At 63.5% G+C, this 56,877-nt stretch carries 55 protein-coding genes (2 of these 55 running past the window's edge); 31 read left to right on the top strand and 24 right to left on the bottom strand.

Annotation, left to right across the window (positions count from 1 at the left end; translation table 11 throughout):
- On the bottom strand, positions 1-1,310 hold the 5' portion of the coding sequence (locus tag AC6I6L_RS11280) for an aconitate hydratase (protein WP_497917862.1). Its footprint begins 661 nt before the window's first position; the window shows 1,310 of its 1,971 coding nt (coding positions 1-1,310); it begins with the start codon at positions 1,308-1,310; the stop codon falls past the left edge of the window.
- 294 nt (positions 1,311-1,604) lie between these two features.
- Here AC6I6L_RS11280 and AC6I6L_RS11275 point away from each other — a divergent pair, with 294 nt between their 5' ends.
- The gene (locus AC6I6L_RS11275; RefSeq protein WP_497917861.1) at positions 1,605-2,087 is read left to right on the top strand and encodes a deoxyuridine 5'-triphosphate nucleotidohydrolase; all 483 of its coding nucleotides are present in this window, start codon (positions 1,605-1,607) and stop codon (positions 2,085-2,087) included.
- A 109-nt stretch (positions 2,088-2,196) separates the two neighbouring features.
- A complete protein-coding gene (locus tag AC6I6L_RS11270) occupies positions 2,197-3,516 on the top strand; it encodes an MFS transporter (RefSeq protein WP_497917860.1) in 1,320 nt (439 codons plus the stop codon).
- Positions 3,517-3,564: 48 nt separating this feature from the next.
- Here the strand turns inward: AC6I6L_RS11270 and AC6I6L_RS11265 are convergent, their stop codons facing one another.
- On the bottom strand, positions 3,565-3,777 hold the full coding sequence (locus tag AC6I6L_RS11265; protein WP_497917859.1) for a hypothetical protein: 213 nt from the start codon (positions 3,775-3,777) through the stop codon (positions 3,565-3,567).
- 192 nt (positions 3,778-3,969) lie between these two features.
- On the opposite strand from AC6I6L_RS11265, the gene AC6I6L_RS11260 reads away from it, so the two are divergent.
- The 6 genes from AC6I6L_RS11260 to AC6I6L_RS11235 all read left to right on the top strand — a co-directional run bounded on the left by AC6I6L_RS11260 (position 3,970) and on the right by AC6I6L_RS11235 (position 7,735).
- A complete protein-coding gene (locus AC6I6L_RS11260; RefSeq protein ID WP_497917858.1) occupies positions 3,970-4,521 on the top strand; it encodes a metal-dependent hydrolase in 552 nt (183 codons plus the stop codon).
- A 65-nt stretch (positions 4,522-4,586) separates the two neighbouring features.
- The gene (locus tag AC6I6L_RS11255) at positions 4,587-5,177 is read left to right on the top strand and encodes an NAD(P)/FAD-dependent oxidoreductase (RefSeq protein WP_497917857.1); all 591 of its coding nucleotides are present in this window, start codon (positions 4,587-4,589) and stop codon (positions 5,175-5,177) included.
- Positions 5,178-5,372: 195 nt separating this feature from the next.
- The gene (locus AC6I6L_RS11250; protein WP_497917856.1) at positions 5,373-5,837 is read left to right on the top strand and encodes a copper resistance protein CopD; all 465 of its coding nucleotides are present in this window, start codon (positions 5,373-5,375) and stop codon (positions 5,835-5,837) included.
- A gap of 132 nt (positions 5,838-5,969) precedes the next feature.
- Positions 5,970-6,401, top strand: a complete 432-nt coding sequence (locus tag AC6I6L_RS11245; RefSeq protein ID WP_497918199.1) for a hypothetical protein — start codon at positions 5,970-5,972, stop codon at positions 6,399-6,401.
- Between the two features lie 186 nt (positions 6,402-6,587).
- Positions 6,588-7,487: a phosphogluconate dehydrogenase (NAD(+)-dependent, decarboxylating) gene (gene gnd / locus AC6I6L_RS11240; RefSeq protein WP_497917855.1), complete on the top strand. Its 900-nt coding sequence runs from the start codon at positions 6,588-6,590 to the stop codon at positions 7,485-7,487.
- Positions 7,484-7,735, top strand: coding sequence for a hypothetical protein (locus tag AC6I6L_RS11235; RefSeq protein WP_497917854.1), 252 nt, complete (start codon positions 7,484-7,486; stop codon positions 7,733-7,735). The genes gnd and AC6I6L_RS11235 overlap by 4 nt, the downstream gene beginning before the upstream one ends.
- Before the next feature lie 814 nt (positions 7,736-8,549).
- Here the strand turns inward: AC6I6L_RS11235 and AC6I6L_RS11230 are convergent.
- The 9 genes from AC6I6L_RS11230 to AC6I6L_RS11190 all read right to left on the bottom strand — a co-directional run bounded on the left by AC6I6L_RS11230 (position 8,550) and on the right by AC6I6L_RS11190 (position 19,909).
- Positions 8,550-10,748, bottom strand: coding sequence for a hydantoinase B/oxoprolinase family protein (locus AC6I6L_RS11230; protein WP_497917853.1), 2,199 nt, complete (start codon positions 10,746-10,748; stop codon positions 8,550-8,552).
- Entirely contained in the window at positions 10,748-12,850 is a 2,103-nt protein-coding gene (locus AC6I6L_RS11225) for a hydantoinase/oxoprolinase family protein (protein WP_497917852.1), read from the bottom strand. The genes AC6I6L_RS11230 and AC6I6L_RS11225 overlap by 1 nt, the downstream gene beginning before the upstream one ends.
- Positions 12,847-13,017 carry a hypothetical protein gene (locus AC6I6L_RS11220; protein WP_497917851.1) on the bottom strand — a complete coding sequence of 57 codons (171 nt, stop codon included), beginning with the start codon at positions 13,015-13,017 and terminating at the stop codon, positions 12,847-12,849. Before AC6I6L_RS11220 ends, AC6I6L_RS11225 begins: the two co-directional genes overlap by 4 nt.
- 127 nt (positions 13,018-13,144) lie before the next feature.
- On the bottom strand, positions 13,145-13,918 hold the full coding sequence (locus AC6I6L_RS11215) for an SDR family NAD(P)-dependent oxidoreductase (protein WP_497917850.1): 774 nt from the start codon (positions 13,916-13,918) through the stop codon (positions 13,145-13,147).
- A 5-nt stretch (positions 13,919-13,923) separates the two neighbouring features.
- Positions 13,924-14,760, bottom strand: coding sequence for an alpha/beta fold hydrolase (locus tag AC6I6L_RS11210; RefSeq protein ID WP_497917849.1), 837 nt, complete (start codon positions 14,758-14,760; stop codon positions 13,924-13,926).
- 122 nt (positions 14,761-14,882) lie between these two features.
- On the bottom strand, positions 14,883-15,875 hold the full coding sequence (locus AC6I6L_RS11205; RefSeq protein WP_497917848.1) for an ABC transporter permease: 993 nt from the start codon (positions 15,873-15,875) through the stop codon (positions 14,883-14,885).
- Positions 15,876-16,982: an ABC transporter permease gene (locus tag AC6I6L_RS11200; protein WP_497917847.1), complete on the bottom strand. Its 1,107-nt coding sequence runs from the start codon at positions 16,980-16,982 to the stop codon at positions 15,876-15,878. It lies immediately after the preceding gene.
- A gap of 208 nt (positions 16,983-17,190) precedes the next feature.
- Positions 17,191-18,573: an LLM class flavin-dependent oxidoreductase gene (locus AC6I6L_RS11195; protein ID WP_497917846.1), complete on the bottom strand. Its 1,383-nt coding sequence runs from the start codon at positions 18,571-18,573 to the stop codon at positions 17,191-17,193.
- Between the two features lie 193 nt (positions 18,574-18,766).
- Positions 18,767-19,909, bottom strand: coding sequence for a BMP family ABC transporter substrate-binding protein (locus AC6I6L_RS11190; protein WP_497917845.1), 1,143 nt, complete (start codon positions 19,907-19,909; stop codon positions 18,767-18,769).
- A gap of 275 nt (positions 19,910-20,184) precedes the next feature.
- On the opposite strand from AC6I6L_RS11190, the gene AC6I6L_RS11185 reads away from it, so the two are divergent.
- From AC6I6L_RS11185 to AC6I6L_RS11175, 3 genes are all read left to right on the top strand, one after another.
- Positions 20,185-21,594 (top strand): amidohydrolase family protein, encoded by a 1,410-nt coding sequence (locus tag AC6I6L_RS11185; RefSeq protein ID WP_497917844.1) that lies wholly within the window; start codon positions 20,185-20,187, stop codon positions 21,592-21,594.
- 61 nt (positions 21,595-21,655) lie between these two features.
- The gene (locus AC6I6L_RS11180; RefSeq protein WP_497917843.1) at positions 21,656-23,350 is read left to right on the top strand and encodes an ABC transporter ATP-binding protein; all 1,695 of its coding nucleotides are present in this window, start codon (positions 21,656-21,658) and stop codon (positions 23,348-23,350) included.
- Between the two features lie 108 nt (positions 23,351-23,458).
- On the top strand, positions 23,459-24,517 hold the full coding sequence (locus tag AC6I6L_RS11175) for an LLM class flavin-dependent oxidoreductase (protein ID WP_497917842.1): 1,059 nt from the start codon (positions 23,459-23,461) through the stop codon (positions 24,515-24,517).
- Positions 24,518-24,620: 103 nt separating this feature from the next.
- Here the strand turns inward: AC6I6L_RS11175 and AC6I6L_RS11170 are convergent, their stop codons facing one another.
- The gene (locus tag AC6I6L_RS11170) at positions 24,621-24,998 is read right to left on the bottom strand and encodes a RidA family protein (RefSeq protein WP_497917841.1); all 378 of its coding nucleotides are present in this window, start codon (positions 24,996-24,998) and stop codon (positions 24,621-24,623) included.
- 158 nt (positions 24,999-25,156) lie between these two features.
- Here AC6I6L_RS11170 and AC6I6L_RS11165 point away from each other — a divergent pair, with 158 nt between their 5' ends.
- The gene (locus AC6I6L_RS11165; RefSeq protein ID WP_497917840.1) at positions 25,157-26,167 is read left to right on the top strand and encodes an agmatinase family protein; all 1,011 of its coding nucleotides are present in this window, start codon (positions 25,157-25,159) and stop codon (positions 26,165-26,167) included.
- A 78-nt stretch (positions 26,168-26,245) separates the two neighbouring features.
- Complete coding sequence (locus AC6I6L_RS11160; RefSeq protein ID WP_497917839.1) at positions 26,246-27,790, top strand: amidase; 1,545 nt, start codon at positions 26,246-26,248, stop codon at positions 27,788-27,790.
- A gap of 32 nt (positions 27,791-27,822) precedes the next feature.
- Here AC6I6L_RS11160 and AC6I6L_RS11155 read toward each other — a convergent pair whose 3' ends face one another.
- Positions 27,823-28,131 (bottom strand): HalOD1 output domain-containing protein, encoded by a 309-nt coding sequence (locus tag AC6I6L_RS11155; protein WP_497917838.1) that lies wholly within the window; start codon positions 28,129-28,131, stop codon positions 27,823-27,825.
- A gap of 175 nt (positions 28,132-28,306) precedes the next feature.
- Here AC6I6L_RS11155 and AC6I6L_RS11150 point away from each other — a divergent pair, with 175 nt between their 5' ends.
- From AC6I6L_RS11150 to AC6I6L_RS11140, 3 genes are all read left to right on the top strand, one after another.
- Positions 28,307-28,690, top strand: coding sequence for a cupin domain-containing protein (locus tag AC6I6L_RS11150; RefSeq protein WP_497917837.1), 384 nt, complete (start codon positions 28,307-28,309; stop codon positions 28,688-28,690).
- A 30-nt stretch (positions 28,691-28,720) separates the two neighbouring features.
- Complete coding sequence (locus AC6I6L_RS11145; protein WP_497917836.1) at positions 28,721-30,226, top strand: amidase; 1,506 nt, start codon at positions 28,721-28,723, stop codon at positions 30,224-30,226.
- A 130-nt stretch (positions 30,227-30,356) separates the two neighbouring features.
- A complete protein-coding gene (locus AC6I6L_RS11140; RefSeq protein WP_497917835.1) occupies positions 30,357-30,914 on the top strand; it encodes an HIT family protein in 558 nt (185 codons plus the stop codon).
- Between the two features lie 92 nt (positions 30,915-31,006).
- On the opposite strand, the gene AC6I6L_RS11135 is transcribed toward AC6I6L_RS11140, so the two are convergent.
- From AC6I6L_RS11135 to AC6I6L_RS11115, 5 genes are all read right to left on the bottom strand, one after another.
- Positions 31,007-31,405 carry a cupin domain-containing protein gene (locus AC6I6L_RS11135; RefSeq protein ID WP_497917834.1) on the bottom strand — a complete coding sequence of 133 codons (399 nt, stop codon included), beginning with the start codon at positions 31,403-31,405 and terminating at the stop codon, positions 31,007-31,009.
- Positions 31,389-31,871, bottom strand: a complete 483-nt coding sequence (locus AC6I6L_RS11130) for a flavin reductase family protein (protein ID WP_497917833.1) — start codon at positions 31,869-31,871, stop codon at positions 31,389-31,391. The genes AC6I6L_RS11135 and AC6I6L_RS11130 overlap by 17 nt, the downstream gene beginning before the upstream one ends.
- 117 nt (positions 31,872-31,988) lie before the next feature.
- Positions 31,989-32,663 carry a 3,4-dihydroxy-2-butanone-4-phosphate synthase gene (gene ribB / locus AC6I6L_RS11125; RefSeq protein ID WP_497917832.1) on the bottom strand — a complete coding sequence of 225 codons (675 nt, stop codon included), beginning with the start codon at positions 32,661-32,663 and terminating at the stop codon, positions 31,989-31,991.
- Complete coding sequence (locus AC6I6L_RS11120) at positions 32,653-33,351, bottom strand: DUF120 domain-containing protein (RefSeq protein WP_497917831.1); 699 nt, start codon at positions 33,349-33,351, stop codon at positions 32,653-32,655. Before AC6I6L_RS11120 ends, ribB begins: the two co-directional genes overlap by 11 nt.
- Before the next feature lie 215 nt (positions 33,352-33,566).
- On the bottom strand, positions 33,567-34,340 hold the full coding sequence (locus AC6I6L_RS11115) for an IclR family transcriptional regulator (RefSeq protein ID WP_497917830.1): 774 nt from the start codon (positions 34,338-34,340) through the stop codon (positions 33,567-33,569).
- 882 nt (positions 34,341-35,222) lie between these two features.
- On the opposite strand from AC6I6L_RS11115, the gene ilvA reads away from it, so the two are divergent.
- The 7 genes from ilvA (at position 35,223) to AC6I6L_RS11080 (ending at position 43,526) form a co-directional block, all read left to right on the top strand.
- Entirely contained in the window at positions 35,223-36,455 is a 1,233-nt protein-coding gene (gene ilvA, locus AC6I6L_RS11110; RefSeq protein WP_497917829.1) for a threonine ammonia-lyase, read from the top strand.
- A gap of 181 nt (positions 36,456-36,636) precedes the next feature.
- A complete protein-coding gene (gcvT, locus tag AC6I6L_RS11105; RefSeq protein ID WP_497917828.1) occupies positions 36,637-37,749 on the top strand; it encodes a glycine cleavage system aminomethyltransferase GcvT in 1,113 nt (370 codons plus the stop codon).
- Positions 37,750-37,854: 105 nt separating this feature from the next.
- Positions 37,855-38,235: a glycine cleavage system protein GcvH gene (gene gcvH / locus AC6I6L_RS11100; protein WP_497917827.1), complete on the top strand. Its 381-nt coding sequence runs from the start codon at positions 37,855-37,857 to the stop codon at positions 38,233-38,235.
- A 6-nt stretch (positions 38,236-38,241) separates the two neighbouring features.
- Positions 38,242-39,636 carry an aminomethyl-transferring glycine dehydrogenase subunit GcvPA gene (gene gcvPA, locus AC6I6L_RS11095; protein ID WP_497917826.1) on the top strand — a complete coding sequence of 465 codons (1,395 nt, stop codon included), beginning with the start codon at positions 38,242-38,244 and terminating at the stop codon, positions 39,634-39,636.
- On the top strand, positions 39,636-41,063 hold the full coding sequence (gene gcvPB, locus AC6I6L_RS11090) for an aminomethyl-transferring glycine dehydrogenase subunit GcvPB (protein WP_497917825.1): 1,428 nt from the start codon (positions 39,636-39,638) through the stop codon (positions 41,061-41,063). Before gcvPA ends, gcvPB begins: the two co-directional genes overlap by 1 nt.
- 78 nt (positions 41,064-41,141) lie before the next feature.
- Positions 41,142-42,578 (top strand): dihydrolipoyl dehydrogenase, encoded by a 1,437-nt coding sequence (lpdA, locus tag AC6I6L_RS11085; protein WP_497917824.1) that lies wholly within the window; start codon positions 41,142-41,144, stop codon positions 42,576-42,578.
- A 93-nt stretch (positions 42,579-42,671) separates the two neighbouring features.
- On the top strand, positions 42,672-43,526 hold the full coding sequence (locus AC6I6L_RS11080) for a methylenetetrahydrofolate reductase (RefSeq protein WP_497917823.1): 855 nt from the start codon (positions 42,672-42,674) through the stop codon (positions 43,524-43,526).
- A gap of 680 nt (positions 43,527-44,206) precedes the next feature.
- Here the strand turns inward: AC6I6L_RS11080 and AC6I6L_RS11075 are convergent.
- Positions 44,207-45,448, bottom strand: a complete 1,242-nt coding sequence (locus tag AC6I6L_RS11075; RefSeq protein WP_497917822.1) for a hypothetical protein — start codon at positions 45,446-45,448, stop codon at positions 44,207-44,209.
- 134 nt (positions 45,449-45,582) lie between these two features.
- Here AC6I6L_RS11075 and AC6I6L_RS11070 point away from each other — a divergent pair, with 134 nt between their 5' ends.
- The gene (locus AC6I6L_RS11070) at positions 45,583-45,972 is read left to right on the top strand and encodes a DCC1-like thiol-disulfide oxidoreductase family protein (RefSeq protein ID WP_497917821.1); all 390 of its coding nucleotides are present in this window, start codon (positions 45,583-45,585) and stop codon (positions 45,970-45,972) included.
- An 83-nt stretch (positions 45,973-46,055) separates the two neighbouring features.
- Here the strand turns inward: AC6I6L_RS11070 and AC6I6L_RS11065 are convergent, their stop codons facing one another.
- Entirely contained in the window at positions 46,056-46,841 is a 786-nt protein-coding gene (locus AC6I6L_RS11065) for an HpcH/HpaI aldolase family protein (protein WP_497917820.1), read from the bottom strand.
- Between the two features lie 93 nt (positions 46,842-46,934).
- Here AC6I6L_RS11065 and AC6I6L_RS11060 point away from each other — a divergent pair, with 93 nt between their 5' ends.
- Positions 46,935-47,081 (top strand): DUF7332 family protein, encoded by a 147-nt coding sequence (locus AC6I6L_RS11060; protein ID WP_497917819.1) that lies wholly within the window; start codon positions 46,935-46,937, stop codon positions 47,079-47,081.
- A 138-nt stretch (positions 47,082-47,219) separates the two neighbouring features.
- Positions 47,220-48,041, top strand: a complete 822-nt coding sequence (locus AC6I6L_RS11055; protein ID WP_497917818.1) for a DUF6517 family protein — start codon at positions 47,220-47,222, stop codon at positions 48,039-48,041.
- Positions 48,042-48,134: 93 nt separating this feature from the next.
- On the opposite strand, the gene AC6I6L_RS11050 is transcribed toward AC6I6L_RS11055, so the two are convergent.
- The 3 genes from AC6I6L_RS11050 to AC6I6L_RS11040 form a co-directional block, all read right to left on the bottom strand.
- Positions 48,135-49,715, bottom strand: a complete 1,581-nt coding sequence (locus tag AC6I6L_RS11050; RefSeq protein ID WP_497917817.1) for a sulfatase — start codon at positions 49,713-49,715, stop codon at positions 48,135-48,137.
- Between the two features lie 198 nt (positions 49,716-49,913).
- Entirely contained in the window at positions 49,914-50,051 is a 138-nt protein-coding gene (locus tag AC6I6L_RS11045) for a DUF7560 family zinc ribbon protein (RefSeq protein WP_497917816.1), read from the bottom strand.
- Positions 50,052-50,150: 99 nt separating this feature from the next.
- Positions 50,151-50,414 carry a glutathione S-transferase N-terminal domain-containing protein gene (locus AC6I6L_RS11040; protein ID WP_497917815.1) on the bottom strand — a complete coding sequence of 88 codons (264 nt, stop codon included), beginning with the start codon at positions 50,412-50,414 and terminating at the stop codon, positions 50,151-50,153.
- A 91-nt stretch (positions 50,415-50,505) separates the two neighbouring features.
- Between AC6I6L_RS11040 and truA the strand changes: the two genes are divergently transcribed.
- From truA to AC6I6L_RS11025, 3 genes are all read left to right on the top strand, one after another.
- Entirely contained in the window at positions 50,506-51,390 is an 885-nt protein-coding gene (gene truA, locus AC6I6L_RS11035; protein ID WP_497917814.1) for a tRNA pseudouridine(38-40) synthase TruA, read from the top strand.
- A gap of 162 nt (positions 51,391-51,552) precedes the next feature.
- On the top strand, positions 51,553-51,798 hold the full coding sequence (locus AC6I6L_RS11030; protein ID WP_497917813.1) for a hypothetical protein: 246 nt from the start codon (positions 51,553-51,555) through the stop codon (positions 51,796-51,798).
- Positions 51,799-51,882: 84 nt separating this feature from the next.
- The gene (locus AC6I6L_RS11025; RefSeq protein ID WP_497917812.1) at positions 51,883-52,206 is read left to right on the top strand and encodes a NifU family protein; all 324 of its coding nucleotides are present in this window, start codon (positions 51,883-51,885) and stop codon (positions 52,204-52,206) included.
- A gap of 49 nt (positions 52,207-52,255) precedes the next feature.
- Here the strand turns inward: AC6I6L_RS11025 and AC6I6L_RS11020 are convergent, their stop codons facing one another.
- The gene (locus AC6I6L_RS11020) at positions 52,256-53,605 is read right to left on the bottom strand and encodes an outer membrane protein assembly factor BamB family protein (RefSeq protein ID WP_497917811.1); all 1,350 of its coding nucleotides are present in this window, start codon (positions 53,603-53,605) and stop codon (positions 52,256-52,258) included.
- Positions 53,606-53,794: 189 nt separating this feature from the next.
- On the opposite strand from AC6I6L_RS11020, the gene pepF reads away from it, so the two are divergent.
- Both pepF and pan2 read left to right on the top strand, forming a co-directional pair.
- Entirely contained in the window at positions 53,795-55,606 is a 1,812-nt protein-coding gene (pepF, locus tag AC6I6L_RS11015) for an oligoendopeptidase F (protein WP_497917810.1), read from the top strand.
- A gap of 108 nt (positions 55,607-55,714) precedes the next feature.
- Positions 55,715-56,877: the 5' portion of a proteasome-activating nucleotidase Pan2 gene (gene pan2 / locus AC6I6L_RS11010; RefSeq protein ID WP_497917809.1), read on the top strand. It continues 70 nt past the right edge of the window; only the first 1,163 of its 1,233 coding nucleotides appear in the window; the start codon lies at positions 55,715-55,717; its stop codon lies off the right edge, out of view.

Below are 56,877 nucleotides of genomic sequence, written 5' to 3'. Positions count from 1 at the left end.
TTGGAGCCGTCGTACTCGTCGGGGAGTTCGACGCCGGGTGCCTCGAGGTCACCGAGTTCGTCTGCGAGGTTGCGCGGGTCGACGATTTCGCCTTTGAGCGATGCGGCGGCGGCGACCTCCGGCGAACAGAGGTAGACGTTGTCGTCTTCGATACCGGAACGGCCCTCGAAGTTGCGGTTGAAGGTACGCAGCGAGACGGAGTCGCTGGCGGGAACGTGACCGATGCCGATACAGGCACCACACGTCGCCTCGGAGAAGTTGACGCCAGCGGCCATCATCTCCGCGACCCAGCCCTGGCGAGCGAGCATCTCGGAGGCCTGCTTGGAGCCGGGGGCGACGATCGTCTCGGTCTCCATCGAGGTTTCGCGTCCCTCGAGCATCTTGGCGACGGGGAGGATGTCCTCGTAGCCGCCGTTCGTACAGGAGCCGACGATGACCTGCTCGACGGATTCGCCCTCGACTTCGCTGACGGGGACGACCTTGTCCGGCATCGACGGCTGAGCGATCAGCGGTTCGAGGTCCGAGAGGTCGACGACGATCTCGTCGTCGTACTCGGCGTCGTCGTCGGGCTGGAGTTCGACGTACTCCTCGCCGCGGCCGACGCGCTCGAGGTAGTCCTCGGTCTGGTGGTCGGTGGGGAATATCGACGTCGTTGCGCCGAGTTCCGTCCCCATGTTGGTGATCGTCATCCGCTCGGGTGCGGTGAGCGTCTCGACACCGGGACCCGTGTATTCGAGAATCTTGCCGACGCCGCCCTTGACGCTCAGGCGTCGGAGCAACTCGAGGATGACGTCTTTCGCGGTAGCCCACTCGGGGAGTTCGCCTTCGAGGCGAACGCTGACGATCTCGGGCATCTCGATGTAGTACGGTGCGCCGCCCATCGCGACGGTGACGTCGATTCCGCCGGCACCGATCGCGAGTTCCCCGAGACCGCCGGGGGTCGGGGTGTGGCTGTCGGAGCCGAGCAGCGTCTTGCCGGGCGCTGCGAAGTTCTCGCGGTGAACGTTGTGACAGATACCGTTGCCGGGGCGAGAGAAATGTGCGCCATATGTACCGGCCGCAGAGCGGAGGAAACGGTGATCGTCGGTGTTCTTAAAGTCGAACTGGTAGGTCTGGTGGTCACAGTACTGGGCAGCGATCTCGGTCTGGACCTCGTCCAGTCCCATCGCCTCGAACTGGAGCCAGACCATCGTACCTGTCGTGTCCTGGGTGAGAACCTGGTCGATCTCGATCCCGATCTCCTCGCCGGTTTCGAGTTCGCCCTCGACGAGGTGGTCGTCGAGAATCTTTTCGGTGAGAGTTTGTCCCATAGCACCCGAATCTCGGCCGTCCGTCCTGATAAATCCAGCGTGTTTCTGTGGGGATCGACCGTGTACTTCCGCGTTCGATACGACAGTTCTCTCGTAAGTATTGCCGGCCGACTGTACGTTCGTCAACTCCGAAATGAACCACCGTCATTTGACCCGCCATCCACTCGCCGCCCGACCCAGCTACCAGTGTTCATCCGATCCGCTACTTCCCCCTCCTTATCCGATCCGTCACCCATCTCGCCTCGTCCGATCCGAACGAATACGCTTATCTCGTTCCCGAAGCGTTGCGTGGATATGTACCGCTCAGGTGCGTTCGTCGCCGACCACGTGTCACCGATCGCCGAGGAGCAGGTCCAGCCAAACGGCGTCGATCTCACCTTAGATGTCGTCTTCGAGCAACTGGAGCCGGGTCGAATCGGTCGGGACGGAAAGCAGATTGGCGATCGAATCGCTCGCCCGCTCGAAGAACTCGAGAAAAAAGACCCCGACACGTACTACCTCCCCCGGGGGAGCTACATCGTCCGCTACGGCGAGCGAATCGAGATTCCGGCAGGACACGTCGGCTTCGTCTACCCCCGATCGTCGCTGATGCGCAACTCCTGTATGCTCAATACGGCGGTCTGGGACGCCGGCTACGAGGGTCGCGGCGAGGGGCTGTTGCAGGTCCACCACGACGTCGAAATCGAACGTCGGGCGCGGATCGCCCAGCTCGTGTACGCCGAAGCGAACCACGAGGGGGTCTACGACGGCAGCTACCAGGGCGAAAATATCGAGTGAGCCGACGACGCGCCATCAGCGAGAATTCGATAGTACCAGATCAGTCTCTTTGTCGCTGGTGTGACTGTCTGTACAGATATAAGAACCGTCGGTGACTGCATGGGAACGGATGTCCACTCGCTCGTCGAATCGCTGGCTGTACGCGTGGGGTCTCGCCTCGATTGCGCTCGGGTGTGCATCGCTGATCGTTCCATTGTACGTGGTCACGCTGGGTGGTGATCCGTTTACGCTGGGGATTGTCGCGGCCGTGGCGGCGTTCGTTGGCGTTCCGGGTGCGCTCCTGTTCGGTCGACTGGCCGATCGGACCGGAAAACGGCGCGTGTTCGTCCTCGTCGCGATCGCGCTCGTCGCGGCGATGCTCGCGCTCGTTCCGTTACTCTCGTCGATCGCACTCGTGATCGCTGCGAACGCGGTCATCTGGTTCGCGTTCGCGGCTGCCGTCCCCGTGTTGACCCTGCTGGCCGTGGTCGACGTTCCGGAAGCCGCCTGGAGCGAACGGATCGCGTTGCTGAACGAGTATCAGGGGGTCGGCTGGGCGGTCGGGCTCGTCCTCGGTGCCGTCTGGACCGCGGGTACGGAACTGCTCTTCGAGCCGGCCACCGCACAGCGAGGACTCTTTTTCGTCTGTGCGACCGCCGCCGGAATCGCACTCGTCGCAGGATACCGGTTCCTGCCGGCCGATCCGGATCCCGGCGACGAACCGGAACCGCGACGCCTCCGGCGCGCGATTCGCGCCGCCGCAGGGTTCAACGTTCGCGGCGTCACGTTCCCGTTTACGCCCGGCCGGATGGACCCCCGGAGACTCCACCCCCGGCGGCTCGCGGCGCGGTTCACGCCGACGCTCGCGCTCTACTTCGCCGCCATCGTCCTCGTCTTCGCCGGATCGGCGGCGTTTTTCGCACCGCTGCCCGCGTTTCTCTCCGAAGCCGGGTTCGGGACCGACGGAACCTTCGCGATGTACGTCGTTTCGAGCCTCGCAGCGGCGGTATTCTTCGGCCGGGCCGGCACCCTCGCGGTCGAATACGACGTGACGATCCTCCAGACGGTCGGTCTGCTCGTCCGGGCGTTCGCCTTTCCCCTCGTCGCGATCGGCGGCGCTGCACTCGGTGGGGCAACCCTCGGCTTCGGAGTCGCCGCGGTACTGTTCGTAGTGATCGGACTCACGTGGGCCGTCATCGCCGTCACTGCCGGGACGCTCGTCACGCAACTCGCTCCCGTTTCGGTTCGCGGCGAAGCCCTCGGCGTCTACGGTGCGCTGTCGGCACTCGCGGGCGGCGTCGGCAGCGTCGTCGGCGGCTGGCTGGCTGTGTCCGGGTACGTCCTCGCGTTCGGCGTCGCGGGTGGACTCGTCGCGACCGGCGGTGCGATCGTCGTGCTGGTCCACTGGCGGCTGTCGCCGTCGCCGGCGAGCGATCGCGTGCCGTCGTAAGCGAGTGATGACGCCGCGGTGGGGTGGGTAGCGACGCCGTCGCGTCGATTACGCTTCGGCCTCCTCGTCGTCGGGATCGGCGTCTTCGTCCCCCGTCTCGTCGTCTCGGTCCTGTCCGTTCCCCGTTCCTTCTTCCGCCTCGGGTTCTTCGTCTTCCTCGCCGGGACCGCCACAGCCGGCGACGAGCGCCGTCGACCCGGTCGCGATCGCGGCCGAAGCCCGAAGGAAACGACGGCGCGATCGATTCTCGTCTCTGTTCACAACGGGCGTTACGGGGTGACATGGATAAGCCGTCAGCCGGCACGCGCGCGGTTGTCTATGATCGAGTGTCCAGTGCCGGTGGGTCGTCCAGTTCCGGCGGGCCAGTGCCGGCGCGGTAACAAAAAGCGATCGCGGCGGCGACTGTCTGCCGGTTTGCGTACCGTTTTGACGGTCGTCGGTCTACGACCGGTCATGATGGCGACGACGCACGCGTTCGCGGGACTCGTAGCCGTTGCGCCAGTCGCCTACGCCGCCCCGGAGCTGGCCGGCCCGCTGGCCGCCGGTGCGATCGTCGGCGGTCTCGCACCCGATTTCGATCTCGTGATGGACCACCGGCGGAGCTTTCATTTTCCGGTTATCGGCGTCGTCCCGGCGATCGTGGCCTCTGTCCTCGCCGTCCTGCTCGCCACACCGATCGCGGTAGCACTCGCAGCAGCAGCGGTGGCCGCCTGGCTTCACGCGGCGAGCGACGCCCTCGGCGGCGGCCGGGAGATGGACCCCTGGACCGATCCGAGCGAGCGGGCGGTCTACGACCACGTCCGCAATCGGTGGCTTCGCCCGCGGCGGTGGATTCGGTACGACGGAGCACCCGAAGACGCCGCGCTGGTCGTCGTCCTCGCGGTTCCCGCCGTGATCGTCTACGACGGCTGGACCGCCGTGATCGGCATCGGGGTTGCGCTGTCGCTCGTGTACACACTGTTTCGACGGCGGTTGGTCGCCTGGACGCCGGACTGGCTCGAGTGACCGCCACGGGGTGACGTGTACGTTACTCGGAGATACTTATTGCTGAGACACGAACCGGGTACTGTATGAGCGACACAGATGTCATCGTCGTCGGTGGTGGACCGGCCGGATTGAGCGCCGGCCTCTTCACGCAGAAGAACGGACTCGAAACGATCCTCTTCGATACGGACTCGACGTGGATGCACAAGGCTCATCTGTTCAACTATCTCGGTATCGGCTCGGTGGACGGGTCGGCGTTTATGGAGACTGCGAGAAATCAGGTCGATAGTTTCGGGGTCGATCGAAAGCAGGGTGAGACGGTCGAATCCGTCGCTCCCTCGGACGACGGGTTCGTCGTCGAAACGCAAGCGGACGAATACGAGGCGACCTACGTCGTGCTCGCGACCGGCGCAAACCGTGATCTGGCAGAATCGCTCGGCTGCTCGTTCGACGGCGATATCGTCGACGTCGACGTCACGATGGAGACGAGCGTCACCGACGCGTACGCAACGGGAGCGATGGTTCGAGCCGAGGAGTGGCAGGCGATTATATCCGCCGGTGACGGTGCAGCGGCCGCGTTGAACATCCTCTCGAAGGAGAAGGGTGAGCACTACCACGACTTCGACGTTCCGGCGGACGCAGACCGCGTATTCGGCGCGATGGCAGTCGAAGAGTAGCGCGAATCGCGATCGAAACGCAGCGCATTCGCCCCTCTTCTGACGAGTAGTCCGACACAGTGGACGACGCGATCGAACTGGAAGTGTATACTCTCTCGACGAAGCCTCGACGCAATTCGAGTGTTCTGTGTGATGTTCGGCCGTGATCGTCCGCGAGTCGGAACGCTGATAGTACCGTGCTTCAAGCCACCCTGTATGGTCGATACGTTTCTCGCCCAGACGGTCCACCTGCTCTTTGCCGCGATCTGGGCCGGTAGCGTCTTTTACGTCGCGTTCGTCGTCGTTCCGCTCGCACGCGACGGCGCGTTCAACACGACGAAACCGCTCGAACGAATCTCGGGACGGCTGACGACGATCTCGCGGGTGAGTGCGCTGGTCCTGTTGCTCACGGGCGGCCACCTCGCGGGAACGCGGTACACCGCGGACAGCCTCTTTGGTACGATCAACGGACAACTGGTACTCGTGATGGTCGCCCTCTGGCTCGCGTTCGCCGGCCTCGTGGAGGTGGGGGCGAAGCGGTTCGAGACCGGTCTCAACGGAAAAAAACTCCGTGAACCCGCCGCGACCGCCCTGCCGTTCTACCGGGCCGCGGCGATCGTCGGACTCGTCTTACTCGTCGTCGCCGGCGCGATCACGACGAACCTTTCGGCAGCCCTGTAGGGATGTGTACCGCCTCGCTTCCGGCCGCCGATCGACCCGCTGCCGAGAGTCGGCCCGCCCGTCAGCGACGAACGTCCTCTCTGGCTGACAGTCCGCCGAAAGATACTTAGTCGGTTACTGTAACGTACTCGAATAATGCTCAGGGGGAAAGAACTGGCCCTGTCGGTCCTCGCGGTCGGGGCGGCAGCCGCAGCCGGCTACGTGCTCCGCGCGGGACGCCCGCGGGACCGCTCTGCACGATCGAAAGCGGATCTCGGCGCGCGCATCGTCGAGGACGTCCCCGACGGTGCGACCGTCGTCGACGCGACCTCCGATCGCCTCGCTGACATTCCCGGCGTTCGGCTGGCGATCGATCGCGCAGTCCGAAACGACGCGCGCGAGGAGTGGGAACACGTCACACTCGACCGCGACGGTGCCTGGTCGGTCGTCGACACCGTTCGCGGCTCGCTCCCGTACTACGAGGGAAGCGGCTACGAGTACAACGGCGTCTACATTCACTACGAGGACCGAATCGTCGTCCTCGACGCGATCGGCTGGGCGCGCTTCGAGGAGCCGATTCACTGAGTTCGGCGTCGCTTCGAGAACTCGACCGACGACCCGAGAGACCCGTCGGAATGAGACCGATCGGTGTACCATTTTCCCGGCGATCGCTCGGCCGAGGCAGCGATCGCCAGCGAAGAATGACGACGGACCGTCCGAGGCGAGACGCAAATCACAACCACTACCTCACCGCCCCGCCGACCACCGTGTATGCAACTGGGCGTAATCGGACTCGGACGCATGGGACAGATCGTCGTCGATCGCACGCTCACAGCGGGCCACGACGTCGTCGCCTTCGACCTCGACGCGGACGCCGTCGCGACGGCCGCCGACGCCGGCGCGGAGCCGGCGGAGTCGATCGACGACCTGCTCGATCGACTCGGTGACGAAAAGCGGCTCTGGCTGATGGTTCCGGCGGGCGAGGCGGTCGATATCACGCTCGAGGAACTCGAATCTGCGCTCGACGCCGATGACGTCGTCGTCGACGGTGGGAACTCCTACTTCGAGGACTCGGTTCGTCGCGCCGAATCATGCCCCGCGGCCTATCTCGACTGTGGCACCTCCGGCGGTCCCGCGGGGGCCGAACTCGGCTTTTCGCTGATGGTCGGCGGTCCCGAGTGGGCCTACGACGAACTCGCCCCCGTCTTCGACGCAGTCGCGACGGGCCCGGACGGCCACGAACGGATGGGACCGTCGGGATCGGGCCACTACGTCAAGATGGTTCACAACGGTGTCGAGTACGCGTTGATGCAGGCCTACGGCGAGGGCTTCGAGTTGCTTCACGAGGGCCGGTACGATCTCGACCTTGAGTCGGTTGCCTCAGTCTGGAACAACGGTGCAGTGATCCGATCGTGGCTGCTCGAGCTCTGCGAGGAGGCGTTCCGCGAGGAGGGAACCGATCTCGGCGACGTGGCCGATCGGATCGAGGGCGGATCGACCGGCACCTGGACGGTTCAGGAGGCGCTCGAACAGGAGGTCCCGCTCCCGCTGATCTACACGTCGCTCTCCGAGCGATTCGGCTCGCGGGCCGACGACGGCCGCTTCTCCCGCCGGCTGGCGAATCGACTCCGGTATGGGTTCGGCCGTCACGAGGTCCCGCGCCGGGAGTGACTCGCGGTCGCGGCGGATTCTTTTTGTTCGCCGGCCTCATCACCGGCCTCGTTCCGACGCCGATTTTCGATCGCATGGTTCCGCGATCCCCGCTGGATTATGGCTTTCTCGCCCTCACCCCGGTCCTACTGGGCGCGTACGTCGACCCGATCCGGCCGCTGTTCGGCCTGCTGGCGATCGGCCTGCTCGGAGGTTGTGTACACTCGGGTCGCCACGAACGGGTAACCCGGATCACGGACCTCGGATGAGCCGTCCGACAGCCGCGGTCTCGCGTGAGCTCTGTGCCTGATACTTACAGCCGAACGACGCCGTGGCGCGCACAATCGTCGATACGCCGGACCCAGCGACTCGGACCCAGTCCGAATTAGCACCGACCGTCCCGCGTGTCCACTCTCGTTGCCGTCGAACGTACCGTCCACCGGAACGATCGCGTCCTCCTGTGGAAACTACTAGACCTCAGTGTATACTATAATAGTGATAAGTACTGTACAAAGGTGTGGGTTAATATCAAACTCACGACTGTTTTTAATTCTCGGCAAGAAATCGATGATCCCGGTTGCTGGGGGCTGCTGCTCTGTGTTCCGGGATCCAAACCCGATCGAGATCGCTTTTCCTCGGTTTCACGTTCAGCCGGCGTTGTTTTCACACGTGGCTGCCAATCACAATTTGCGCTCGTCGACGGTCCCGCTTTCGAGTTCGATCGACTAGAACCCTTCTCAAAACGCCTCTCTCCGGCGTACCCTCTCGTCTGACGGACCAACTCTTGCGGCGTGGATACACTCGCGTGGCGTGGATGCCATGTGCGTGCGTCGCCTATCGGACTGGCTCCGTCGATCCCAGAGGCATCTCCCCGCCACTTACTTAATGTCTTTCGATGGACCATTCTATAATAATATATTATATATGGTATTAGACGCTGCGTTTTCGTCTCACCTGTATTCAGGGAACGTCTGCGTATCGTTCGACCGCCGAGACGATCGATTCAGGCGAGAACAGCGACTGTCGATATCCGCTCAATTAGCGGGTCGAATGCCGAGCGTGTACCGGCCCGTTACCGGTCGTTCAGTGGAGCGTCGCCGTGAGGTACGGGTCGTCGACGTGAGCGACTTCCGTGTCCAGAAGCTGTCCACACTCGGGACAGAAGAACCGGCGCAGTCGGAACTCGTCGTTTGAGTCACAGTACTGGCCGGCCGAGGCGACCGGTTGCTCGTCGACGACCACGTGGTCTTTCCAGTTCTCCGCGAGCGATGCGAGCGGCGTCTCGCAGGCCGTACAGGAGACGTACCGGTCGCCGTCGGCGTCGACGATGTCGAGGTACTCGCCGAGGCGGAGATCCACGGACTCGACCGCCGCCTCGTCGACGGGTGGCTCGAACCCGGTTGCATCGGCCACTCGATCGGTCCGGAGCCGCTCGCGGCGGTCCTCGATCGAGCCGTCGAGTTCCCCGTCGGCCGTCACCGGGACGCCGTAGACGTCTCGGGCCGACTCGACGGTGATTTTCCCCTCGCGAACGTCGTCGATCACGCGCTCGGGGTCGCGTTCGAGTGGATCGCCGTAGCCGCCGCTGCCGGGCAGTCGTACGTGGAAGACGTCTCCTTCGGTGAGTTCGTTGACCCCCCATTGTCCGGACTCCTGATCGCAGGACTCGAGCACCGTCGACTCCGGCGGGAACGAAACGTCGTCGTCCCAGACCGGGGCGTCCCTGAAGAACGTGTAGTCGATCGTACAGCCGGGGTACCCTCCGAACAGTCCCGTCGACTGCGGGACTTCGACGCCGCGGCCGAACGTGACGGTCTCGATCGAATCGACGCCCTCCTCGAACACCGGCGTGACGGCGTACTCGTGGCCGACACCGCCCCGGTGCTTGCCGGGGCCGCCCGAGTCCGCGACGAAGTTGCGATAGAGGTACATCAGCGGGAGCGAACTCTCGTGGCGTTCGGCGTTCCCCCATCGGGAGACCAGGTTCGAGAGTTCGCCGCCGAGATCGATCCCGTCGTCGAACGATCGCGCCCCGCCGGAACCGGCGAACGTGTCCGTGATGACGTCGACCCAGTTGTCGCCGTAGGCGTCGACCTCGACGATGTACCCGCCGTGTGCGCCGTGCCAGACGGCCGAGGCCCGATCGCGGTAGTCGGGACTCGAGCCGACCATCTTCGAGACCGCTAGCGTCGAGAGGCTATTACACGTCTGGAGCGTCGCCACCGTCGCGATCGAGATGGGCGCTGGCCGCTCCGCATTGACGAGGGTGCCACTCGGGGCCTCGACATCGACCGGCCGGATGAGGCCGTCGTTCCAGGTCAGATCGTGACAGAGCATCGGGAAGATTGGCGCGAAGATCCCGCCCACGGTCGCCCAGTAGGTGCAGTTGAGCCCGTACTCGCTCTGTTCGCTCGTTCCCTCGAAGTCGAACGTCAGGGAGTCGCCCTCCTTGCGGAGGGTGAGGTCGACGGTGAAAATCTCGTCTTCGGCGACGGAGTCGATGTACTGGCGCGCCTGCCACTCGCCGTCGGGGAGTTCCCGCAGTCGACTCCGGAACTCCCGTTCGGATTGCTCGATGAGCTGATCGCCGACCGCCTCGACGACTCCCGTTCCGTAGTCATCCATCAGTGAGTGCAGGCGGTCCTCGGCAACGTTGTTGGCCGCGATCTGCGATCGCAAGTCGAGTTCGACCATGGCCGGATCGCGACTCATATTGAGGATCGTGTCCAGCACGTCCTGGCGGATCTCGTTCTCCTCGACGATCCGCAATCCGGGCGTCTGGAAGCCCTCGTGGAAGACGGACGTTGAATTCGGCGAAAATCCGCCCGCGTCGATCGCGCCGATGTCGGCGACGTGGACGAAGTTCGCTGAGAACGCGCGCAGCTCTCCGTCGTAGAAAATCGGCGTAATGACGTACACGTCGGGCGGGTGAAACGCCGCGGTGTAGGAATCGTTCAGCAGGAACACGTCGCCTTCGTTGATGTCGCCACCGAATCGTTCGACGATCTGGGAGGTCGCTTCGGACGCGCCCAGATAGTGATGGAGGAAGCCGACACCGCCGGCGAGGAGTTCTCCCTCTGCGTTGTACAGTGCGACCATCAGGTCGTGGCCCTCGTTCGTGATCGGCGAACCCGAGACCCGTTTCAGGGCTTTGACTGCTTCGTCGGTCACCCGGTTGAACCGGTGTTTGATGATCTGGAACGTGACGGGATCGATACCGCCGAGTGCGTCCGCTGGTTGTTGGTCGTCGCCGCGTGTTTCGCCAGATTGCTGTTCTGTCATTAGCTCTCTCCCCCAATCTCGATTCGAACGTTTCGATACTTGTCCATCCGCGCGACGTCACCGGGGTTGACGACGATCGTCGTCACCGGCGTCAAGACGACTCCCGGGCCAGTCAGTTCGTGGCCGGGGTGAAGGGACTCGAAGTCGTAAATCGGCGCATCGACGACGCCTCCCGCACCCGAAAAGTGCATATCCTTCGTGCCGAGTCGCGCCGCATCGAGCGGGTCGTCGGCCGCGGGGTGTTCGTGAGGTTCCGGCGTCGCAAGCGGGCCGATCCCGCGAACCCGGAACTCGGTAATCTCGATGCCGCCTTCGGTGTAGGCCGACCCCTTGCCGTACCGATCCTCGTACAGTCGCTCGAAGCGATCGACGCAGTCGTCGAGTTCGTCGTCGGTCAGGTTCCCGTCGGTCTCGACCGGCGTAAGCAGTTCGTGGACCTGGCGCTGGTAGCGCATCCCGATGGTTCGCTCGATTTCCATCTCGTCGGCGTCGAACCCTTCCTCCTGCAGTTTCGATCGCGCCTCGACTTCGAGGTCGGCAAACGTCTCGTTTACCGTCGCGACGTCGAAGGGTGGATGCAGCGACTGGACCCGTTTGAACTCGTGGGTCACGTCGGTCGAGAGCAGCCCCATCGCGCTGTTGACCGACGCCGTGTACGGGACGAGCACCTCCGGAATGTCGAGTTCGCGGGCGTAGGAGGCGGCGTGCATGCCGGCTGCGCCCCCGATCGAGGTGAGCGTAAAGCGGCGGGGATCGATCCCCTTCTCGACGGTCGTCTCGTGAATCAGGTCCGCGATCATCGAGTTGGTGAGCGTGTAGATATCCGCTGCGGCCTCCCTGACGTCCTTGCCGAGTGGGTCGGCGACTTGTTCTTCGAAGGCGCGTCTCGCCTTTTCAGGAGCCATCTCCTCGTCGCCGCCGAGGAAGAACTCCGGGACGAAGTAGCCCTGAATGAGGTCGACGTCGGTGACGGTCACCCGTTCGCCGCCCGCGTCGTAACAGACCGGGCCGGGGTCCGATCCCGCGCTTTCCGGACCGATCGTCGGGATGCCCTTCTCGTCGACCGAGACGATGCTCCCTCCGGCGACGGCGATCGAGTGGATGTCCCGTTTCGGGAACTGGTAGTGGTGGCGTCCCACCATCGGTTCGTCGGCGTACTCGAGTCGGCTGTCGTCGATGACGCCGACTTTGAACGTGGTACCGCCCATATCCGAGGAGATGATGTCGGTGTCGTCGTCGAGTGACGCGACAAAACGACTGCCGAGCAGCCCGCCGACCGGGCCGGACTCGATCAGGCCGACGGGCCGATCGATCGCGTCGCTCGTCCCGACCAGTCCGCCGTGGGAGAACATGAGCAACATCGTCGCATCGAAGCCGAACTCGTCGAGCGTCGACTCGAGGTTTCGCAGGTACTGCTCGGTCGGCGGCCCGAGATAGGAGTTGAGGACGGTCGTCGCCGTCCGTTCGTACTCCCCGAGCGTCGGTGAGACGTCTGCAGACGCCGAGACGTAGAGATCTGGATACTGTTCGGAGAGGAGCGTTTTGACCCGCTGTTCGTGTTCCGGGTTGGAAAACGACCAGACGAAACAACACGCGAGCGCATCGACGCCGTCCGCGACGAACGAGTCGACAGCATCGAGCACCTCGTCCTCCGACAGCGGTTCGACGATCTGTTCACGGTAGATTCGCTCCGTGATGCCCTCGATGCGCTCCATCGGGATCAGTGGTTCCGGTTTGTTCGATCGGATCGCGTCGCGGGCTTGCTCGACGGGCAGTCCCGACCAGCGTCCGTAGCCACCCCGGGTGGCGTGTAGCGTCTCCTCGAACCCGCGCGTCGTCAGCAACGCGGTGTCCGCTCCGTCACGCTCGAAGAGGGCGTTCTCTCCGACGCTGGTTGCGTGGAGAAACAGCGAGGTCTCCTGGAGAAGCGTCTCGAGGGAGATGTTCATCGATTCGGTTGCATCGGCCAGCGAATCGAAAATCCCCTGGGAGAAATCCGGGTACGTGGTCAACGCCTTACCGATAAACACGCGCCCCGTCTCGTCCATAACCGCCGAATCCGTACAGGTTCCGCCGATGTCCGTTCCGATTCGATACGTCACGTCTCACGCCCTCGTCGGCTGGTCTCGGTCGCGCCCCGTTCGGGCGTGATCGATCGCTGTCCGTCGTTCTCACCGCATACCGCTCGGGACGCTTCCCCCCGCCGTCTGTGGGCGGCGCTACCCCCACAGCCGTAGGGCTGTGTTACACTCTCGTCACGGATTACCATGGTCAGGAGTAGTGTCCTACTCGATTAAAAAACTATAGGCTCCGGTGCAGACGGACTCTGTCCACCAGTTCCGCTGTAACTGCGGGACGGTCGCGGTTGCGCCGATAACTCGGTACAGCGGACCGCCTCAGGCGAGGCCGCCGGCGTCGATCGGAAGCGAAACGCCGGTCACGTACCGCGAATCCGAACTCGAGAGCCACAACACTGCGTTCGTCACGTCTTCGGGTTCGATCCGGGTCCGCGGTTCGAGCACGTTGTAGTAGCCGGTTAGCTCGGTTCCCTCTTCGAGGAACGACTTGGTCTTCTCGTCGTACTCGGTGACGACTTCGGTCCGGACGCCGATCGGACTGACCGCGTTGACGCGAACGTCGTGGTCGGCCAACTCGAGCGCTAACGTCCGGGTCACCGATCGAACGCCGAACTTCGACGCGCTGTATGCGCCGAGACCGGGAACCGGCTGGTGGCCGAAAAACGAACTCGTGTTGACGATTCGGCCGCCCTCGCCGCGATCGATCATATGTCGGGCGACGTGTTTCGCACAGAGCCACGTACCGGTGAGGTTGATGTCGAGAACAGTCTGCCAGGTTTCGACGTCGAGGTCGGTGAGCGTCTCGAACCGGGAGATGCCGACGTTGTTGACGAGTACGTCGATCCGTCCGAAGGCGTCGATCGTCGCCTCCACTGCGGCTTTTACCGAGGCTTCGTCTGTCACGTCACAATCCAGTCCCAGCCCGGTCGCGCCCTCGTCCTCGATTTCCTCGACGACCGTCTCGGTGTCCAGTACGTCCAACACGGCGACGTCGGCGCCGGCCTCGGCGAACGATCGAGCGTGATTTCGGCCCAGACCGCGAGCGCCGCCGGTGACCAGTACTACCTGATCTTCGAAGTTGTAGGTTGCCATCGAACTCACTCCTCCAGGAACTCGACGACGAGTTCCACCACGCGGTCCGGGCGTTCGATCTGTGCACAGTGGCCGACGTCGGAAACGATCTCGAACCGGGCCTCAGGGGTGTTCTCGGCGACGCCCTCGTAGACCTCCCGCATCTTGTCGACCGACTTGAGGACGTCCTCCTCGCCGGCGATCACGAGCGTCGGCACGTCGATTCGATCGTAGCGGTTGCTACGGCGGAACGTCCGATCTTGCTCGAACGGCGCGTCGAACCGGATCGCGGCCGTGTTCTGCCACTGGCCGGGGACGTGGCTCATCTCCACCCGTCGATCGAGGTACTCGTCGTCCCACCAGTCGGTCGCATAGAGAATCTCGAGGACGTCTTCCATCGCCTCCCGACTGCCGTCGAACTCGGTGAGAATGTCCTGGAACTGATCCGGCGGCCCGCCGCCGCCGCTTATCGAGATCGCCGTTTCGATCGGCCACTCGAGCGGGGACGGTTCGCTAAGCACGCTGAGAACGTCGCCGCCACCCAGCGAGTTCCCGATCACGTGAACGCTGTCGAGACACTTCGCCTCGAGAAACTCCCCGATGTGGGTCACGCGAAAGTCGAACTGATCTTCGAAACTGAACAGCTTTTCCGTGTTGCCGTAGCCGACCATGTCTGGCGCAACCACGTGGTATCGCTCCGCCAGTCCGTCCATGACGGGCCCCCAGCTAAACTCCGCAGCGGCACCGAACTCGCCGGAGTGAAGCAACAAGATCGTCTCCCCGTGTTCGCGGCCCGCTTCGAGATAGTGCGTTCTGATGCCGTTTACGTCGACGAAATCGCTATCGTAGCCTGCTGTCGTCACTGTTTCACCTACTTGCGACTCAGTCCCAACCTGTTTATATGTTCCGCCGGATTGGTGGAACCGATCGCGCCCTCACCACCCGTCGCGGGTTTCCCCGTCTTTCGGAAGGCGACTGGATCGGCTCAGGACTCCCGGTTGTACGGCTGTGCGAACGCCGACGGCGCGCCGACTTGCTCCGTGACCGAGCCGCGGGTGAAGATCGCCAGCACGACGATCGCTGCGATGTACGGGTACATTAGCATGAAGGTGGGATCGAGCAGCGTTCCGAGCACCGGCCCGGAGATGTCGAACGCCTGCGATCGAAGCTGGAAGGCCTGCAGTCCGGCGAAGACCAGCGCGATAAGTAAGACCTGGAACGGACGCCAGCGCGAGACGAGGACGAGCGCGACGGCGATCCAGCCGAGTCCGGCAACCATCTGGTTGACCCACAGCTGTGAGAACGCAAGCGAGAGGTGTGCGCCGGCCAACCCGGCGAGTGCCCCGCCGATCATGACGGTGAGATACCGGATGCGAAATACGTCGACGCCCAGCGAGTCCGCGGTTGCAGGATCTTCGCCAACGGCGTCGATCTCCAGCCCGAGGTTGGTCCGGAACACCAGGTACCAGACGACCGGGACGAGCGCCAGCGCGATGAAGTCCGTCGGGTAATTGGTGAAGATGACGGGTCCGAGGACCGGAATCTCGGTGAGATACGGCCCGACGATCGGAATCGCAACCTCGTTCATGCCGTCGATCTGGGTCCCCGTCCAGCGCGTCCCGAAGTACGTCGTGACGCCGAGTCCGAGGAACGTGATCATCAAGCCGCTAATCACCTGGTCTGCCCGCAACGAGATCGAAATGAAGCCGTGCAGCGCGGCCACCACCATTCCGACCAGCATCGCCGCGATAACTCCAAGGAGGAGGCTCCCCGCGTACGTCGAGACCAGAAAGCCGACCAGCGCGCCAAAGAGCATGATCCCTTCGACTCCGAGATTCAACACTCCGGAACGTTCGGTGATCAACTCTCCGAGCGCGGCGAGAATCAGGACCGTCGCCGCGCTCACCGTCGCGTCCAGTAGTCCGACGACGAACGCGCCGGAAACGAACCCGGGGTGAGCGAAACTCGGATCGATCATCTACACACCACCTCCGGAGCCGATGCCGACGACCTCCTGAATCGATCGGTCACCGATACTGATCTGGATGTGGTAGTTCCGGATAAACTCCGCACAGATCAAAAACAGGATTATGAGCGCCTCGATGATCGTCGAGATGGCGGATGGAACACCAAGTCGAACCTCGAGAATCGAGGCAGCGACGATCAAGAACGCGAAGAACATCCCGGCCACCATCGTCTGGAAGACGCCGCGTCGTCCCAGCAACGCGATGATGATCCCGGTCCACCCGTACTCCGGGTTCCAGGTCGAGATCAGTCGTCCCTGGTTGCCGACGATTTCGATGACGCCGGCGAGTCCGGCGAGGGCTGCACCCAGCGGGATCACGATCATCGTCATTTTGAACGTATTGATACCCGCTTTTTCGGCCGCCGAGCGGTTCGATCCCGAAAGGACGATTTCGTAGCCGACCCGCGTTCGGTTCATAAACAGCCAGACCGCGATCACCGCGAGGAACGTAAGCGGCACGCCGAGGTGGATATCCGTCCCGGGAATCGAGGGCAACATCGCCGTCGCCGGAAGCGCGTTCGACTGGGGATACGTCCCACTCTCGATCTGTAGCGGTCCGTTGATCACGTACTCGTTGAACTGGATGGCGACGAACACGAGCATGAGCGTGGTCAGCACCTCGTTGATCCGCCACTTTGCGTACATGTACGCGGGGACGAGCCCCCACACCATCCCGCCGAAAATCCCGGCGAGAATAATGATGGGGAGCGCGACAGCGCTGCCGAGCGGTGCGACCTGGAGGCCGATCCAGAGACCGACGATGCCGCCGAGATAGATCTGCCCCTCACCGCCGATGTTGTACAGCTTTGCACGGAGCGGGATGTAGACGGCGAGTCCGGCGAGGATCAACGGCGCGCTTCTGTTCAACACGCGGGTTAACTGAAAGGGATCGGTCAACTCCACGACGGCCGTCGTGTAGGCGGTAATCGGGTTGATCTCGAGGGCCAGCAGTGCAAGCCCACCGACCGCCAATGCTAAAGCGACCGTAACTATCTGGGACGCGATCCCCAGCCACTTTGGAACTGACTGGCGGGGCGTCAGATTTACTGAAACGTCCATTGCTGATACGTGCTATCTTTTTCCACACGTCTTAATTGTTCGTGTCCTCCGTACGTACTGACGACTGACCGTCACCAATACAGAACGGGTGTTCGGTTTTGTGAGACTCGCTCCACTGTCTGGCACCACCGCTGCTGCCCAAAAAAAGCCGATCGAGACGCAGTTTCGTTCGGCACACGCGCTCGCTCGAATCGAGGCGACGGTCCAGTTACGGGTTCGGGAACTCCTCGTCGAGGTACGGGATGACTTCCTCGCCAAAGGCACGAAGCTGTTCGTCGGCTTCCTCGCCCGACAGGCCGGCGGCCTCGAAGTACCCGACGAGGTTCAGATCGGTGAAGCCGACTTCCTCTTTGATCCCGGCGATCTCGTCGGCGATCTCCTCGGAACTGCCCGTGAGGACGATGCTCTTTTTCTCGAGCATCTCGAAGTCGGCACGAACGTGCTGGTCCTCGTCTAAGTCCTGGCGCGATCGAAGCTCTTCGACCTCGTCGTCGCTCAGGTTCAAGAGGAGTTCGGCGCTGTAGGACGCTGCGAGGTGGTCCCAGACGGCTTCCGCGCCGAGTTTGAAGCGCTCGAACGTCTCCTCGTCGGCGACGTCGGTGTTGAAGATCAGGCGGTAGAAGCCGAGACCACGCTGGCGTTCGGAGTCCCAGCCGTACGCGAACGGTTCGCCGTCGTACTCGGGGCGATAGTCCGGCCAGCCGGCTTCTTCGGCGGCCTCGTAGTAGCCTTCGACGACCGGGCCGATGCGGGATTTCGGCCCGAGCGTGATGACGCCGTTGACGCCGTTGCTCGCGGCCCATTTGACCGATCGGGGCGAGACGACCGGCATCCAGATCTGCGGATGCGGATCCTGCAACGGCTGTGGGAAGACGGGGATCTTCTCGAGGCGCGTGTTTGTCGAGAGCAACACGCGGGTTCCGGTCGAGGAGTACATGTCGCCGGCTTCGTCCCAGTCCATCACGTCCTCGACATCGTACTCGCTGACGTCGTCTTCCAGATACGCGTGGTCTTGCGGGTGATGGTGTTTCGTATACGTCGGCGGGACGTGGTGGAAGTCGCCGTTGTAGGAGACCAGATCTTCCGTCCACGATTTTTTGAGAACGTCGAACTTCTCCTCGAAGACGGCTCGGTTCTTCTCGTCGTCCATACACGTTCCGCCCCAGTACATCGCACCGAGTACCTCCGCCTCGCGCGGTTGGTAGCCGCGGCCGATGCCGATTTCGGCTCGTCCGTCGCTGTAGACGTCCAGCATCGCCGTCTGTTCGGCCAGCCGAATCGGGTCGTGCCAGGGCAAGATATTGCCCATCTGACAAAGTTTGATCTCGTCGGTCTGCGCTGCGACCGCCATCTGTGCGTTGAGGGGGTTGGCACTGAACTCCGCACCGGAGAGTTCGAAGTGGTGTTCGGTAAAGAACGCCCTGTCGAGACCGTACTCCTCGGCCAACACGCCGTGACGGATCTGATCTTTGACCACCTGCTGGTTGCTGCGGTGCATCTCGGCCACCGAAGCGTCGGGAACGACGATCCCGTTGTCAGCCCGTTTCATCGGGGCGTTAGTACTGCCGTTATGGAAGACTCCACTGTCCATGCACCTGAACTCTCACCAGCGCAAAATAAATGTTCGCATCACCGGGGGTCTCTCGATCGACCCCGGACCTGATCGGTAACCGTCGGTTTTCTGTCGGCCGATCGCCGCTGATCGCGCTCTTGGGCTGTCCGGGATGACGATCGAGTCGTTCGGTTGCTGTCGGTACCAGCGCCACCGTGCTCCGTGATTCGAGTTACTGTTCCTGGGCGACGACGCCGTCGACCCAGCCGTCCATGCCGCCGTGTGCGAGTTCGACCGGATCCATCCCCTCGAACTGCGAACCGGCGAAGATGTCCAGGTTGCCTGCTGCTAGCTCTTCCTCTGCGCTTTCGACTTCTTCTTGTACGTCCGACGGGACGTTTGGTCCCCAGTCGTCGAGTAACACGCCGTCGTTTGCGACCCCGTAGTAGTTCAGCTTGTGTTCCGGATACTGCATCCAGTCGTGGCCGTCGATTTCGCCGTCCCTGACGGCCATCGCCGTCGCCTCGTAGAACGGGTCCCAGTTCCACATACAGGACGTAAGGTACCCATCGCCGCCGAGGTCCGCAAAGCCGTCGGCGTAGCCGACGGTCCAGATCCCCTCATCGGCAGCGGCTGACGTGACGTACGGTTCGCTCTGGTGGTCCGCAACCACGTCGACGCCCTGGTCGACGAGATCCGCGACCGCATCCTGTTCGAGCGTCGGGTCGACCCAGACGTTCGTCTCCCTGACGATCGTCGTCACATCGGGGTTGACGCTCTGGGCACCCAGGTGGAATGCGTTGATCTCGCCGAGCAAGACCGGAATCCTGAACGGGTTGACGTACCCGATCGTATCCGTCTCGGTGACCATTCCGGCGGCGATTCCGGAGAGATACCGCACCTCTTCGATCCGGCCGGAGTAGTACCCCTTATTAGCGGCGTCGTCGCCCTCGACCGGATTCGGCCGCTGTGATTCGATGTAGACGTCCGGATTGTCGGCCGCGACCTGGAGTGCCGGTTCACCGTAGTCGAACGTGGCTGCTTCGATGATATCGACGCCCTGATTGATGAGGTCCTGGAACGTGGCCGGGGCGTCGGAGACCGCGATATTCTCGACGACGGTCGTCTCGTACCAGTCGTGCTCCGCTTCCAGGTTCTCCCGTGCTCGCTCGTGGCGGTAGTAGTAGCCGTTGTCACCGGGAACTTGCGGATAGACGAACGCCGCGTGAACGGAATCGTCCCCGCCACCGTTGCCGCCGTTGCCACCGTTGCCGCCGTTGCCACCGTTTCCGTCGTCGCCCCCGAGGCAGCCGGCAAGGGCACCAGCCCCTGCAACACCGATAGCCTTGAGAGTCTGCCGTCGCGTCTGACTCATTCGTGATAACACACGTCAAGATTGCGCCAACACTAATTAAATGTTTCCACACCTGTCTTAATTGTGAGTGGTATGGTTGCAGTACGGTTATATTCCGGACGAAGTCGCCGCAGGCTGGCTATTATTTGACTAATGTTCAGTTTCGGTGAACGTCCCGGACATCGAAACGGCACGTGAAACCCTTGCCCGACCGGCAACGGCAGTGTCGACACCGGTGTGCGTTGGATGCGCGCCATCGTAGCGAGTTTTATACAGTCCCGGAATAACACGTTGGTATGATAGACCTCCGCATATCCGGTGGAACCGTCCTCACACAGAACGACGATCGCGAGATCATCGACGACGGATCAGTCGCGATCGACGGCAAGCGGATCGTCGCCGTCGGGCCTGCGGCTGAGATCGACGAGACCTACGAGGCGGACAGGGTCGTCGAGGCGACGGGACATCTCATCCTTCCGGGGTTGATAAATACCCACGCGCACGTCTCGGATATCCTCGTTCGCGGTCGGTTCGGAACCGATCGGACGCTCTTTGACTGGCTCTACAACGTCAAGACGCCGGCCGTCCATGCCATGACTCCCGACGATCACGAGGTCGCCGCCGCGCTGTACTGCCGCGAAGCGCTCGGCAACGGCGTCACCACCTTCGTGGACAACGACCTGGAAGGCGGCTGGGAGACGGCGAAGACGGAGCGTAAATTGGCGGTGTACGGCGAGGCCGGGATCAGGAACGCCTACGCCCGAGGAGTGCTCGACAAGCCGACCGACGAGGGGTTCACACAATTCGTCGATCGCATCTGTGCGAAAGAGCCAGCTGTTGAACACGTCCCGCTCGAGAACGTCGTGACGGGGCGAGAGGCGATCGATCGAACGGAAGCCCTCATCGAATCACACCACGGGAGCGCCGACGGACGTCAGTCCATCTGGATCGCCCCGGCGGTCGTCGAGGGAATGACGACGGACGGACTCAAGCAGGCACGCGACCTCGCCGTCGAACACGAGGTGATGACGACGACCCACGTCGCCGAGTCGTCGATTCAGGAAGGCGGTGCGCTCTCGACGATCGAGTACCTCAACAACATCGGCTATCTCGGAGAGCACACGTTGCTCGGACACTGCGTCCACGTCTCGGATCGAGACGTTCGGCTCCTCGCCGAGACGGACACGCGCGTCAGTCACAACCTGCTGACGAACCTTCGCATGGGCTCGGGAATCGCGCCCGTCGGACGGATGCGCGACGCTGGCGTCACCGTCGGAATTGGAACCGACAACGCGAGCGCGAGCGACACGATTGACGTGCTCTCGGACCTGCGGTTCGCGTCGCTCGTCCACGCCGGAACCAGCGGCGACCCCGGGCTGTTGCCGGCCCAGCAGGCGCTCGATCTGGCGACGATCGACGCGGCACGGGCGATCCGCCGGGCCGAGGACCTCGGCTCGATCGAACCGGGGAAACTCGCCGACGTCATCCTGCTCGATCTGGACGCACCATCGCTCACGCCGGCTCCGGACCCCGTTTCGGCGGTCGTCTACCAGGCGAGCGGTCACAATGTCCGGACCGTCGTCTGCAACGGTAAGGTCGTCGCCAGCGAAACGGAGCCGGCGCTGGCGTCGGCCTACCCCAATCTCCACGATCGGGCACGGGCGACGGCTGCGGAACTGGCCACCAGAGCGGGCCTCGACGGCTAACGCCGGAAAGTGCGGTAATCGATACCTTTTTGCTCGGCCCCATGCGAAAATGTACCATATCATGAGTCAGACAGAAGACGACGTCCTCCTGGAGATGAACAAGATTCGCAAGGAGTTCCCGGGAGTCGTCGCGAACGACGACGTCGATCTGACGGTCAGGAAGGGAGAAATTCACGGCCTCCTCGGGGAGAACGGGGCCGGGAAGAGCACGCTGATGAAGATCCTCTACGGAACCTACGAGCCAGACGGCGGGACCGTCACGTTCAACGGCGAACCGCTGGACGTCGATTCTCCACAGGACGCGATCGAAGCCGGAATCGGGATGGTCCACCAGCACTTCCGGCTGATCCCGCGGCTCACCGTCGCGGAGAACGTCGTTCTCGGCCAGCGCCAGTCGTACCCGTCTCTCACGGGCGACGACGATTCGGCCATCGGATCGTTCCTGTCTATCGACGCGATCAACCGAGTTGCCCGGTTGCTCACGCGGTCACCGGAGCACGAAAACGATCGGGTCCGCGAAACGGCAACCACCTACGGGCTCGATATCGATCCCACGGCGAAGGTCTGGGAACTCGAGGTCGGGGAGCGCCAGCGCGTCGAGATTCTGAAAGCGCTCTACCGCGACGTCGATCTCCTGATCCTCGACGAGCCGACGGCCGTCCTGACGCCCCAGCAGACCGAGCGACTGTTCGAGTCGCTCACTCGGTTGGTCGACGCCGGGCTCTCGATTATCTTCATCACGCACAAACTCGAGGAACTGACCGCGATCACGGACCGGGTCACCGTCCTCCGGGACGGGTCGGTGATCGACACCGTCGACACCGAGACCGCCGACCGGGCGGATCTGGCCCGAATGATGGTCGGCCGCGAGGTGCTGTTCGAGACCGACAAAGAGTCCGTCGAGGCGACCGAGGACGTGCTCACCGTCTCAGACCTGACGACGGTCAGCGAACAGGGCGTTCGCGTTCTGGACGGCGTCGACCTGTCGGTTCGCCGTGGTGAAATTGTCGGCGTCGCCGGCGTGAGCGGTAACGGCCAGAACGATCTCGCGGAGTGTGCCGCGGGGATTCAGTCGATAGACGAGGGAACGATCGAACTCGACGGGAGCCGCCTGTCGGCGGGGTCGACGCGGGAGTTCATCGACGCCGGGGTCGCGTACGTTCCCGACGATCGGCTCAAAGACGGCTCTGCACCCGATCTCGACCTGATGTACAACGGGATGAGCAAGGTCTACCGCGACGAAGCGTTCCGGACGGGACCGGGCGGCTTCGGGGTCGACTACGAGCGAGGACGCGACCACGCCGAGTCGATCGTCGAGGAGTTCGACGTCCGTACGCCGAACATCGACGTGCCGGCGAAAGACCTCTCCGGGGGGAACCTCCAGAAGTTCATCCTCGGTCGCGAACTCACGCGCGATCCGGAACTCATCGTGGCGAATCAGCCCTCCCGGGGACTCGACGTCGGCGCGATCGAGTTCGTCCGCGAGGTCCTCCTCGAACAGCGCAAAGACGACGCCGGCATCCTCCTCATTTCCGAGGATCTCGACGAACTCTTCGAGTTGAGCGACCGAATCGTCGTCATGTACGAGGGTGAGATCGTCCACGAGACCACGGCGGCAACGGCGGACCGCGATCGGATTGGGGCCTACATGACCGGCGACGTCGAGAGCGACGAGGAAGGCGCCCGCTCGCCCGCGTCGCCACAGTCGGCCGAAGCCGACGGGGGCACTTCAGCGAGCGCCGAGACGAGCGAGTAAGGCGCTGGTGGTAGAACGGGCGGTTCGAGCGACTCGAGCGGCAATTTTCGGACTACAGCTGAGTCGGGTGAGGAACACTTATTGAGCATCCATCGGAACCCTTCGCTCATGAACGCTGGCCAGCACTCCGACGATCGAGTCCAGTTCACCGCGAGCCTCGCGAACGATCACGATCCCCAGTACATCGCGGACGCCGCCCGGACGATCGACGAGGACCTCCTGTACGACGCGTTGTTCGTAGGTGACGAACGGCTCAACCGAAACACGTACGCGACGCTCGCCCTCGTCGCGGCCACCACCGAGCGAATTCGCATCGGTACCGGCGTCACCAACCCCTACACGCGCCATCCCGCGATCACGGCGGCCGGCATCCAGACAATTCAGGAGCTCTCGGACGGACGGGCGGCGCTCGGCATCGGTGCCGGGTCGCCGATCGTTCTCGATCCGCTCGGGTTCGATCAGTCGGCCCCGATCGGAACGGTCAGCGACGCCGTGCGAACGATTCGCGACCTGCTCGACGGCGAGCGTGCGACCGCCGACCGAGACGAGTTCTCGATCGAGGACGCCGGACTCGACTTCTCGGCTCCCGGAGACGTGCCGATCTACGTCGCCGGTCGCGGCCCGTCGATTCTCGGACTCGGCGGCTATCGCGGCGACGGCGTCCTCGCGGGTGCCGGGCTGGCCTCGGTTGCAGGGATGGAGTACGCCGTCGAGAAGGTCGAGGCGGGCGCGAAGAAAGCCGGTCGGGACATCGACGAGATCGATATCGTTTGCTGGGCGTTCCTCTCTATCGCCGCCGACAGAGACGTCGCGTTAGACGGGGTGCTCCCGCTCGTCGCGAGCATCGTCAACAAGGCACCGACGAAGGCACTCGAGGCGATCGGAATCGATCCCGACAGCGCGGCAGCGGTCAAAGACCTCGATCGAGTCGGGGATTGTCCCGTCGAGGAACTGCGCGAACACGTCCCACGCGATGTCGTCGAACAGTTCGCGATCGCCGGCACGCCGGCGGACTGTCGCGATCACGTCCAGCGGCTGCTCGATGCCGGCGTCTCTCACGTGGGGACGCTCGCGTTTACGAACGACGAGCACGACGCACTCGCCTGTCTCGAACGATTTTCGGACGACGTCATCGACTCGGTCCAGAAATCGAGTCGCGATCGGTAGTCGACAGAATCGAGTTCCGATCACGAGCGACCGTCGACCCGACTGGACGGTCCAGGTTACACGAGTTTACGCGGTGGATTTGTCCCGTGTTATACAGAATCGATCACTCGACCGTCGCAACCATGACGAGTTCGAGGGGGGCGTCTTCGGGCATCTTCTGCACTTCGATGACGTCCCTGGCTGGCGGGTTCCCGTCGAAGTACTCGGCGTACGCCGCGTCCATCTCCGGAAAGTCGTCGATGTCCTCGAAGTAGGCCGTCGTCCGAACGACGTTCTCGAATCCTGTCCCCGCTTCCGCTAGGATTGACTCGAGGTTCTGCATGATCTGGTGTGTCTGTTCCGTGATCGACCCGTCGACGCGTTCGCCCTCCGGGGTGAACGGCACCTGACCAGCAGTGAAGACGAACCCGTTGGCGACCGTCGCGTGTGAGTACGCCTGCTCCTCGGCGGGTGCCCCGGCTGTCGATATTGCACGTTGCATCAGTTGAGAGATAGTGGAACGGAAAATAAACATTTTTGTGAATTATCTGTCATTATGTCGTGGGTCGTCCGGTCTCGACGTAATCCGTCGCCGGTTCGAGCAGTTGCTGCCATCGGAACGTGGATTTTTGTAGCCTGACGGGAATGGGTGACGTGCTAATGGCTACCGATCGCCCCGACTCAGCGTTTCTGGACAGTGGTATTGCGACGTTCATGGGTGTAGACCCGCTCGACCCGTACGACGACGACGCGGTTGCGTCGGCCGACCCGTCGGTCGGCGTCGTCGGCTTTCCCTTCGACAGCACCTGCATCAGCCGATCGGGCGCGAACATGGGCCCGCGTGCGATCAGGGATGCGAGCACCCAGACCCGATCCTACCACTTCGAGTACGACACGGATCTCGCGGACCACTATTCGATCGTCGACTGCGGCGACGTTCCGGCCGTTCCCGGAAACAGCGCCGAGAGTCTGCAACGGGGGGAAGACCTTCTGACGACGCTACTCGAATCGTCGATGCTGCCGGTCTTGCTCGGCGGCGACCACAGCGTGACGACGGCCGGCGCGCGAGCCCTCGGCACCGTCGCGGAGGATCCGGGACTCGTCCTCATCGACACGCATTTCGATACCGCGACCGAGGTCGAAGGCGAGCGGTACAACCACTGTTGCCCGATCGCACGAGCCGTCGACGAGGGCGGGTTCGATCCGTCGAAGATCAGTATCGTCGGCGTGACCGGGCCGACCAATCCCCGCTTCGAACTCGAGTGGGCGCTCGAACGGGGGATGAACCTGTTCACGCTCGACGAGGTGATCCAGCGCGGCCCGGGTACCGTCGCACGCGAGGCGGCCGAGGCGGCAAACGACGGGACGGACGCCGTCTATCTCACGCTCGATATCGACGTCCTCGACGCCGGCGTCGCCCCCGGAACCGGCGTCCCGACCAACGGCGGGTTGTACGCCCGCGAACTGTTACAGCTCCTCGGGGAAATCGCGGCACAGGGGATCGACGCGCTGGACGTCGTCGAGGTCTCGCCCCAGCTCGACCCGGCCGGGATCACCTCGCGAATGGCCGTTCGATCGATCGTCGACTGCCTGGCGGCGAACGCGATCGGCGAATCGAACGCGCCCGGGACCGGAACCGTCGCCACCGACCGCTGCCGCCGCAACCGCTGAAACCGTCTCGAATCCGCGTCTCACCGCCCCTGCGCCCGAGCCGAAGACTTAATATTCCGTATTGAAATTTGGAAGACAGTGACACAGTTACCACCGACCGTTCGTCCCCCGACGGTGGACGAACTCCGTTCGATCGCGGAATCGTACTATCTGGATCTGGACAACGACGAACTCGAGGACTACGTCGACCTCATCGACGGGAGTATGGCAGTCTACGAGGCACTGGATCGACTGCCGTCTCCGCGGCGGACGCGCACCTACACGGATCGCGATCCGGGGTACAGACCTGGTCCCGACGAGGACCCGCTGAACGCACACGTCACGATCTGTGAGGTGTCTGGAGCCGACGACGGTCCACTTGCCGGCGTCGAGGTCGGCGTCAAAGACAACATCGCGGTCGGCGGCGTCGAGATGACCTGTGGCTCGAAGGTGCTCGATGGCTACGTTCCACTCGAAGACGCGACCGTGATCGAACGCGTTCTCGATGCAGGTGCGACCATCACCGCGAAGAACAATATGGACGAGATGGCGGTCTCGGGAAGCGGGGAGATGTCCCCGTACGGACCGATTCTCCACCCCCGGGCCGACGGCCACCTCGCCGGCGGCTCCTCCGGCGGTTCGACGGCTGCGGTCGTCGCCGGCGACGTCGACGTCGCGCTCGGGACCGACCAGGCCGGCTCGCTTCGCGTCCCCTCGGCCTGGTGTGGTTGTGTTGGCCTGAAGCCAACCCACGGACTCGTCCCCTACCGCGGCGCGGCACCGCAGGGCCACACCTGGGATCACGTCGGCCCGATCGCCGGATCCGTCGCGGACGCGGCACGAACGCTTCAGGTGATTGCGGGTCCGGACGACCTCGATCCGCGGTCCAAGACCGTCGAACCGGGTGACTATGCCGGTGCGGTGTCGACCGACGCCGAGGGGTTGACGATCGGCGTTCTCGAGGAAGGCTTTGGCTCCGGCCACGCCGACGAGGGCGTCGAAGACGCCGTTCACGGCGCGATTACGGACCTCGAATCGGCCGGGGCGACGACGACCTCGGTGTCGATTCCGTGGCACGAGACCGGCTTTGCCGTCACGCTCGGGGTCGAAATCGAGGAGGTCGCGGCGATGTGGGACGCAGAAAACACGGGCTACTTCGCCGGCGGGACCTACGACGCACAGTTTGCCCAGGCGTTTGCGAACGCCCGGCGGGCACGCGGTGGCGATTTCGCACCGACGGTCGTCCTGCTGTGTCTGCTCGGGGGATACATGAAGCGACACCACCACGGACGGTATCACGCGAAAGCGATGAATCTCCGGCGGGAACTCACCGCGGCCTACGACGAGGCGCTCGCAGACGTGGACCTGCTCGCGATGCCGACGACGCCGCTGACCGCGTTCGAGCTGGAACAAGACCTCACGCGACAGGAAATCGTCAACCGCGCCCAGGGGAAAGAGGGCCGAACCCGGAACACGATGCCGTTCAACATGAGCGGCCACCCGGCGATTTCGGTCCCCTGTGGCACCGCCGACGGGCTGCCGGTCGGGCTGATGCTCGTCGGCAATCACTTCGACGAGGAGTCGATCGTTCAGGCGGCCAGCGCCTACGAATCGACCGTCGACTGGCAGTCACAGTCGTACTGAGAGCGGTCGCGGACGCGTCTTTTTAAGTACTGCTATTCGATCGTGATTCGGAGCCGAACCGTGGTCCGGTCGACGGTGATGACGTAGCCGTGGTACTCGAAGACGACCTGATCGGCCGACCGATCGCCCGGACCGCAAAACAGCCGGTCCAGCGCCTCCGGATCGATCTGGTCGTACAGCGGCGGGAGCGACTCCGGTGCACAGCACTCTACGTCGGCGACCGCGCCGACGATGGCGAGCGCCGGGGTTGCCGACGGCGATTCCCGCCACGAAACCGTTCGGACGAGCGATAGCTCGTCGAACCTCGACGATGGCGGCTCCGAATCGGTGTTTCTTGCCATCTGTTAGCAGATCTATAGCATCGTACAAAACAGTTTCTATACGCCAAACGGACAGTTATATAAAGGTCGTGTCATCTCGTCACCGAATCGGGCAGCGCACCCCACCTGCAGGGTGCGGGTTCCGCGAGAGCACAGTCCCCAAAACGCTAAGAGCGTTCGATGGGTTGTCGGGTGTATGCGAACTGTACGCCACGAGGACGTCCCTGAACCCGAGGTTGCGGATGGATTTAGCCTGATGGAACTCGCAGCGGGAGACCGAACCAGCATCCTCCACTTCCGAATCGATCCCGGCGTGACAGTTCCTCGCCACTGCCACGAGCACGAACAGCTCGGCTACCTGTTTACCGGCGAGTTGACGTTCATTCTCGACGACGGCGAGGAGGTCGTCGTCGAGACCGACGACTCGTACGCGATCGCGAGCAACGAGGGTCACGCTGCGGTCAACCGGGGCGAGACCGTCGTCACCGGGATCGACATCTTCAGCCCGCCGCGGACGAACCCGGACTGGGGACGCTGGTACGACGAGCAGGTCGCAGCCGAGGAGAGCGACGACCAGTAATTTGACTACCTCGTCTCGCAAATGGGGGGTATGTCACTCCGACCGCCGACCGAAGCGGACATTCGTGAACTCGGCGCACAGCTTCACCTCGATCTCACCGAGACGGAGATCGAGGAGTACCGGGCGCTCGTCACCGACGGACTCGACGCCTTCGAGCGCGTTCGAGCACAGGGCCGACCGAGCCGTGAGCAGGAACCGAGAACGAGAACGACAGGCCACCGCGTGCGAACCGACGATCCGTACAACGCCTGGATCACCCGGTGTGAGGTTCAAGGCGCCGAGGACGGCCCCCTTCGAGACTGGGACGTCGCGATCAAGGACAACGTCGCCGTCGCCGGCGTCGAGATGACTTGCGGCTCGCAGGTGCTCGAGGGGTACGTCCCCGACGCCGACGCGACGATCGTCACCCGCCTGCTCGATGCCGGCGCGCGCATCGTTGGCAAGACGAACATGGACGACATGGCGTTTACCGGCAACGGCCACTCGAGTGCGTTCGGGCCGACGCTCAACCCGGCCGACGACGACTATCTCGCCGGCGGTTCGAGCGGCGGCAGCGCGATCGCGGTCGCGACGGACGAGGTCGACGTGGCGATCGGGGCGGATCAGGGCGGCAGCATTCGCGTCCCAGCGGCCTGGTGTGGGATCGTCGGCCACAAACCGACCCACGGGCTGGTCCCGTACACGGGAATCGTCGGCATCGAGAACACGATCGATCACGTGGGCCCGCTGGCCGGCGACGTGCCGACGACCGCGCGGGCGCTTTCGGTGCTGGCCGGCCGGGACCCGGACGATCCGCGACAGCCACCGACCGTTCCGAGCACGGACTACGAGGCAGCGCTCGACGGCGACGTCTCCGACCTCTCGATCGCCGTGATCGACGAAGGGTTCGAGCAGACGGAGGCCGACGATCGCGTAAACGAGAGCGTTCGCGCCGGACTCGACCTGTTAGCCGAGCGCGGGGCGCAGGTCGAGACGGTCTCGTTCCCGATGCACGATCACGCCCGGGACAGTTACACCGTCGCCCTCGCGGAGGGGACCTACGCGGCGATGATGGGCGAAGGTGTCGGCCACAACTGGAAGGGGTGGTACAACACGTCGTGGGTGGACGCCTTCGGCGCGTTCCGTCGATCGAGAGGCGGTGATTTCCCGCCGAGCGTGAAGTACACGCTCTTACTCGGTGCCTACAGCAGCCAGCAGTACCACTCGAAGTACTACGCCGAGGCGATGAACCTTCGCGAGGAAGCGACCGCGGCCTACGACGACCTGCTCGCGGAGTACGACCTGCTCGCGATGCCGACCGCTCCGCAACTCCCCCACAAGTGGGTTTCGGACCAGGATCGATTCGCGTTCATCGACGACGCCTGGGGGAGCCTCGCGAACACCTGCCAGTTCAACGCCTCCGGCCATCCCGCACTCAGCGTGCCGACCGATCCGGTCGAGGGGCTGCCGGTCGGACTCATGCTCGTCGGCGCACACTTCGCCGACGACGTGGTGTTGAACGCCGGCTACGCACTCGAGCAAGCCCGAGGCGAGTAACTGCATCGATCGCTGGTCGCCCGGGATTCGCTACACGGGAATCGGTACTCAGCGTCTCCGCCACGGAAACCGGCCGCCGGGGCATGGCACTCTCCCACACAGTTATTGCGATTCACGTATATGCTCCGGTATGGACCACCTGTTCGCGCCGTGGAGAATGGAGTGGGTTACGCGCGACGACCCGAACGCAGAGATCGACGGCTGCGTCTTCTGTGCCCTCCCCGACCAGGACGCCGATCGCGAGAACCGAATCCTCGCCCGGAACGACCACGCGTTCGTCCTGTTGAACCGATCGCCGTACGTCCCCGGTCACGTGATGGTCATCCCCTTCGAGCACGCCGATCGGTACGATCGTCTCAGCGAGGAGTCGGTTCTCGCCGTCGCCCGACTGCAACAGGCCGCGATTCGCGCCCTCGAAGAGACGATGGCTCCCGACGGGTTCAACGTCGGCATGAACCTCGGCTCCGCAGGCGGCGCGTCGATCGAGGATCACCTCCACGTCCACGTCGTCCCGCGCTGGGAGGGCGATTCGACGTTCATGCCCGTCATCGGCGACACGCAGGTCGTCGTCGAAGCGCTGGACGAGACCTACGAGCGTCTGCATGGGGCGTTTGCTGCCGACGATCGATCGAAGCGATCCGAGGACGCCTGTCGGGAGCACGCGACCCAGGCGGTTGTCATCGAGTAAGCGGCCTATTTTCCAGGCCTGCGTCGAGTTGGCCGTGTTTTCACTCACTCTCGCCGTGCCTGCACTCTCTCCGGCCGTGCCCGCACTCCCGCTTACTCTTCGACGTAGATGCCGTCGTTTTCGACGGCTGGTGCACCGACGGTGAGCCAGACGTGAACGCCCTCGTCCGTGTCGTTCACGATCTGTCGAGCGACGTCCGTCCCGATTCGCATGAACGATCCCTCTGGAACATCGAGAACCTCGTCGTCGATCCTGATTCGGCCGTCGCCCGCGATCATGTAGTAGAACTCCTCCTGTTCGTCCTGTCGGTGGAACACCATCTCGTCGCCGGGTTCGAGGTGCCACACTCTGGGCCGCATCTTCGTAGTCTCGAGTTCCGTGACGAGGTCCAGTTCGAGCAAGCCGTTGAACGACGACGGCGAGGGATCCGTTTCGTCGGCTGGCAGGAGCGTGTACTCGGCGTCTCCGCTGGCGTCACTCGATCGTCCCATACTCCCCTCTATGGAACGTCAGCGGGTCGGCGTCGGCTTCCTGCGCGTCGAATGCCTCGACGCGCCCGACCAAGATGGTGTGATCGCCGCCGTCATAGCTTGCTTCGAGGGTACAATCGAAGTACGCGAGGGTGTCCTCGAGAATCGGCCCGCCGGTCTCGCCGCGGGTGAACGGAACGTCCTCGAACGGATCGTCCAGCTCGTGGTGTGCGCCCGCAAACCGGTTCGAGAGCCACTCCTGGTCGGCCGTCAACACGTTGACGACGTAGTGGCCGGCCTCCGGGATCAGGTCGTGGGAGTTCGTCCCCTTGTCCGCACTCCAGAGGACCAGCGGCGGGTCGAGCGAAACCGACGCGAACGAATTGACGGTGAGGCCGTGATCCCCTTCAGGGGTGGTAAACGTCACGACCGTCACTCCCGTTGCGAACTGCCCGAGCGTATTCCGCAGTCTGGTACTATCTACCATATACGTCTGCACACACAGGCGGCCGTCAAAAGTGTTGCTGCGATCGCCTGACGTTCCCGGATAGCGATCGCATCGACACACCGGTCAGCCGCCGAGACCGCACGTCGACGCGTCGTCTCACGCCAGTTCGCTCACGACGTCCATTCCGTCGACGAAGGCCAGCCCGTTTTCGTTCGCGTACTGTGCCGCTGCTTCCGTTCCGAGCGCCTGTCCAGTTTCGTCGTCGAGCATCTCACAGACGACGACGGCCGATTCCCGGCCCGCAGCGCGGGCGAGTGCGATTCCGAGTTCGGTGTGCCCTCGCCGTTCCGCGAGTAGTCCGTCAGCAGCCCGCAACACGTTCACGTGCCCCGGCGATCGAAACGTCTCCGCGAAATCGATCGCGTCGGGACGTTCCGCCGCCCGCCCGAGCGCGGAGATGGTTAGCGCGCGGTCTTCGTCGGGGATGCCCGTTCTCGTCTCCCGGTGGTTTACCGGAAGCGAGAACGACGATCGCTCGTCGTAGGCTAAGTGGCCCGTCTCGCTCGAGGGATGGTCGAGTTCGTCGGCGAGAAACGGCAGGTCGAACGCGTCGGCGACCTCGGCTGCGAGCGCGACGCAAATGAGTCCGCCACCGTCGTTTCGAAGCCGAGCGACATCGTTCGGCGTGACCGCCGCCGCCGGGTACACCAGGTCAGTTTCACCCTCACGGTCCGAAAAGTCGTGAACCAACACCGGCTCCCCCCGCGAGAGCGCCCGAATCGCCCGTTCGACCGCGCCGGGTCCGTGGGGCACCAGGCCGCTATCTGACATCGATCGTCACCTCCGCGTTCGTCTCGAGATCGAGTGCGTCGCGCAATCGATCGGGCGCGATGATCTCGAGAATCGCCTCGTCGTGGTGGGTTCGGTCGGGAACGAGCGCGTGTGCGCACTCGTATGTCGTTCCGTCGCTGTTCTCGACTCGAATAGCGTAACACGTCGCCGCCCCGTACGTTCGGCCGTCGCTGGACCACGAATCGATCGTCGTCGAGACCGCCGTCTGGAGCTGATCGCGAAGGTACCGACTCCGGTGGTCGAGGTGAACGTTCAGCGTACCGGGATAGGGCCGGTAGCCGAGTTTCGACTCGAACTGGGTCATGTACCCCGAAAGGGAAATATACTCGCTTCCTTCCCCCATCCCGTCCGTGACAGAACCCGCGAGTTCGATCGCCGCGTCGTCTTCGAATATCTGCCGGTAGGTCTGATAGGTAGCCGACAGCGCCCTCGTTCCGCGTTGAGTGAGGGTGACGCACTGCCCGTCGTTGTCGACCTGTCGCATAATGTATCCCGTTTCGTCGAGGCGCTGGAGTCGGCGTGAGACGGTCTGAGTCGAGACTCCGAGGTCGGTGGCAAGTTCAGCGCCGGTTATTTTGATGTCGTGTCGCAACCCGCCTTCGAGGGCGAGTGCTTTCAGTGTCGCGAGGTCGCTGTGATCGATCAGGTCTGGTGTGTCAGTCATCATGGGAGTCGGGTGGCTGCTGCTGGGGGCTACTGCACCGATAGCGGTATCGGGCGCTGTGCGCTCACACGTGGAATGTATCCAATATCCGTTACGCCGCGTAATAGATGTTTTGCTACCTGTAAGTCAGCGCAGATTTTCTGGGTGGCCAGCAAACCGTCGAGAAAGGGGGGTTCTCCGATCGGCTGACGGGGATGGAGGACGACCAGCGATCACTCTCAGGGCTGCTGTGACCGTATTTTGAGTTCGATCTCGTTCGTGGCGGCGAGTAGCAGGTTCGGTTGAATTTCCCGGTAGCGCTCGCCGACCATCCGCCGCGCCGGCCCCGAGATGCTGATACTGCCGACCGGTTCGTCGTCGACGAGAATCGGGGCACCGACCGCCCGCACTCCTAGCGTGGTTTCTTCCTCGTTGTACGCGACTCCGTTCTCGCGAATCTGGGCGAGTTCGTCGAACAGGTCGTCGACGTCGGTAATCGTGTATTCCGTCAGTTTCTCCAGGCCGTGCTGGTCGACGATTTCCCGTACTCGCTTCTCGGGCAGATATGCGAGAATCGCCTTCCCGGCGGCGAGATGGTGCATCTGTTTTCGTTTGCCGATCCAAGTACCCACAGTCACGGCGTTTTCCCCGACGGCTCGATCGAGGTCGACTGCCCGCCCGTGCTCTTCTACCGTGTACCAGGTGAGTTCGCCGGTTTCGTCTGCCAGTTGTTCGAGCACGGGGGTGATGACTCGTGTCGCTGGAATCCGGTTTTTCGCGTACATTCCGAAATCCAGACTTCGGAGACCGATGTAGTACGTTCCGTCTCGGTTGACGAGCATTTCCCGGTCTTCGAGCGTCGAGAGGTATCCGTGAGTCGTACTCGTTGCCAGTCCGAGTTCCGATGCGAGTTCGGCCGTCGTCGCTCCGTTCAGTTCGCGGAGCGATTCGAGTATATCGACGACCGTGTCGGCGGTTTTGACCCGACGTTTTGGCCCGTCATTCCCTGTCATAGTACGGCTTGCCCCCATATCCCTATAAAATCATCCATTGTATGTCGGCTATTTCACCCGTATTATACGCCAACAATTCGAATATATCGAATCATCCGTCTCGCAGGCGGTATTTTTGGACGGTCCGCCATCGACGACGGCCGTTCGTGGATCGTTTCGATCGAACGTCGAATCCCACGGGATCATTTTCCACGATCGGTTGGGAGGACACGTGGGTGGTATTACTACTGTATGGTTGTAAATTCCTGGGGGTTGTCTCATACAACGCGTTGTTCCATACCGTCTAAGCAACAGACGTGACGCGAGTCGCGAGTGGGTTTCTCGCCGATCCCGAACCGCTACGGCGATCGGTTCGTCTGCGATTACAATGGTACCTCTGTAAGAAATCGTTCGCATTCAGGAGGCAAACGCGGTTCGATCACTCGTTTCGCATCGAATCAGCAACGCGTTCTGCTGTTCTGGACTGGTTGTTGCCGAGCTGACATCGGTCCATCGCCTGCCAGGAACAAATTCGAACATAGCGAATGATGGCACTCATTCGAGAATTCCTCGGAACCAGCAACGTACGCCGCATCTTGAGAGATTCGTCCAACCTGCTCGCTGAGAGCCGTTCACGAACTGCATTCGACGGTTCGGCTATTTCGAATTTTATCATACGGGCCACTCACCCCATCGCGAGGGCGATTGTGGCGGGCCACCGTCGGAGTGGGCGGGCCACCGTCGGAGTCGACCGCACATCGGTACGGTTCGGCCTGACGGTCCAGCGCGAGTCGTGGTTCGTGGCCCACGTGAACGACCAGCAAGTATAAGATGACCCCCTCTGCGTGTACTACTAACGCGAGGCGCCGTCGAGGCGTCCGTCATCGACACGAGATTACACGCATGAGTGTATCAGTAGCGGACATACGGGAAGCTCACGAACGGATCGACGACGAGTCCGTCGTTCGTCGAACGCCCATCGAGACGAGTCGATCGCTTCGAGCGGTGACCGGCGGCGGGATCCATCTAAAGATGGAGCATCTCCAGCGGACCGGGTCGTTCAAAACGCGCGGGGCGTACAACAAACTCAAGCGAGCCGTCGACTCCGACTGTGAGGCGACGAGAGCGGTGGCGGCCAGCGCCGGCAACCACGCACAGGGTGTCGCACTCGCCGCCACGAAGACGGGACTGGACTCGACGATCGTGATGCCGGAAAACGCCCCCCAGGCGAAGATCGACGCCACCGCTGGCTACGGCGCGGACGTCACGTTACACGGACACGACTTCCGGGAGGCGATGACTCACGCGCAATCGCTCGCCGCGGAGCGGACGTCCTCCGAAGAGACCATTTTCGTACACGCGTACGACGACCCCGACATCGTCGCCGGGCAGGGAACGCTCGGAATCGAACTGCTCGAACAGGTTCCCGACGCGGACACCGTCGTCGTCCCGATCGGTGGCGGCGGGTTGATCGGCGGCGTTGCGGCCGCGATCGGCAAACTCGCGCCAGAAACGCGCATCGTCGGCGTCCAGGCGGAGGGTGCCTCGACGGTTCACCGGAGTTTACAGAAGGGCGAACCCGTTGCGATCGACGAGGTCCAGACGATCGCCGACGGGATCGCGACCGGCGGCATCGCTGATCTGACCTACGACCTCGTCGATCGGTACGTCGACGACGTCGTGACGGTGACGGATACGGAGATCGCTGAAAGCGTCCTGTTCATGCTCGAACGAACCAAGCAGATGATCGAAGGGGCCGGTGCGACCACGATCGCGGCCCTTCGCAGCGATCGACTCGACGTCCACGACGAGACGGTTGTCGCGGTTCTCTCGGGCGGAAACCTGAGTATGAACGATCTGCAGACGGTCCTCACCCACGGGCTTACCTACCGGAAACAACTCATCCGTCTCAGGGTTCGCATCAGGGACGTTCCGGGACAGTTGAGCCACCTTGCCGACCTGATCGGTGCTCACGGGGCGAACATCCGAGACGTGCGCCACGAGCGATCGGTCAGCGAACTCGACGTCGGCGAAGCGTACCTTCAGTTTCGGATCGAAACGAGCGGGACCCAACAGACCGATCGGATCATCGAGTCGATTCGCGAGGACTCGTATCAGGTCACGCGAGTCAGTTAACCGCGGGACCCCGCCTCGAAGCGACGGTCAGAACCGCTGTGGAATTCGCGCGATGTGGAGCGATCCGTTTCGGGCCGGTGTGGGAATCTGCGAGATATGGCGTCGTATTGTCTCGCCGGTTGTCGAATGTCGAACCACATCCAACGAAACATATTTAGTATCTTACTGGGATGTATCGAGCGTGTCACTGTGTAAACCACCACTTGCTCGATTACACCGGGAGGCTGGAGCCGATTTCACGGACTTTGGCGGCTGGGAAATGCCCGTAGCGTTCGCGGGCATCCGTACCGAACACGCTGCAGTGCGGAACTCGGTCGGGATATTCGACGTCGGTCACATGAGCGAAGTGTCGGTCTGGGGGCCGGACGCGACCGAACTCATGGACCGACTCACGACGAACGACGTCACCGAACTGGACCCTGGTGGTGCACAGTACGCGTGTATCCTCGACGAGGACGGGATTATTCTGGACGATACCGTCGTCTACCGATATCCCGACCGAGACGGCTATCTGTTCGTGCCCAACGCGGGTCACGGAACGCAGATGACCGATCGCTGGTCGGCGTTTGCACGCGAGCACGGACTCTCCGTCAGCATCGACGACCAGACGGACGACACCGGGCTCGTCGCGGTTCAGGGTCCCGATGCCGTCGCAACGGTCGACTCGGTGACTGCGGATTCGGTTACCGACGTTTCCCGGTTTTCGACGACCCGGACGACGATCGACGGCGTTTCGTGTCTGGTCGCGAGAACGGGCTATACGGGTGAGGACGGGTTCGAGATTTTTCACCCCGCCGCCGACTCCGAGACCGTCTGGGCCGCCTTCGACGGCGTCCAGCCCTGCGGTCTCGGCGCTCGGGATACCCTTCGTCTCGAGGCGGGACTCCTGCTGTCGGGACAGGATTTCGACCCGGAGACGGAGCCGCGAACGCCCCTGGAGGCGGGCCTCGGGTTCGTCGTCGACCTCTCGAAGCCGAATTTCGTCGGTCAGGAGGCGCTTCGCGAACTCGACGCGACGGGCGTCTCCGAACGAATGGTCGGCATCAGGGTCGAGGGACGCGGGATCGCCCGCCAGAGCTACTCGATCCACGCCGACGGGGAGGCGGTCGGCCACGTGACCAGCGGGACGCTCAGCCCGACGTTCGAGATCCCGCTTGCACTCGGCTACGTCGACGCGACCGTCGCCGACCCCGGAACGAGCGTCTCGATCGAAATCCGCGATCGACTGGTCGACGCGACGATCGTCGATCAGCGGTTCTTGAACGCACTCGAGTCCGCAACGGAAGACCAATGAACGCCTCGAATCGACCACGAGAGATGCGATGCCAATGCGGAAACCGAAACAAAACGTGAACAGACCAATGAGACACACGAATTCACCAGAAGCAATGAGAACACGATGACGACGGAATTTGCAGTCCCGGAGGACCGACGCTACGCTGAATCGCACGAATGGGCGCGACGAGACGACGACGTCGTCCGCGTCGGTATCACGGACTTCGCTCAGGACGAACTCGGTGACATCGTCTTCGTCGAACTCCCGCCGCTCGGAACGACGCTCGGCGAGGGCGAGGATTTCGGCATCGTCGAGAGTATCAAGGCCGTTTCGGATATGTACGCACCGATCGCAGGCGAGGTCGTCGCGGTCAACGACGAACTGGTCGATCGCCCGGAACTCGTCAACACTGAACCCTACGAGGGCGGCTGGATGATCGAGATTCGAACCGACGAGGCGCTCGATGAGTTGCTCAGCGCCGCGGCGTATCGCGAGCAAATTTGATGCACGATGAGTAATCAGGGCCCACAACGTCGCACGTCACGGCACCGCGAGACACGCGATTCGCGCCAGGACGACCCGGCCGAGGGCAGCCCGTTTACGTCGCTGACGGCCGCCGACGTCGACGCGATGCTCGAGGCGATCGGTGCCGAGAGCGTCGAGTCGCTGTTCGACATTCCCGACGGCGTCCGCTTCGACGACCAGCTCGGTATCGAGGGCGCGTCTGAACAGGAGGTCAGACAGCAGGTTGCACGGACTCTCGGGCACAACGAGGAGACGGTAGAGTTCCTCGGACGCGGTCACTACTCCCACTATGTCCCGTCGATCGTCGATCACCTCTCCCAACGCTCGGAGTTCATCACCTCCTACACGCAGTACCAGCCGGAGATCACTCAGGGATTCCTGCAGGTCCTGTTCGAGTATCAGTCCCTGCTGGTCGAACTCACGGGACTCGGAATCGCGAACTGTTCGATGTACGACGCCGCGACGGCGCTCGGCGAAGCGGCGACGCTCGCCGATCGCACCCGACAGGTCGACGGCTCCCGCGTGCTCGTTCCCGAGTACATCCGCGACGAACGCCGGGACGTGCTCGAAAACTACGTGTCCGGGACGGACCTCGTCGTCGAGACGTTTGCGACCGCTGACGGGCAGGTCGATCTGGATGCGTTCGATCGGGCCATCGACGACGATGTCGTCCTGGCGTACGTCGAGAATCCGACGAACGAGGGTGTCATCGAGGAACGGTTGACTGAGATCGGCGCGATCGTCGACGACCACGACGCCCTGTTCTGTCTCGGCTCGGATCTCGTCGCACTGTCGCTGCTTCAGACGCCCGCATCGGTCGGCGCGGACATCGTCGTCGGCGACGCGAGCGTGCTCGGCCTGTCCGCCGCCTACGGCATGGGCCTCGGCATCTTCGCCTGTCGCGAGGAGTTCCTGCGTCAGGTCCCTGGCCGACTCGTCGGCGTCTCGGAAGACGATCGGGGGTCGCGTGCGTTTACGCTCACGCTCCAGACCCGCGAGCAGCACATTCGCCGGGAGCGGGCGACGAGCAACATCTGTACGAATCAGGCGTGGGTCGCGCTCAGGGCGGCGATTCACGCCACGTCGCTCGGTCCGTCGGGGCTCATCTCGCTCGCGAAACGGTCTCACCGGCTCCCGACCGAGTTCGCCGCGGAACTCGACGAACTCGAGGGCGTCACCGCGCCCGTTCGAGACTGTTATCACTTCCGGGAGTTCCGGGCGCGCCTCGACGCCGACGCACACGCCGTTGCGGACGACCTGCGATCGAACGGCTATTCGGTACACGCCTGCAGCGACGACGAACTCCAGTTGTGCGTGACCGAACTCACCGAGACTCATATCGACGACTTCGTCCGAACGCTTTCGGAGGTGCTCGCATAATGCAACATCACGATCAGGCAGTCTGGAACGACACCGAATCGGACGGCTACGAACCCCTCTTGGCCGAAAAGGGGCTAGAGGAACGATCGATCGGTGAGACGGACCTCCCGGACGACCTGACCCGAGACAGCCTGACGCTCCCGGAACTCTCCGAACCGGAACTCGCCCGCCACTACACCCGACTCTCCCAGATGAACTACGGGATCGACAGCGGTCCCTACCCGCTGGGGTCGTGTACGATGAAGTACAACCCGAAGTTCACCGAAGACATCGCCGCCCTCCCGGCCGCGTCGGTCCACCCGGATCGGGACGGCGACAGCGTTCAGGGGACGTTGCAGGTGTACGCCGAACTTCAGGAGTACCTGGCGCGGATCGGCGGGATGGACGCGGTAACCGTGCAGCCGCCCGCCGGGGCTGCCGGCGAGTTTACGGGCATTCTCGTCGCGAGAGCCTACCACGAACACAACGACGAGAGCGACCAGCGAACGGACGTCATCGTTCCCTCGAGCGCCCATGGGACGAACTTCGCGACGGCTGCGCTGGCCGGCTACGACGTCGTCGAACTCCCCGCCGGCGACGACGGTCGGGTCGACCTCGACGCGCTGTCGGCCGCCGTCGGCGAGTCGACCGCCGCGCTCATGCTCACAAATCCGAACACGCTCGGCCTGTTCGAGCGCGATATCGAGCGGATTGCGGATATGGTTCACGACGCGGGCGGGTTGCTGTACTACGACGGGGCGAATCTGAACGCCCTGCTCGGTCGCGCTCGCCCGGGCGATATGGGGTTCGACATCATGCACTACAACGTCCACAAAACGTTCGCCACGCCACACGGCGGTGGCGGTCCCGGCGCGGGACCGATCGGCGTGATCGACGAACTCGCCCCGTTCCTGCCGAGTCCGCAGGTTCGACGCGACGGCGACGAGTACGAACTGATCGACCCGGAGCGATCGATCGGCAAGGTCCACGGCGCGATGGGGAACTGGCTGGTACTGCTCAAAACGCACGCCTACATCACCAGACTCGGGGACGCCGGCCTCCGAGACGCGAGTGCGAAAGCCGTGCTCAACGCGAACTACCTGGCCTCCCAGATCGATCTCGAAATCCCCTTCGAGCCGTTCCACCACGAGTTCGTCGCCAGCGCGGGCGATCGCGACGCCGCCGATTTCGCCAAGCGGATGCTCGATTACGGCGTTCACCCGCCGACGACGAAGTGGCCGGAGAACGTCACCGAGGCGCTGATGACCGAACCGACGGAAGCGGAGAGCAAGAGTTCACTCGACCAGCTGGCCGACGCGTTCGCGGCGGCGAGCAACGACGACGTGGCCGAACTCGAGGACGCCCCGCAGACGACGGCTGCCGGACGGATCGACCAGACGTCGGCGGCCAGGAACCCGCGACTCTCATGGCACCAACTGGACGACTGACCGCCGTTCGATCGCGTCCCGGAATTGACCCGCTGCTACGGAACCACCAACGACGATTTCGATCTCCACGTACACAGTATGACTCGCGACGCCGCACCCACGACGACAGCAACGGAACTACTCATCATCGGAGCCGGACCGGCCGGCTACGTCGCCGCGATCCGGGCGGGCCAACTGGGCCTCGACGTGACACTCATCGAACGAGACGCGTTCGGCGGCACCTGTTTGAATCACGGTTGCATCCCCTCGAAAGCCATTATTCACGCGGCGACGGTCGCGGAGACCGCCAGGAGCGCCGATCGAATCGGGGTTCACACGGACGTCACCGTCGATTTCGAGGAGCTCCGTCGGTGGAACGATGGAATCGTCCGCCGGCTCACGAAAGGCGTCGAGATGCTCTGTGACGGAGCCGGCGTCTCGCTCGTCGAAGGGGAGGCGGCGTTCGCTGACGAGGAGTCGGTCATCGTCACCGCGGCCGACGGCACGCGCGAGCGGATACGGTTCGACCGTGCGATCGTCGCGACGGGAAGCAAACCGATCGAACTCCCGGGATTTTCGTTTGCCGACGATCCGATACTGGACGCGAAACAGGTGCTCGACCTGGACGCAATCCCCGATAGTCTCGTCGTGGTCGGGGCCGGATACATCGGCATGGAACTGTCGACCGCGTTTGCGAAACTGGGTGCCGAGGTATCTGTTGTCGAGGCGCTGGACGGCGTGTTGCCGGGATACGACGACGAGTTGACTGCCCCGGTCGAGCGAAACGCGGCGGGCCTCGGCATCGAGTTCGAGTTCGGCCGGATGGCGACGGACTGGACCGAAACCGACGACGGTTCCGTCCGGGTCGAACTCGAATCAGCCGACAGCGCGGACGACGGCGAGGGAGCCGAATCCCTGATCGGAGACGCGGTGCTGGTCGCCGTCGGCCGAACGCCCGCGACCGACTCGCTTCGACTCGAGCGTGCGGATATCGCCGTCGACTCGACGGGCTATATCCGAACGACCGATCGGTTCAGGACGTCGAACGATCGTGTGTTCGCGGTCGGCGACGTTGCCGGTGAGCCGTTGCTCGCCCACGCGGCCAGCGAGGAAGGCAAACACGTCGCAGACGCGATCGCGACCGGGGAGTCGTCCCGTCCGGCGACGACGATTCCAGCGGTCGTGTTCACCGACCCCGAAATCGCGACGGTCGGGCACACCCCGGCGACTGCCGCCGAACAGGGGTACGATCCCGTCGTGGGCACGTTTCCGTTTCGGGCCAACGGGCGGGCGCTGACGGCGAACGCCCGCGAGGGCTTCGTACGAATCGTCGCCGACGATACGTCCGATCGCGTCCTCGGTGGACAGATCGTCGGCCACGAAGCCTCCGAACTACTCGCGGAGATCAGCCTCGCCGTGTCGAACGATCTCTCCGTCTCCGATCTCACCAGCACGGTTCACGCCCATCCGACGCTGGCCGAAGGACTGGAGGAGGCGGCACTCGACATCTGCGGCGACGCGATTCATACGACCTGATCGCCGGGGTCGAATCTGTGCGGGCGTCAGCCCGACAGTCGACCGGATTGGCTCGGTGGATTTATCACTTCGACATGTGAACCTGTGTCACAGATGGGGAGACCAACGGACACAGACAGCGACGTCGAGGAAGCGTTCCTCGAGGACGCCGTCTACGATTTGATGCCCGCCACCGGATTCGAGGACGCGCTCGTGCATTTGCCGGACGGGGCGACGATCGCGGTCGCTCTGCTTCCGGATCTCGGTGTCGAACCGACGATCGAATGCGCCGAACAGGCTGCCGCCCAGGGGTACGAGGTCGTTCCGCACGTCGCACCGCGATTCATCGCGGACCGGGCTGAACTCGACGCGGTCGTGACGCGATTACAGAACGCCGGCGTAACGAACGTCTTCGTTCCGGGTGGCGACCGTGACGAACCAGTCGGTGAGTTCTCGTCGGCGTACGAGATGCTCGTTGCCCTCGAAGAGATGGGACACTCCTTCGAGGAGGTCGGCATCGCCGGCTATCCGACCGGACATGAGACGATCGACGACGGGGTACTCGCCGAGGCCATGGCACAAAAAGCGACGTATGCGACGTACATCACCACGCAGTTGACCCTCGAATCGACGGCGATCCTCGAGTGGATCGTCACGGTACGTGACCGTGGAGTTGACCTTCCGGTCGAGGTTGGCATTCCGGGCGTGATACACTATCTGAAACTGCTGAAACTCTGCAGGGAGTGGGGCTTTACCGAGCCACTCCGATTCATTAGCAAGACGATGGGGGTCTTCGGATTCGTCCGGACGTTCTTCGAATCGGGCGGGCGATACATGCCGGACGACATGGTCGCCACGATCGCGCCGTACCACGACGACCAGCGATACAATCTGGGTAGGGCCCGCTTCTACACGTTCAACCGGACGGCCCCAACCGAGTCCTGGCGGCGCGATCGTCTCGACGGGTAACGATCGGCCCCTGCGGGTGCGGTCTCGATGGCGTAACTCGGCCATGTTGCCGACGGCGAATGTATGATCCGAAACGACTGTTCCGAGACGAGTCTGCAACCTGCCAACCCACGGATAATAAACATTTACAGAGTTTTCATTTACGGGGTGAAAGCCGCGATCATTCAGCGTGTTCTTACCCACCAGTTACCGTATCAATTACCTGTTCGATTTGTGAGTATATCAGTTGCCACTCGCGAGTAAATTTCTTTCCGAGAGCACGTTGCTACGCGGCGAACGCGCACCTGATTTTGGCCGTGGTCTGCGATTGCACGATTTTTCAATTCTACCTCAAAATCACTACTATTGTGATTTAACTGATGAAATATAGCGATAGTAGCACTTTGTCCTATTTACGGAAGATATATGCCGAGTTATGCTGTCATCGAGCGACGACTCGTTACCGACGAACTCGCGCACCTGCGATCGGCTCCGACCCTGTCCGTGTCCCGACTCTCGAGCGAGTGCGAACGCATCAATCAAAATAAACTACCATTGAAAAGTACTATGTGGAAATCGTTCGAGCTTCCCTCTGGAACTCTATAATAAACTTTTATACCGTTTCTTTTGATGTGTTGGAGACGAACTGTCGACGAGTGCCGTTCTCGCGACGATCGACTTGAAACGAGTTCGTCGCGATATCAGACTGGATTGCGAAGCGCCCAGACGTCTTCGGTCGGCTCGAGCCGGCTGGGTTCAGTCCCTCGATCGGTCAGAATCCCGGTGTGGTACAGCATCGCCTTGAGCTGGAAGACCGTCGGCGAGTGATAGACGCTGCCGTCCTCGAGTGGGACCGTCCGTAGGTCGCCGTCTTCGGTCAGCACCCGGCTTCGCACGTCGTCGTCGCCGCGGACGAACAGTTCCACGGCGAACGACGGATGCAGTTCGTGCATGTGCTCGACCAGCTCGACGAGCGTCGGTTCGGGCTGCCAGTCGTCGTGCATCGTCTGGAGTTCCGTGACGAGTAACTCCGTCGCCGGATACTCGAAGACGACCTGGCGAGCGAGCCGTCCCCACGCGGGTGCGATGTCGATGAAGCGCTTCGACGATCGGTACCAGTCCACGAACGCCGCGAGCGCCGCTTCGACGGTGCCATAGCGTGCCAGCGCGAATCGCACGACTTCTCGCCCGAGCGGCGTGAGTTCGACGCGAGTCCCGTCCTCGATCAGGCCGAGAAATGCGGCCCCCTGCCTGGCGCTGTCGACTGCACTGACGACCTTGTACTCGGACAGCAGCGTCGCGGTGTCGCCGTCGGCGTAGTGAGCGAGCGGGTAGCCGAGGTAGTTTTTCGGATGGTTCAGTCCGAAGGAGTTGTCGGCGACGCCCTGGGCACCGGCCTGAAACCGGATCGCGCTCGCCTCGGTCGTCGTCCGACTGCCGACGACTCGAGGAACCTCGAGAACGTCTACCGCTCCGCTCCGATCGACGCCCAGAACGCCGACGTTCAGTTCTCGGGCGAGGGTTCGATCGGTCTGTACGATCGCATCGACCGGCGCGGCGAGGTAGGCCGCGTTGGCCTCGTGGAGTCGGTCGTACGCCTGGACGATCCCGCGGCGCGTATCGACTCCGGTGCTGGTCTCACCTTTCGCCTCGACCGCGATCAACGGCGGCTCGTCGCCGACGCGATCGACTGCGAGGAGTTCCGATTCGAGGGTTCGTACGCCCACGAGATCGGGGTAGCCGCTCCCGATTCGGACGTGGTTGAACGGAGCCAGCCGATCCCGCACGTCGGGATCGACGGGGCGTCCGGGGATCCACTCCGCCTGCGAAAACTGGGTGTCAGCCACGACGTACGACTCGGAGTCGCTCTTGTCGGGAAAGAGCACCTGCTTCGTGTGGGCCAGCACGTACGGTTCCGACAGCGATCGAACCCCAGCGCTCATGGGCTTCGATTGGTCAGGACCCCTAATAATGTTCTGACGATTCGGGAGCGGAAGGGCTCTCCGCGGCGGCGACGGTTTTGCTGTGATCGACGATCGGGGCCAGACGGTAGTGGCTCGGCCGCGTTGGTGGCGGTATGCCCGACCCGACGCTCGTTTTCGACGACGACTGTGGCTTCTGTACGTGGTGGGCCGACTACTTCGACGATCGATCGGCCGTCCGCGTCGTCGGCTACAGCGACCTCACCCCGGAGCTTCGCGACCGACTGCCGGCAAACTACGAGGAGTGTTCGCACTTCGTGACGGAAGAGCGGGTGTACTCCTGTGGGGCGTCGATCGAGGAGGCCGCGAGACGGGCAGACCTCGCGATCCCCGCCATCGAGATCGTCGGCTTTCTGCATAACTTCGAGGATTACGAACGCTTCCGTGAGAAGGCCTACAGGCTGATCGCGGACAACCGTGATCTCTTCGGCAGCGTTCTTTCGAAGACGCCACCGGCGCGACGCACGTCACGGGAAGAGGAGTGAGTCGCGACAGGTCGTGTGAGTCGCGACAGGTCGTGTGAGTCGCGACAGGTCGTGGGACAGGTGTCCCCAGAGGCGGCCTCGACTTACCCTTCGTATTCGTCGAGCCACGATCGAACCACCCCTTGCAACGCGCCGGTCGTACTGCCAAGATTCAGAATCTGGTATCCCGCGTCGGCCTTCGCGTTGACGTCGTCCATTCCGAAGCCGAGCCCGCCCAGCGGAACGTCCGCGTCGATCGCGGCCGCTCGAATCTCCTCGACGGCCGCTTGCACCTCCTCGTGGGTCGGCTCGCCGGGGTGGCCGAGCGAGACGGCCAGATCGAGCGGGCCGGCGAAGACGAACCCCAGTTCTGGCACGGAGAGAATTTCGTCGATGTTGTCGATCGCCGTCGGGTTCTCGATCGTGACGCCGACGACGATCTCCTCGTCCTCGGTGTCGACGTAGTTGTCCGCCATCCCCCATCGGCTCGCGCGCGGATTCGCGAAGCCGCGTTTGCCGGGCTCGCCGTCGTACCGGAATCGGGAGGCTTCGACGACTCGACGAGCGTCCGCCGCGGTCTCGACCCGCGAGACGAAAAGGTTCCGAGCGCCGGCGTCGAGCGCCTTCCGGACCATTCCCGGATCGGGTTCGGGAATCCGAACGAGCAGTTCCGTCCCCGAGACGTCCGCGGCCCGCAGCAGGTCGTTCATCCGATCGCCGTCGAACGGACTCGGACCGGCGTGCTCGAGGTCGATCCAGACGAAGTCGAGGCCGAGTTCGCCGTAGAACTCGACGAGCGTCGGGCTGTACGTCCCGTCGAGGACGCCGAGAGCGACCTCGTCGGTTGCGAGCGTCTCGCGAAGCGCGTTCGATCGCGGTGAAGAGCTCATGCACGTGACGGACCAGATTGACCTCAATAAACCTTGGCGGGGCCTGTTCCAACCACCCGTGGCCGTCTGGGCTGCCGCCATATCCAATTCATCGTGCCAGCGGGCGATGAGTTACCCGCCTCGATCGGTGCCGAGATCATCGGATCGACCGCCGGGGATCGCATCGTCGAAGTCGCCGCCGGCCTCGAGTACGCCGGCGACGGATTCCGGGAGTTCGTCACCAGCCCGATGGACTGCTGAGGACGGTCGCCCGGCTTTCGATCGGAGACCATTCCCGACAGTCCCATACCACGACCGAGCCATCGTGACGGTTTCGAACCGTCCTGATTGTCCCGTACCCAACAAACTCATGGTCACTGAACAAATAGAGCCGGCAAGATGAACCGCAGAACCGTTCTGGCCGGTGCCGGAAGTCTCGGACTCGCAAGTCTGGCTGGCTGTCTCGGCCTCGCCGGACTCGATTCCCACGAATCGAAGCCTGCCGGCGTCGAACCGGCCGTCCGCGACGAAACCGGCTACGAACAGACCAAGATCGACCCGATCGAGATCGAGGAATCGTTCGAACTCGGCCCGTACTCGGAGACGGTTACCGCGACGAACTACCTCACCGAACACGAGAAAGCCGTCGATCTGGGGCTGCTGGGCGAGTCCCGCGCTGCGGTGTTCATGCTCCTGACGACGCCGCAAATCTCGATCGCCGGGCGGGAGTTCAACCCGGTCGAGGAGATGTCGACGACGGAACTGGTCGAACTGGTCGACGATAACTACGACGCGATCGACGACATCAGTCACGACGACGACACGGATGCGACGATCCTCGAGCAGGAGACGACGATGTCCCGGTTCAGCGGGGCCGCCCAGTTCGAAGGACAGGACGTCGACGTTTACTTGCACGCGACGGAAGCCGTCGAAACCGAGAACGATCTCCTCGTCGCGATCGCGGTCTACCCACAGCAGTTCCAGTCCCAGGAGGAATCGAACGTCCAGGACCTCGTCGCCGCGATCGTCGAAGAAGCCGACGAGTCTGCAAGTACCGGTGGCGAAGACGGGGGCGACAGCGACAGTGATGACGGCGGAGACGACGGAAGCGGCGACGATAGCAGTGCGGACGGTGACGACGGCGGCAACGACTCGGACGACGGATCGAACGGTGACGAAGACGACGACGGGATCGGACTGGACGTCTCGAACCCGCTGTAAGGCCGCCTGTTCGCGCTCGAACTGTCTTTTCGCTCTCGAACCGCCTGTTCCGGCCTCGAACCGTTCGTCCGGGCCCGAACTGTCCGCCTGCGCTCACAGATACCCCAGATCGGCCAACCGCTCTTTCGTTCCGGCGCGCATCTCGACCGCCCCGCTCGACTGTGACTCCTCGAGCGGATCGAATCGGGCGTCGAGGTGCTTCCTGAACATCGCCGCCCGATCGGGCATCTCGTCGAGAATGTTCGTACGCTCGGCGGGGTCGGTCGGCAGGTGGTGCAGACGCTCGAAGCCGTCGTCGCCGCAGACGTACTTGTACTCGTGGGTTCGGACGGCCCGGAGCCGTCGATCGAACCGCCGGACGCGATCGGGAATCTCGCCAAAGCGGGCTTCGAGGCGTTCGATCGACGGCTGGGGGGCGACGTACTCGGCGACGATTTTGTCTCGCGACTCGGCGTCAGAATCCGGGTGTAGCGATCGACTCGACCCCTGTTCGAGGAGGGCGGGGTCGTCAACGCTGACCGTCTCCAGTAGCGTCGCGGGCAAGTCGAGCAGTTGCACGAGGTCCTGACGTCGGCCGCCGTCGGTGAACGGCCCGCCGTGGATCACCAGCGGGACGTTGATGAGGGTGTCGTAGAGGTTGTACTGGTGGCCGAAAAAGCCGTGCTCCCCGATGTGCTCACCGTGATCACCACAGACGACGAACAGGGTGTCGTCCCACTCGCCTGCGTCCTCGAGGGCGCGACGAAGCCGTCCGAGTTGTTCGTCGACGTAGGCGAGTTCGGCCCGGTAGAGTCCCCGGAGCATGGCGAACTCCCGATCGCTGATATCGTAGTCCTCGCAGTCGAAGGCGCGAGGGTCCTGTCGAATCGCGGTCGCCTCCTCGTAGCTCGTTCCCTCTGGAAGGAACTGCTCGGCGTACGCTCGGGGCGGATCGTACTTCACGTGTGGTTCGATGAAATTACAGAACAGGAAAAACGGCCGCTCGTCGGTTCGACCGGCGAGCCAGCGTTCGATCCAGTCGACCGATCGGGCCGCGCCGTCGTCGCCCGCGGGCTGGAGGAATTCGCTGTAGAGGATGTTCGCGGCGTTGACCGCCGGGTTGCCGTCGAAGAGACGGTTCCGGGTCGCCTGCAGCTTCTCGCGGAGGTCCTCGCCTCGCACCACCGCGCCCATATCCGCGTCGGACTGGATGTACTGCCAGCCCTTCCGTAGGTCCTCGAACCCTCGATGAAACCCAAACTCCTCGGTGAGCCAGGTGTTGTTCGAGACGCCGATCGTCTGATAGCCCGCGTCGGCAAACGCTTCGGGGAGCGTTCGCAGGTCGGGATCGAGGTAGGTGTGGTCGCCGTGGGTGCCGTGCTCTGACGGGTAGAGTCCGGTGAACAGCGACGCGTGGGAGGGGAGCGTCCACGGCGCGGTCGCGAACGCCTTCTCGAAGGCAGTCCCTTCGGCCGCGAGCCGAGAGAGCGCCGGCGTCGGTTGCGGTTCGTCAGGTTCGCGATCCGCTGCGGACACCGCCGGCCTCGGGTCGTCGTCACCGCTCTCGGAACCGGGTTGGGACCGCTCCGTCGGAAACGAACCGACGCTTTTCGATCGTGCCGTATCGAGCACGACGAGTACGACGTTCCGCACGGTCGTGTGTGACTCCGAATCACGTCCGTTAGACTCGCCCATGAGTGGGGATACCTCCAGCTTTCGGGCAAAAGGCCGTCCGCCCGGCGTATGCAGGTGATTCAGGATATCGAAGCGGCCACATCCCTCCGCAGTACTTCGATTTTCTGGTTTCTAGGATACGTGAGAAGTGACTCGTTCCGATTCACGATGATCGGTTATCCGGCCGCCGAACGATTCGAGTGGCGGGCCACGTGACCGTTAGCCCGTCGCGAAATCCACGCTGGCGACCTGCCGACCGCAGAGCGGACAGCCGCTCTGGATGGTCACCGATCGCTGGAGGTCGTCGAACTGGAGGCGGGCCGAACAGTCGGGGCAGGTAAACTCGTGTGTCGTCATGGGAATTCCTCCGCTATCATCTACGTTCGCGTGCGATCGGAGTGGGTTCCTATCCTCGATATCGGGGCCGTTTAAGACGGCTGCTCGTCGCCGTCGCAATCATTCGTAGTGCGTTTCGAGGTAGCCGACGATCGCATCGCTTTCATAGCGAGTCTCCTGACGATCGGTATCGACGAGAAACGGGATCGCGTCCTCGCCGCCGATTTCCTGCATCGCCCGGTGAGTCAGCTCGTTACGCACGTCCCCGCCGTCGTCTCCGGGGAGTCGAGGATTGTGCGCGGCGTAGGAAACGCCGAGTTCGGTGAGTTTCTCGCGGACCTGGGTACTGTGCGGGCAGCGTTCGGCCTGGTACAGTTCGAGCATGGACCTCCAATTAGCTCTTGTCGATCGAAAATCTTGAGCAGGCATACTGAGGTCGATGTCTCTAACAGGCCGGCGCCCGTGTGCCCGACTGATGCTACCGCGCGCGTTCCGGATCGCCTACGACGGCACCGGCTACTACGGTTTCCAGCGCCAGCCCGATGTCCCTACCGTCGAGGACGCCATCTTCGATGCGCTCCGATCGCTCGACGCCTACGAACCCGCCACAGAGGGCGAGTCTGGACCCGATCGGCCCGCGGGGTACGCCGCGGCCGGGCGGACCGACGCCGGCGTCTCGGCGCTCGCCCAGACGATCGCGCTCGAGATCCCCGACTGGCTCACCCCGCGTGCGTTCAACGCCGAACTCCCCGCGGACATCCGTGCGTGGGCGGCTTCGGACGTGCCCCAGTCGTTTCACGCGACTCACGACGCTGCCCGCCGGGAGTACACGTACCATCTGTACGCGCCGACGGCGGAGACCGACGACGCTCCCGCGTCGCTTCTCGAGGACCGATACGCGGTCGACGACGATCGCTTCCACGCCGCCTGCGAGGCGCTCTCCGGGGCTCACGACTTTTACAACCTCACGCCGGACGACGACAACACCGAGCGCGCGCCGACGATCGCAGCGACGCGCGACGGCGCGTTTCTCGTGCTCACCGTCGAGGCGGGCGGCTTCGCTCGCGAACTCGTCCGCCGACTCGTCTCGCTCGCCCGCGCCGTCGGTACCGGCGAAACCCCGATCGAGAGGATCGATCGCGTGCTCTCCGCTGACCCACTGGCCGGCCACGAGGGGATCGCGCCCGCGCCGCCCGAACCGCTCGTCCTGACTGGCGTAACGTACCCCGACATCGTGTTCACAGTCGACGAGCGGGCGGCCGAAAGTGCACGCGCCGTGTTCGAGCGCCGTCGGATCGATCGGAAAACGGGCGCGAGGGTCGCGGGGCAACTGGTCGCCGGGATCGACGGCGCTCGCTGAAGGCGTTGGCGCGACCCGACGACGGCCCGCCCACCTCCGCGGCACCGCCCGGTGGGCCATTTCGCGGCCACCGATCGCTCGGGACCGTTCGATCGGTCCGCGCTAACCCACCGTCTGGCCCGTGTACAAGTGTTTTTGAGGGGCGGGTGCACACGACGAAGCATGGAACTCTCGCCGGAGGAGTACGGCGCGTACTGGCGGGCGACGGTTCGCGTCGCGGCAGGGATCGTCTTCACGGTTCTTAGCTACCGGTTCGTCGTCTCGTCGCTGCTTTCGCACCCGGACGCGGGTGCAGTCGGAATCGGGGTTTTCCTGTTCGCCGCGATCGTCTTCGCGGGTTCGTTCGCCGTGATGCTCGGTCTCGCACGGGTGGTTCGGACGGCGATCGATGCCGAGATGCGCGGCTGACGCGGCACCGAATCCGATCGCGAACCCCACGAACCGCCACCGCCGTGAACAGGGTTATTCCCGTCCGGTTCCCTACGAGTGCATATGAGCGACTCCCCGTCGGCACAATCCCCGGAAGACGAGATCAGAACGTCCGTCGCGCGATTCCTGCGGCGGAACTTCCCGCAGATCGAGGCTCACGGCGGCGATTTCGCGATCACGACCGTCGATCCCGAGGCCCACCACGTCGAGGTTACCCTTACCGGAGCCTGTGACGGCTGCGGGATCAGCCCGATGACGACGCAGGCCATCCAGCGACGGCTTCCGGGCGACGTCGACGCGATCGATACCGTCTCGGTTACTCTCGGCTTCGACGGGATGGCCGGCGACGGAACGCCACGAAACGTACCCGACGACGTCCCGTTCTGATCACCGTCCCAGTTCGCTCGTGGCTCGTCCCCCGTTCTCGGCTCGTACCCTACTCCCCGGTCGCAATCGCGTGGATCGTCCCCCCTCGATCGCCGACGACGATCAGGCCGTTTCCGAGCGCGGGCGAGGCGACGACTGGATTCTCAGTCGGGACGTGCCAGCTCGCGTCGCCCTCGTCGAGCCCCGCAGCGACGATCCCGTGGGACGTCCCGACGACGACAGCACCGTCGCCGATCGACGGGGACGACCAACTGGGCGCAAACTGAATCGCCATCAGGTCCGCGTCGGCCGCCGTCGGATCCGATCGCGCCGTCGAGACGGCCGTTTCGATCGATCGCACCCAGCGTCGGCTTCCGTCGGTTCGGTCGAGCGCAACTAGCCGCTCGTCCGGGTCGTGGACGATCACCACGTCCTCACCGACGGCGAGCGAGGGTCGCATCGGCGCGATTTCCTGACGCAACGAGACGCTCAAACCGCCGCGTGCAGACGCGAGAGCGTCGGTCCCGTCCCACAATCGCTCGCCGTTTGCCGCGTCGATCGCGATCGGGACCGGGCCGTTTGCGTACACCGTCCCGTCGACGAGCGCCGGGGCGGAGGCTACCGGGCCGTCGGTCGATTCGGTCCACGCAGTGGTGCCGTCCGTCGCGTCGACCGCGACGATCCCATCGCTCGTCCCGAATACGACCAGTCCGTCGGCTACCGCGGGCGAGGAGACAGCGGTACCGCCGCTTCGCTCTTGGGCAAACGACCACTCGTTCCCGTCCGTCGCCCGCCACGCGACCCTCCGATCAGCGAGCGACACGGCGACCATCTCACCGTCGGGAGTTTTGACGTACGCCACCCCGTCGAGGATCGTCGGTGAGTATCCCACCGCAGACCGCGACTGCTGTCCCATCTCGCCTACAGGTTGAGAGGCGAGATCGATCTCCCAGCGATCGGTGCTCTCGCGGTCGATGCCGACGAGCGTCTCACCGGCGGGACAGACGATCCCGTCGTCGGTGACGGCCGGCGATCCGGTCACGTCTCGCTCGAGTTCGCGCGTCCACACCGTCTCCCCGTTTGCGATCGCCTGAACCGTCGCTCCGGCGGTGACGTAGGCTATCCCGTCAGCGACGGCTGCCGTCGTCAGCACTTCACCCGGCGCGTCGACGGTCCAGGCGACTCCCGGTTCGTCGGTCGGGACGGACTGTTCGCTTTCAGCGCTGTTCGTCGGGTCTCCACGGAACGAACGCCAGGTCTCGTGGACGTCGTCGCCGCCCGGCGTCGGTTCGTCGGCCGATTCCGATTCGCGTTCCGGATCGCTCTCTCCGTCGTTCTCTCGGTCCCCGAGACAGCCAGCGCTGATCGCGAGTCCCGCGGGACAGGCGACGAGGAGTGATCGTCGCGTCGTTCGTTTCATCGTCTCGCTCGGAGGGTCGTACTCCCGACAGATAATATCGTAGCACTGCCACTGGTCGGTCGGTCGCTGCGCGGTGGACGCACCCGCCACTCCCGGCGCGTCGATCGTATCCAGCGGCAAAACCGACCGCGTGACCAGTGTTCACAACACTCCGACACGCTTTACCATTACCGTTACAAACGCATTCTCATGAGTTCTGTTCCAGCGCGCTCCGAGATCGACGAGGATTACACCTGGGATCTCGAGAGTATCTACGCCACCGACGACGACTGGGAGGCGGCTTACGACGCGGTCGCTGAACGGATCGACGACCTCGCCGCCTACGAGGGACAGACTACCGACGACGCGGAGACGTTGCGCGTCGTCCTCGAGTTGCGCGACGAGATCATGCGCGAGGTGTCGACGGTCGCGGCGTACGCCCGGATGCGCCGCGACGAGGACACGACCAACCAGCAGTATCAGGCGCTGACCGCACGCGCGCAGTCGCTCGCGGCTGATGCACAGTCCGCCGCCTCGTTCATCGAGCCGGAACTCCAGACGCTCACCCGCGAGGCGTTCGACGAACTGGTCAAGACCGAACCCGCCCTCGAGACCTACGACCACTACGTCGACGACGTACTCCGGATGAAACCCCACACGCGATCGGCCGAGGTCGAGGCCCTGCTTGCAGACCTGAGCGAGGTTACGGGCGCAACGGGCGAGGTGTACACCATGCTCTCGAACGCGGATCTGTCGTTTCCCACGGTCGAAGACCCCGAGGGTGACGCTGTCGAGATCACCCAGAGTAACTTCGTCAACCTGCTCAAACGGTCCGATCGCGACTTTCGCCGGCGCGTCTACGAGAACTACTTCGACGAGTGGGGAGGCGTCCGGAACACGGTCGCCGCTTCGTACAAGAATAGCGTCAAAGCCGACGTGAAAATGGCCCAGGCACGCAATTACGAGACGGCTCGTGAGGCAGCACTCGACGGCCCAAACGTCCCGGTCGACGTCTACGACACGCTCGTCGAAACGGTCCACGACAACATCGACAACCTCCATCGCCACGCCGAACTCAAGCGCGACGCGCTCGGCGTCGACGACCTCCGAATGTGGGACGTCTACATGCCGCTGACGGGCGACGAGGGACCGAACGTCGAGTACGACGAAGCCACCGACCACGTCGTCGCCGCCCTCGAACCGCTCGGTGAAAACTACCAGTCCCGCGTCGCGGAGGGACTCGGCTCGCGGTGGGTCGATGTCTACGAGAACGAGGGCAAGCAGTCCGGAGCCTACTCCGGTGGCACCTACGACACCCAGCCGTTTATCCTGCTGAACTATCAGGACGATATTTCCTCGATGTACACGCTGGCCCACGAACTCGGCCACTCCATGCACTCCCAGCTGACCAAAGACGAACAGCCGTTCGTCTACTCCGGGTACGAAATCTTCGTGGCCGAGGTCGCGAGCACGGTCAACGAGGCCTTGCTCACGAGCCATCTTCTCGAGACGGTCGACGATCCCCGGTTCAAAAAGCACGTGTTGAACGAGTTCCTCGAACGGGTCCGCTCGACGCTCTACCGCCAGACCCTCTTTGCCGAGTTCGAACACGAAGCCCACCGACTCGAGGAAACCGACGAGCCACTGACCGCCGATCGACTCGACGACCTCTATCGCGGTCTCAAGGAGACCTACTACGAACCAGCCGTGATCGACGATCGGATCGCGACCGAGTGGATGCGCATCCCCCACTTCTACCGCGCGTTCTACGTCTACCAGTACGCCACCGGTATCTCAGCCGCGCTGGCGCTCGTCGACGGGATTCTACCGGACGGAGCCGGCGGCGACCCGGACCACGAGGCCGCTGAAAACTACCTCGAGTTCCTCCGGCGCGGCTCCCGGGAGTACCCCCTCGAACTGCTGCAGGTTGCGGGCGTCGACATGAGCCAGGCCGAACCGATCGATCGCGCCCTCGAGAGCTATGGCGATCGATTGGCGGAGTTCGAGTCGCTCGGCGTCTGAGACCGCCTTCGCATCCCGTTGGTTCTGCTGTGCCCGCAACGGAGAACCGCAAATACACCGCGACCCAAAAGCACATTTATCGTCGGGAACTTACCGGTGCACGTTAGGATGTCTCGAAGCCCGTCTATCCCCGATCGACCCCACCGCGATATCGATCCCGATCTGCCGGACGACGAACGGCTCGAGGCGCTCCGCGGCCACTTCGAGAACCTCGTCGACGTCAACGACCAGCTGTCCGACCAGCTCGACGACGCCGACGAACGCCGACAGCGCCTCCGCGACCGAGTCGATCGCGTCGAACGCGAAAACGAGGCGCTGAAAAGCTCCTCGCTGTACATCGCGACCGTCGAAGACGTGATCGACGACGAGGAAGCCATCGTTAAACAGCACGGGAACAATCAGGAAGTGCTCACGGACGTCTCCCCCCGAATGATCGATCGGATCGATCCGGGCGATCGCGTCGCCGTCAACGATTCGTTCGCCATTCAGACCGTTCTCTCGACCGAAACCGACGCGCGGGCGCAGTCGATGGAGATCTCCGAGCGCCCGGACGTGAGCTACGCGGATATCGGCGGGATCGACGAACAGGTCCGCGAGGTTCGCGAGGCCGTCGAACAGCCGCTGCTCGAACCCGAAATGTTCGAGAAAGTCGGCATCGAGCCGCCGAGCGGCGTCCTCCTCTACGGCCCGCCGGGGACCGGGAAAACTATGCTCGCGAAAGCCGTCGCGACCGAAACCGACGCCACCTTCATCAAGATGGCCGGTTCCGAACTCGTCCGCAAGTTCATCGGCGAAGGCTCTCGACTCGTTCGCGACCTCTTCGAGATGGCTCGTGAGCGCGAACCAGCCATCATCTTCATCGACGAGATCGACGCGATCGCCACGCGCCGGACCGAGTCGAAGACCTCCGGCGACGCCGAGGTTCAGCGAACGATGATGCAACTGCTCGCGGAGATGGACGGCTTCGAGGCGCGCGGGGAGATTCGCATCATCGCCGCCACTAATCGCTTCGATATGCTCGATCGCGCTATCCTCCGTCCCGGCCGGTTCGATCGCCTCATCGAGGTCCCCGAACCCGGACGGGAAGGGCGCGAGCAGATCCTCCAGATTCACACCCGCGGCATGAACGTCGGTGACGACGTCGACTTCGACGTGCTGGCCGACGAAACCGACGGCTACTCCGGGGCCGAAATCGAGAGTCTGGCGACCGAGGCCGGGATGTTCGCGATCCGGAACGATCGCAACACCGTCGTCCACCAGGACTTCCTCGA

The sequence above is a fragment of the Halosolutus sp. DAT137 genome (assembly GCF_059736405.1).
This window is presented reverse-complemented; position numbering and strand designations above follow the sequence as displayed.

Excerpts from the sequence above, each read along its gene's own strand:
- AC6I6L_RS11050 (WP_497917817.1), bottom strand. The coding sequence starts at position 49,715 with ATGGGCGAGTCTAACGGACGTGATTCGGAGTCACACACGACCGTGCGG.
- AC6I6L_RS11130 (WP_497917833.1), bottom strand. The coding sequence starts at position 31,871 with ATGGTAGATAGTACCAGACTGCGGAATACGCTCGGGCAGTTCGCAACG.
- AC6I6L_RS11180 (WP_497917843.1), top strand. The coding sequence starts at position 21,656 with ATGAGTCAGACAGAAGACGACGTCCTCCTGGAGATGAACAAGATTCGC.
- AC6I6L_RS11165 (WP_497917840.1), top strand. The coding sequence starts at position 25,157 with ATGGCTACCGATCGCCCCGACTCAGCGTTTCTGGACAGTGGTATTGCG.
- AC6I6L_RS11075 (WP_497917822.1), bottom strand. The coding sequence starts at position 45,448 with ATGAGCGCTGGGGTTCGATCGCTGTCGGAACCGTACGTGCTGGCCCAC.
- pepF (WP_497917810.1), top strand. The coding sequence starts at position 53,795 with ATGAGTTCTGTTCCAGCGCGCTCCGAGATCGACGAGGATTACACCTGG.
- AC6I6L_RS11120 (WP_497917831.1), bottom strand. The coding sequence starts at position 33,351 with ATGATGACTGACACACCAGACCTGATCGATCACAGCGACCTCGCGACA.
- AC6I6L_RS11020 (WP_497917811.1), bottom strand. The coding sequence starts at position 53,605 with ATGAAACGAACGACGCGACGATCACTCCTCGTCGCCTGTCCCGCGGGA.
- AC6I6L_RS11200 (WP_497917847.1), bottom strand. The coding sequence starts at position 16,982 with ATGGACGTTTCAGTAAATCTGACGCCCCGCCAGTCAGTTCCAAAGTGG.
- AC6I6L_RS11260 (WP_497917858.1), top strand. The coding sequence starts at position 3,970 with ATGATGGCGACGACGCACGCGTTCGCGGGACTCGTAGCCGTTGCGCCA.
- AC6I6L_RS11025 (WP_497917812.1), top strand. The coding sequence starts at position 51,883 with ATGAGCGACTCCCCGTCGGCACAATCCCCGGAAGACGAGATCAGAACG.
- gcvH (WP_497917827.1), top strand. The coding sequence starts at position 37,855 with ATGACGACGGAATTTGCAGTCCCGGAGGACCGACGCTACGCTGAATCG.
- AC6I6L_RS11115 (WP_497917830.1), bottom strand. The coding sequence starts at position 34,340 with ATGACAGGGAATGACGGGCCAAAACGTCGGGTCAAAACCGCCGACACG.
- AC6I6L_RS11055 (WP_497917818.1), top strand. The coding sequence starts at position 47,220 with ATGAACCGCAGAACCGTTCTGGCCGGTGCCGGAAGTCTCGGACTCGCA.
- AC6I6L_RS11170 (WP_497917841.1), bottom strand. The coding sequence starts at position 24,998 with ATGCAACGTGCAATATCGACAGCCGGGGCACCCGCCGAGGAGCAGGCG.
- AC6I6L_RS11275 (WP_497917861.1), top strand. The coding sequence starts at position 1,605 with ATGTACCGCTCAGGTGCGTTCGTCGCCGACCACGTGTCACCGATCGCC.
- lpdA (WP_497917824.1), top strand. The coding sequence starts at position 41,142 with ATGACTCGCGACGCCGCACCCACGACGACAGCAACGGAACTACTCATC.
- truA (WP_497917814.1), top strand. The coding sequence starts at position 50,506 with ATGCTACCGCGCGCGTTCCGGATCGCCTACGACGGCACCGGCTACTAC.
- gnd (WP_497917855.1), top strand. The coding sequence starts at position 6,588 with ATGCAACTGGGCGTAATCGGACTCGGACGCATGGGACAGATCGTCGTC.
- AC6I6L_RS11195 (WP_497917846.1), bottom strand. The coding sequence starts at position 18,573 with ATGGACAGTGGAGTCTTCCATAACGGCAGTACTAACGCCCCGATGAAA.
- AC6I6L_RS11070 (WP_497917821.1), top strand. The coding sequence starts at position 45,583 with ATGCCCGACCCGACGCTCGTTTTCGACGACGACTGTGGCTTCTGTACG.
- gcvPA (WP_497917826.1), top strand. The coding sequence starts at position 38,242 with ATGAGTAATCAGGGCCCACAACGTCGCACGTCACGGCACCGCGAGACA.
- AC6I6L_RS11205 (WP_497917848.1), bottom strand. The coding sequence starts at position 15,875 with ATGATCGATCCGAGTTTCGCTCACCCCGGGTTCGTTTCCGGCGCGTTC.
- AC6I6L_RS11255 (WP_497917857.1), top strand. The coding sequence starts at position 4,587 with ATGAGCGACACAGATGTCATCGTCGTCGGTGGTGGACCGGCCGGATTG.
- AC6I6L_RS11065 (WP_497917820.1), bottom strand. The coding sequence starts at position 46,841 with ATGAGCTCTTCACCGCGATCGAACGCGCTTCGCGAGACGCTCGCAACC.
- AC6I6L_RS11230 (WP_497917853.1), bottom strand. The coding sequence starts at position 10,748 with ATGACAGAACAGCAATCTGGCGAAACACGCGGCGACGACCAACAACCA.
- AC6I6L_RS11150 (WP_497917837.1), top strand. The coding sequence starts at position 28,307 with ATGCGAACTGTACGCCACGAGGACGTCCCTGAACCCGAGGTTGCGGAT.
- AC6I6L_RS11215 (WP_497917850.1), bottom strand. The coding sequence starts at position 13,918 with ATGGCAACCTACAACTTCGAAGATCAGGTAGTACTGGTCACCGGCGGC.
- AC6I6L_RS11080 (WP_497917823.1), top strand. The coding sequence starts at position 42,672 with ATGGGGAGACCAACGGACACAGACAGCGACGTCGAGGAAGCGTTCCTC.
- ilvA (WP_497917829.1), top strand. The coding sequence starts at position 35,223 with ATGAGTGTATCAGTAGCGGACATACGGGAAGCTCACGAACGGATCGAC.
- ribB (WP_497917832.1), bottom strand. The coding sequence starts at position 32,663 with ATGTCAGATAGCGGCCTGGTGCCCCACGGACCCGGCGCGGTCGAACGG.
- AC6I6L_RS11045 (WP_497917816.1), bottom strand. The coding sequence starts at position 50,051 with ATGACGACACACGAGTTTACCTGCCCCGACTGTTCGGCCCGCCTCCAG.
- AC6I6L_RS11140 (WP_497917835.1), top strand. The coding sequence starts at position 30,357 with ATGGACCACCTGTTCGCGCCGTGGAGAATGGAGTGGGTTACGCGCGAC.
- AC6I6L_RS11175 (WP_497917842.1), top strand. The coding sequence starts at position 23,459 with ATGAACGCTGGCCAGCACTCCGACGATCGAGTCCAGTTCACCGCGAGC.
- AC6I6L_RS11220 (WP_497917851.1), bottom strand. The coding sequence starts at position 13,017 with ATGGTAATCCGTGACGAGAGTGTAACACAGCCCTACGGCTGTGGGGGT.
- AC6I6L_RS11270 (WP_497917860.1), top strand. The coding sequence starts at position 2,197 with ATGTCCACTCGCTCGTCGAATCGCTGGCTGTACGCGTGGGGTCTCGCC.
- AC6I6L_RS11250 (WP_497917856.1), top strand. The coding sequence starts at position 5,373 with ATGGTCGATACGTTTCTCGCCCAGACGGTCCACCTGCTCTTTGCCGCG.
- AC6I6L_RS11030 (WP_497917813.1), top strand. The coding sequence starts at position 51,553 with ATGGAACTCTCGCCGGAGGAGTACGGCGCGTACTGGCGGGCGACGGTT.
- AC6I6L_RS11135 (WP_497917834.1), bottom strand. The coding sequence starts at position 31,405 with ATGGGACGATCGAGTGACGCCAGCGGAGACGCCGAGTACACGCTCCTG.
- AC6I6L_RS11040 (WP_497917815.1), bottom strand. The coding sequence starts at position 50,414 with ATGCTCGAACTGTACCAGGCCGAACGCTGCCCGCACAGTACCCAGGTC.
- AC6I6L_RS11145 (WP_497917836.1), top strand. The coding sequence starts at position 28,721 with ATGTCACTCCGACCGCCGACCGAAGCGGACATTCGTGAACTCGGCGCA.
- AC6I6L_RS11155 (WP_497917838.1), bottom strand. The coding sequence starts at position 28,131 with ATGGCAAGAAACACCGATTCGGAGCCGCCATCGTCGAGGTTCGACGAG.
- AC6I6L_RS11190 (WP_497917845.1), bottom strand. The coding sequence starts at position 19,909 with ATGAGTCAGACGCGACGGCAGACTCTCAAGGCTATCGGTGTTGCAGGG.
- gcvPB (WP_497917825.1), top strand. The coding sequence starts at position 39,636 with ATGCAACATCACGATCAGGCAGTCTGGAACGACACCGAATCGGACGGC.
- AC6I6L_RS11185 (WP_497917844.1), top strand. The coding sequence starts at position 20,185 with ATGATAGACCTCCGCATATCCGGTGGAACCGTCCTCACACAGAACGAC.